The organism is Flavobacterium azizsancarii (genome assembly GCF_027980145.1).
Taxonomy (GTDB): Bacteria; Bacteroidota; Bacteroidia; order Flavobacteriales; family Flavobacteriaceae; genus Flavobacterium; species Flavobacterium azizsancarii.
On the sequence record NZ_JAMZNK010000008.1, the window covers coordinates 1 to 57,671 of the forward strand.

Here is a 57,671-nt window from a genome sequence, read left to right on the forward strand (position 1 = left end):
AAAATAAAGAATACTTCCTGCAAAAAACACAAAAAATATCTGCAAATTAAAATAAGCCAAAACACCTCCCATAACAAACATATTGATTACAGAAAACAAAACGTTTAATGAGGATGTAGTCAGAATTTTTTCGATTCTGCGATGATCGTTGATACGCTGCATAATATCTCCGGTCATCCTTACATCAAAAAATGAAATAGGTAAATTCATCAATTTAATAAAGAAATCTGAAATTAGCGAAATATTAATTCGGGTAGAAAGATGTAATAATATCCAGCTTCTTATCAGTTCTAAGCCTGTTCTTCCGGCAAAGAGAAATAACTGAGCAAAAAGAATGAGATAAATAAAATGAATGTTTTGGTTTTGTATCCCAACATCAACAATACTTTGGGTTAAAAACGGAAAAATTAGCTGAATCAAACTACTCGCTAATAAACCAATACTAAGTTGTGTCAAAAATGATTTGTATCGCAATACATATTGTGACAACAATTTAAACCCTAATCCGCTATTTTCTTCTTTATCAAATTCAGACTGAAAAAACTTTGGTGAAGCCTCCATTAACAAAGCAACGCCTTCTTGTGTTGAATCATCAGCATTATTTCCGATCCAGAATTTAAGAAAATCCTGTTTGTTATATTCGATTAGACCAAAAGCCGGATCTGAAATATAATAGACTCCTTTTTTAATTTTATAAAGTACTACATAATGATTTTTATTCCAGTGCAAGACACAAGGCAATGGTGCTTCTTCTAATCTTTCGAGATTTAATTTTACCCCTAAAGTTCGAAAACCAATTCTCTCAGCCGCATCACTTAAAAAAAGCAAATTACTGCCTTCGCGAGTTGTTTCGCTGCTATCTCGCAAATCCTGAATGTTAATTGTTTTTCCGTAATGTTTCGATATAATTTTTAAACACGTTGGACCGCAATCTTTAAAATCGGCTTGTCTGTAATTGGTGAATTTTTTCAATTTTAAAATATGCAGGATTTTGTTAGATTATCTTATTTCTTATATTTAAGATGATTAAGGTAGCTTTTTGTTAAGTAATACATCTTGAATTCATTATATCTTTGCTTTTGTTTAAAATGCCTATTCATGCTCATGTGTATTAATAACCATGCATAAGATGCCATGTCAGGCACTTTGGAACTATTTTTAGAAAACTTATTTTTTAAGGAATCATTATCTAAAAAATTGCCATAATCATATTTCTCAATTTCAAATTTCATTACAGCAAAATCTTTATTAAACTCTTTTCTTAACTCACCTGTAAGCTCAAACTCCTGAGAATAATTCTTTATAACATCCTCACAATTTTGTATCATATCATCTATGGAAAAATTTAAAAAAGCTAAATAATTTTTTATTTTTAGAATTGCAGTTATTTCAACAGTTTTTTCTTCTAAATCATTATCAAGAATACGCTGTAAAAGATCACGGCTGTCCAAATTAAAAACATCTTCCGAAAATTCCATCATTTCAAGACCTCCATATCGATATAATTCTTGCTCATATGGCAATATATGATATTTGCTGATAACATTTTTTGATTTTAATTTATGAATAATATTTATAATAAATTGTTTATTTTCTATCGACTTTGTTTTAAAACGTAATCTTAAGTGTCGATCTGGATTATTATAATTTACGAAGAAAAATTGATCTGTTTTATTTTCTGCAATAATTTCATTTTGAATAATTTTAAATATTTCAGGATCAGAGTGAACATTGCAAAATACTTCTAAATAAAGCCAGTGAGATACTACCGCAGCATTTTGAGAAGTGACTTTATTGATATGGACAGCCTCATAGTTGTTGTGTGGCCTCAAATAATGTGAGTTTTTAACACTGACAACTAATTCATGTGCAAAATTTTCATTACCTCTGCTAATCGAAGGATCAAAGCTTTCGTATAAACATTCTGAAATATAAAAAAATTTGTCTGTCTTTAATTTTTCTAACAAATAAGAAATGTTATCTTGATTATCCAGATCCAAAACAACCAGTCTTCGCTTATCTAGAATTGTTATCTTTTTTGCAAACGAATACTCTATTCTCTTTTTTAATAAGTAATCACTAAATCCCGATAAATCAAAATTAGTATCAATCAATAATATTTGTGCAGGCTGAAGTAAAATTCCCTTTTCAAGATATAATCTCGGAACATACGGAATAAAATTCCTGTATAAATTAAAATTAAAATTTACTCCATAAATTTCTTTGTTGTAGAATTCGTAGTCACAAAGAAAATTATAGGCATCTGAATCAAAAAGCATTTGATTGATTGCAGATCCTTTTTTTGGTAAAACTTCCTTTTGATGCTGTTTTGAAATTAGTGAAATGTTTTTGCCATGAAGATGAATAAAAAGATCCGACAATAAAATAGGATTACCTGCTTCTGTATACGATGCATTGATAGGAATACAGTAATCATAACGCTGCTCTACAGGCGCAACATTTATACTTCTAAAACTGCCCACGCACTTAATGTCGGCAACAATTTTACTTTTATGAATCTCTTTTTCGTAATTCACAATATCCTCACATGCATCTTTTGTAATATCACTAAATCTCGAAATTAAGTTCAGAGCAGATGGATCTCCCATGCCTAGTACATATATAATTGATTCTCCTGACTTTTTGCAAATTAAAGTTTCTAAAATTACATTAAACGTCACAGGTAATTTAGAGGCTTTTATGTCTATATTATCGCTGACAGGCAGATTTAAAAATAGCTCGCTGTTATCAGAAGCTATAATTTTCAGGAGGATATCCTGATGGAGCTTCAATTCTTTTTCCTCTTTTAAAGCCCTGTAATTTATACCCGAATAAGGATTAAAAATATCATTTAAGGGTATGAAGCCGTCGTTATATTTCTCACTTAATTTAGCATTGAATTTGTTTAAATTATCATTTATAATAGTAGTTTGTGAATTATAATTTACGGTAAAGTCTATATATTTCTGTATTTTGCTCTGAATTTCAAAATCTAAACTCCCACCCTCTGTTTCAAAAGAATTAATGGCATAAAAATTTTTAGGCCTGTCATTCTCTTCAAAAAAATCATCTTGTTCTTTTATATAAGTTTTGATAAAATTTGTAAGTTCCTCTTTGGTTTCTATCAGATGTTCTTTCTTCTGCACCAAGCCAGAGAGATATGCAGCATATGGACTGTTCAGTTTACCCGCATATGACTCGTACAAAAAGAATTCTATAATCAGTCCTGTTTCAATAATCTCCAGTAAAAAAGTCTCAACTTCTTCAGTATCGAAACCTTGCGAGATAAGGTCTTCGATAACCAAATCCATTTTTTTAGGATACTTAAACTGATCTAACAGCCACTGCAAATCTTCGTCTACATCAAGTTCAGTATAGTTAAGTTCTATTTTATCATCCGCTTGATTTTTAGATTTATAAAAATTTAATTTTTCCTTATCCATAAAATAAACAGATGGATTAACACAATAATTTAAATGCTTCCAATTGTCAGATGGACCTTCATTTAATTTTGACGAAATAAAAAAATTGTCATATTTAACCAAAAAACGCAAAGAATCATTTTTAATAATATTGGTTTCAGTATCCCATTGCAGCGTACCAACACTGTTAAAAACACCAAAAGGAGTTGGATTAAAATGTGCTCGCAAAAAATAATTAGACAAAGATGCCTCTGTTTTTTGTGTCCTGTTTTTGCTTAGAGCATTGTATAAACTTCCCGAAGCAGTCAACAGACAAAGATTAAACAGCTCATTGTTCTCAAAGAAATCAGGCAGATCGTGTTTATTCAGGTCGTAGGATTGAATAGAAAAATTAGCAACCCGTTTAATAATGTTATTAAAAAAAATCATTTTTTGTATACTTTTTATAAATAATAATGACTAGTAAAGGTTGAAAGTCTCCAGCCATTTTGTATCCGCTTTTTTTTCCATAGTCAACAATGTCAATCCAATTCCTGCAGATCCCAGTAAAAGATTATTTTCTGCATGGTATCTTTGATTTAAATTGTCATAACAAAGAAATTCTTCAAAATTATTGGTCTGCTTTTGTAATATGACAAACCACTGCTCTATGGCCAAACTGTAATCGAGACTATATTTTTTAGCCGCTAAATAATACTGAATTAAAGCTCCGGCAGAACCATGGCAAAAACCGCTGTCATTAATTCCTGAATCTTCAAAACTTATTTTTGAACTGTTGTTCATCAATGAAATTGACTCGTTTACTAAATCATCATCGTTTAGAAAGACACCTGTATTATAAAGCGCATTTGAAATACCTAAATCACCCTGGCACCATGATAATCTAGAAGGGATAAATTCATTTGACTGCAATGAAAATATATTTGCAAAATACTGCTTAGATTCATTATCGTATTTTTTATAAGACATTAGAAAATCAACACAAATTCTTAAAGGTTTACGAATATCTATTTCCAATCCTTCAACATTTTTTTCCATGTAAATTAAAAAATTCAAATAACCTGCAACACCATGCGCAGCACCAAATGAATAATATTCTCCACGATTTTCTGATGATTTTACTAAAACATTTTTAAAATCTGCATTTATTTTCGAAATTAAATCGTGTGAAAAATGCTGTAAAACTTTAAAAATATTTTGGTTTTTACTTACCTTATATCTTTCTATAAAATACATCGATATACCCATTGACTCGTGCAAAAAATCAAAATTATTTGACTCATACAGCAACTTAAATTCTTCTAGTAAAATACCGTCGATAGTCTCAAAATACTCTTCATCTATATCAATACTTTTATTTTGAAGACGCAATAATGCTATCCCATATCCTGCAAACCCCGAACAAAGGGAAACAGAATCAACTCCCTCTTCAATCAATTGGTTCGCTTTTTCTATAATTGCCAATAATTTATTTTCGTATTCCTCAATTGGATATGCTTGGTGCAGATAGTCGTAAAACAGTATCATTCCGGATAATCCAACATATAATCCAACACTATTATTTTGGTCAAAAGAACCCCAAATGTCCTTTTCAATTTTTATTATATTATCTTTCATTATTTGAAATGATATATTTTTTATTTAACAATGCCTTAAAAACCATACTTATTATTTACAAAAAGAATCGCTTTATCCAGCACTTCATCTTTTCCCTGCTGAATACCCAAAATTGTTGGTTTTACTTCAACGTCAATAGGTATGCCGATTCGCTGTGTTTCTTTTTTATTAGGATAAAAGACTCCTTGTGAAGTAAAGGATGAATTGAAATCTTTAATTATTGTAAACGAATAATTTGCACCATCTGCTCCAGATGTCTGACTGCCTATTATTGTAGTTTTCGGAGCTGTCTGGAAACTCATAACAGTATATTCTGCATGACTTAATGTTGTTTCATTTACCAATACAATGACTTCGCCTTTATAATAGTCACTATTTGTTTTACCGCATTTTTCCATCTCATTTTTCCAAATAAAACGTCCGGGAAAACTTAAATCCTGAAAAATAAATTTTGATATATTCCTTGGCTCGGGATTTAAATAATCATTGATATATCGATGCGTCCCCTTTGGTCTGTTTCTCACATCAAAAATAATTGCTTTTGTATTTTTAAATTCTTCCATCATTATTTTGACATCGTCAACTTCTAGTTTACCCATGTTGACATAACCAATGTTGTTTTCCAAAAGCTTCCATTTAGGTTTCGAATTTATTTTTCTTTCAAAGCTCCCTGCCTCATAACGGTGAATTTTCTTTACACCAGACTTATTGTCTCTGATGTATTCAATTTCCAGTTCATCAGTATTTCCATTTAATGCTACCCAGCCGAGATTTGATAAAGCAGCCGGTTTATTAGAACCTTCAAGATATTTTTGAATCTCTTTTGTTATTTGAGGAATTGTCTTACCATTAATCTTAGTTATCAAATCGCCCACTTTTATATCGTCAATTTTCGCAACAGAATCGTTAACTAATTGTGTGACAATTATTTTTTTATCAATTATTTTTGTTCCAAAAGCAGGATATTTTTCTCCCCCTAAATAATTCATCATTTTCATATTGAAGGTCGCTGCATGACTATCATTTAATTTTACAGAAAGCTCACGCATTGCCATAGTAAAATCTTCTTCTGAATCTGGAGTGCTAATATGGGGTAAAATTTCAAGCAATGCATTATCCCAATTTTGATCCATTTGATATTTATACGGAAAGAAATATTCTACATAATTCCAATATCTAAATAATGCTAAAATGCGCAGATTTAGATTTTGCCATTGAAAATCGGGGTACTCGTTCTCGTTAGTAAATTTCAGGTGCACCTCTGCTTCCTCATTGTAAAGAACATAATAGTTTTGTCCCTGAAATCTATTGTCTGCTATAAATTGCAACTTTTCAGAAAGTTCTTTTGAAAAAAATTTATGGTTTGTAATCCAATCCAGGTTTAAGTTTTTATTAAAACAACTTGCTTTTTCATGTAATTCCAAAATTTTAGTGGCAGGCACAACTCCCTGACTAGAAATCCAACTTTCTAAAACTGCTGAAAATTCCTCCTTACTTTTGGCATTTATAATTTCTGGCAATACCTTAAAAAGCTGTTCGTCCCAATTTGTTTTACCACTTGCAATTACAGGATGGTAATACTTCAAAAAGCCCCAAACTTTACAAGTAGTAGCTAACTTTTCTATTTCACTAATTTTGGCATTACCCGATATTGTATACAGTAATACTATAAAAAGCAACAAAATCTTTTTTTTCATTGAGTAAATATTAATTTAATAATTTCTAGTAGGAGGAATTTTAAAAAAATGGTATTTCAAAAACCATCAATTATAATTTCTTAAAAGATTATACATCATTTGTCTTTTTTGAAAATAAGGGCGACATACTGTATTTAAAAGAAATCTTGATTAATTTTAATTACAAGAGGCCGTTCAATTATTTTTGAGCTTCAATAAATTCTAATGCCCGGTCCAAAATTTCATCTTTTCCTTCCTGAATTCCTTTGATAGTGGTTTTGACAGCAATATCTGGTATGATTCCAACTCTTTGAGTTTCATGTTTATCGGGATAATAAACCCCTATCCCAGTAAATCTTGTATAAAAAGCTTTAATTAAATCAAAATCACTTACATTTCCATCAGCTCCCGCAGTCTGGCTGCCAATAATAGTTGTATTATCAGCAGTCTTAAAGCACATCGCTGTCCATTCAGCCTGGCTCAAAGTCTCTTCATTTACTAATACGACAATTTTACCTTTGTAATTATCATTATTTTCTAAACCTGTTATTGATGGCTGGCTCCACTTATATCTGCCTGGATAAGTTAAATCTGGTTTGGTGTAAACAACAAATTCTTTTGGCTTGGAATTTAAGAAATTTGATATTTCCTTGTAAGTTCCATTGGGATAATTTCGAAGGTCGAAAATAATTGCTTTGGTCAGTTTTAATTTTTCAATCATTGAAGGAACATTTTTAATTTTTAAAAGCCCCATGTCAACGTATCCAATATTATTATTTAGAATTTTAAATTTTTCTTTTATTTCCGCATGTCTATATTCATTCCTGTGGGCATCATGAACTTGATACCAATTTATCATTTTACTTTTATACTGACCATCCTCTAAAAATTCTAATTTAACATTATCCGAATATCCAGATAAGATTGGCATCTCTAGATTTTTCAAATAAAAAGCTTCATTTGAACCATTAACAATCTCTTTGTTTTCAGATATAATTTCTTTGATGGTCTTATCATTAATCTTTGTAATAACATCTCCTACTTTTATATCATCTGCTTTGGCAAGACTATCACTCAAAATCTTTGTTACAATTATTTTATCATCGATAATTTTACATTTAGCAGGAAAGTAATTAATATTTTTTTTCTGCTCATCTTCTTTAATAGGATATTTATAAAATATAGCATGAGAGTCATTAAGTCTGACAGTTAATTTTTTCATCGCAGTGTAAAAATCATCTTCATTTTCGGCATTTATAAAAATAGGCACCATTTCCTCTAAAGTGGTATTCCAGTTTTTATCCATTAAATATTTATATGGAAAAAAATACTCCATCAAATTCCAATACATAAACAGTACCTGAAGCCTTGACTCTTTGCTATTTGGCTGAAAATTGGAATAATTCTCATTTTGCAGCAAAACATTTCCAGCATTAAATGTTGTAATGTAATATTGATCTCCCTGAAATCTGTTTTGTTCTATAAATTTTAATTTTACTGCCAAATTTTCAGAAAATAGTTTTTTATTTTTAATCCATGATAAATCAAAGTTTTTGTCAAAATATTGTACATCTTTGGTTAAAGCGATTGGAGTAGCTGCGGGCACTTCTCCTAAAGAGTCGATCCAGTTTTCAAGTACAAGCGAAAACTCATCTTTTGTTTTTGCCTGATAAATTTTTGGCAGCATTTCAAGAAGCTGTTTATCCCAATTAAAATCACCGTGAGCAACTTTTGGATGATAGTATTTTAAAAAACCCCAAACTTTACAGGTTGCTGCTAATTTTTGAGTTTCTGAAAAATTAGTCTGACTATGAATGCTTTGAGCAATTATCAGTATGATAATTAACAATATTTTTTTCATCTGATAATATCTTTTATTAAAAAGGAAATATGACAATCTCTGTAATTCACTAAAAAAAATCCCATATTCTCGATGTTTCTAACAATACTTAGCATATACGATGCTAAGTATTGACATAGCGAATCTTAAATTTAATTTTTAGTCTAAATATTAAAATTTCATAGTATAATACCACATTACGTACGAAGTTGAAAGACGATTACATTGATCAGAAGTTTCCAATCCATATCCGCCTTTTATACTTTTCTTTTCCGCATCGCTTAGTTTTACAACTTTCATGTTTTTTAAACTTAATTTTTTCATAGTTACATTACTTTTAAATAATTAATAAATGTTTGATTTTATTCATTTAAAATGAAATAAGCCGATAATCAGTTTTGCATGTCAGCATCATTCTGCTGAAAAAGTCAATACTTAGCATTTGGAATGCTAAGTATTGCTTTGGGTAAAGTAATATTGAATACTATTTATTCTCAAAAATGGTATAAATTATCCTTTAATTTAATTGGTATTAATGTACATTACACCATTGAACGTATGGCCCTGAAGTACGATTACATTGCTCAGATGTTTCCCAATTGACAGCATAACCACCTTTTATTGATTTTTTTTCCTGTTCAGTAAGTTTTACAACTTTCATGTTTTTTAGGCTTAATTTCTTCATGTTTAAATTTTTTTAATGTTAATAAAAATTTTTAATTAAAAATATCTCTAGATTTCTAAAAATCTCAGAAACTACGTGCACTTAGCTTTAATTTTTCAAAAATGTGTGAGATTATTTTGATCAAAAATATAATTATAAACCATAAAAAAAAATAATAATTCATTTTTTTTAGAGAAAAAATATCTTTTATTTAATTTTTTATGATTAAAATTATATCTAAATTAAATATAACCTTAAATATTAAGTACCTATAAAAGAAAATGCTGATATTCATTTTAGTGTTATTTTCAAAACTTTTAAAAGAAATATTTTTAAATAGATTACAAAAAGACAAATACACTTATTTAAAAAATGCAGATTAAATCTTAAAAGTTAATAAAATGTTAATTTCTTGCTCGCTATACAATTAAGTAATGATATTCGCACACGTTAATTCTATGCTGAAGTATCTTTATTTATTTATAGTTTTATAGTTGTGGTATTTAAGATCATAAATTAATCAGTTTCATTTTAGCATTTAACTTATAACCATAATTATTAATAAATCAAGTCCATTTATTTTACTTAATGCGACAAATTATTTAATTCTTTTTTAATTTACATTTTATGACGAAAATTGCTTTAATTAATTGTTACATTGGTCCGCTTCCCTGGTTTTTTAATTTCTTTTTAAAATCTTGTGAATCCAATCCAACAATTGATTTCTTACTTTTCACAGATAATATTATAGATTACAAAACTCCTCATAACGTTAAGATTATCCCTATCACTCTTTCATATTTTAACCAGTTATCTACTGCAAAATTAGGGTTTGAAATTGAAGTTGAGAAGCCTTACAAGCTTTGTGACTATAAACCTGCTTTTGGCGTAATATTTTCATCTTATCTGACTAAATATGATTTTTGGGGTATTACAGATTTAGATGTTATTTACGGTAGAATTAGAGAATTTATGACCGAGGAAGTATTCGAAGAATTTGATATTATATGCGTTAGACATGATTTTATAACTGCATGTTGTATGCTTTTTAGAAACAATGATTATATTAATAATTTGTTTAAAAAAAGTAAAGACTATCATTTGATTTTTACCTCGCAGAAAAATTACGCATTTGATGAGACTAATTTTGAGCAAGAATCAATTTTTGAAAAAGAAGATATTTTTTCAATTGATTGCGAAATTGAAAGCATGCAACATATAATTCTTAATGAAGAACGAGAAGGTAGACTAAAATCTCATTTTGACTTTTTACTTTGTGAAGGCACAGCAGGAGAATTATTATGGGATAATGGGTTGTTTAGCTACAAAGGAAAGCTTGAAATAATGTTATATCATCTGCTAAACTATAAAGGCAATATTTTCTCAAACAATACTATGAAGTGGGATCAGATTCCGGATGTCTTTCACATTGACAAGTATGACTTTCGCAAAAATAACTCATTCTTATCTCGTTTTAAAGCACACTATACTGATAACTTGAGGCCTAAAATTTGGAATTCTTTTAAAAGATTAGATGCTATTATCTCCATGAAAGTATGCAATAGAACTGTTAATTGTATTGAAGAGGGCGAGTATATGTATTACCTGAGTAAAATGAAAATTGTAATAACCAAAAATGGCCCAAAAGGAGAGAATTTTTTAAAATTTGCAAATTCAAAACATTCTCGACTTTATCAATTAACTTTTAATAAAAAATATTTTTTTGCTGAAAACTTACCATTTATTTTTAGATTAGAAGGTGATAAAAAAACTCATACTAGTTTTAATTTAATTTCCGATATCGGTTATGGAAATGTTTACAACAAAAAAGCAAATTAAGAGAGGAAATAAGTATTTAAGCTAAAAAACAAACTACTTGCAAGAAGATTTCTTTAAAGTTTTAATATATACTTCTACTTAAAAATAAAGATTTCTAAGATTGTCCACATTTATTCTTGAGTTTTTAATTAAATTGAAAATACTTAGCAAAAATAATGATAAGTGTAGCGTTATTTTTAAAATTATTTACTGAATTTCTTTCACTGATAATTTCCTATAAAACTGTTGCGTTAGACAAAGATGAATTCTGATCCTGAAATGTCATCCCGAGGATTGTTCTCACAATGATTGTATCCTAAAGTAGCCGTTGATTCATCTTTTGGTGTTATTTTCCTTTAAATTTATATATTTTTTTTTTACATATCAAGCTGATTAGAAATAAATTTTCTAATGAAAGTAAATGGTTGGTCTTTAGATGAACAATAGCTTAAATACTTGTTTAAAAATTAGATTGTAAAAGATTAATATCTGCGATCTATTCCAATTAAACAGAACCTAAATAAATTTATGGAAATAAGTGTTTAAAAACTCGCACCAGTGGTGCGAGTTTTTAGTAAGAGATTTGGATCTGATCTATTTAGTCCTCATGACGAACTTAAAAAATCAAATACTTTTATTTTCAAACCTCTGCCAAATCGCTTAAAATCTGAAAATCTTCTAATAAAAGATTCGAATTTTGTACCAAGGAGTTCACTAAACAAAAAACCTATTTCGTGATGAAATAGGTTTTTTTATGTCCTTTTTTTCTAAAACTGCATAATCCTAAATAATTCAAATCCTACTTTAGCTTTAATAATTAACGGTATTCATATTTCACAATTTCTAAATTGAATGATTTGAGTAATTGGTTGTAATTTTCAAGATTCTTTTTATCACTGTCGTAAACATCAATTACTAAAGTTGAATCCGTTTTAATCACACCAAAATTTTGCCCGGCATTTCCAGGAAAACCTTCTTTAATTTTACTTTTAATAAGCTGTGATAAATAATTATTGATAGCCTCTTTTTGCTTATCCTCTAATTTTATTACTTTATCTACATAAGGTTGCTGAAATTCTGGTTTTCCATATAACTTTCCCAGTTTATCACAATCAACTTTTGTTCTTTTATAGTTTGCATAAAATTGTTTATCACCTTTCGAGAATATTTCAAAACTCTCTTTATGACCACCCCATTCTCCACATTCATCAAAATTTGCATAAACAAATAGTCTAGTAGCTGAACCAAATGCTCCGAGGTCGGCAGGTTGAAAAAAATCTATCACATTTTTTTCATTCTTTATTTGAATTTCTGGTCTTTCAGTTTTTTTATTACAAGAAATAGCCACGACTGCAAATACTAATAAAAATTTTTTTTTTATCATAACAGTTTTTTATTACTAAAACGAACCTATTTACACATTACAAAATGCTTAAATTATTTTTATTTCGGCCAACCATAAAGAATAAATCGATTTTATTTCAGCTAAATATAAACTAATTTCAATGTAAAAATGAATTATTCCCTACCACTAATTACCCAAGCAAAAGCTATTTCATATTATTTAAACATCATTCATCAAAAGTTCTTACCAGCTATCTTTTAATCCATATCATTTCACTACAAGAATCTCTAAATAAATCAATTAACAGCACATTCTAATTAAAAACACTCTAAAAAAACTGGTAAAATCCCTCACAAAAACGTTCTTTTTTTTCAATCTTAGAATAATAAAAAGAGATAAAAATACATAAAACGTATTTTACTTTTTTACGCTTTTATCCCCATTTTACCTCATAAATTTTACATTAAATTAAACTTAAATAAGCTATGATTTATCAAAAATAACTTCTTATATTTGCACCCGCGTTCAAGAATCGAATATGACTCGATAGCTCAGTTGGTAGAGCACATCACTTTTAATGATGGGGTCCTGGGTTCGAGCCCCAGTCGGGTCACAAATTGTGATTCACAATACAAGATTCTTGAAAGCAACGACTCGATAGCTCAGTTGGTAGAGCACATCACTTTTAATGATGGGGTCCTGGGTTCGAGCCCCAGTCGGGTCACAAAAAAGGTCAAGTATTAATTTACTTGACCTTTTTTTATTTTAGTTCATATCCGGAAAAGACAAACTTCTTCAGGAGCCATATCTTAAAATGATTTAGAATAAATTCTCTGAATGATTATTTAATAATACTCAAAATATTGTTCAGTTACTTGTTTAATCTGCCCTTTGTCATTATAGGCAGTGCACAATAACCAATTACCAACATTATCATATTGATACACATAAGTGGTCTTTTCTTTACTCGCAGAATCAATTTTTATCACAGGATTGCCACGTTCATCATTATGATAAGTAACTACACTTTCAAATGTTGGTTTATCTAAATATCCGGGAGGTCTAATACTCCAAAACGATTCTTTTATTTTATAATTATCAACATCATACTCGTAACGTTTTTCTGTATTGAGTTTGCCATTGGCATCATAATTCTGCTCTACTATTAAATTCCCTTTATTATCACGGATAAAAATGGTTTTTGATTGCAGGATATTCTCCCGATAGAACCAATAGCTTACTTCGTTTTTAGCCGAATCATATTTTACAGTAACAAGATAAGAGTTACTAGTTTTTTTTTCGGGATAATAATAGTCGGTAGCACTAAGATCACCCTTTGTATTATAATGATAGTTTATTTCAACAATAGAAGCATTATAAGATATGGAATTAGAAGAAATAAGAAACCCTTTTTCATTGTAAGTATTACCAATTCCCATTCGGCATATTTTATTCTCAACTGCAAGAGGGATCGAAGTGCCTTCAAGAAGGCATTTTCCAAATGATTTTACACTCCCCTTCAGATTAACATCTTTTAGATCATTATGATTTGTTTGTGCCAGCGATAGATTATAAGTAAAAAACAGGAAACAGAATGTTGTAAGTAGTGCTTGCATTTTTGTAATTAAATTTTAAAAATCAGATCAAAATAAAACAATCTGAATTAAACACGACCTTTTTTGTAACTTTCTTTTATTTATTTCTTCTAATAGACAGACCTGACTCTTTCAAAACTAGCTCACGGCATATTTAAGATTCATCTAAAAATACCTCAGCCTACTAAAAAAAGATAACCGATGTCATCCTATGAAACATTTACAAAAAGGTACATTTTACGGACAAACGAACGAGACGATTATATTGGACGGAATAACATTGACGGATACAGTTTATACACACAGTAAAGTAGACTGGCATTATCATGAAAACGCCTATTTTACTTTTATCCTTGAAGGAAATGTTGTCGAAGGCAATAAAAAGGAGGTTTACAATTGCTCTCCGGGAAGCTTACTTTTTCATAACTGGCAGGAACCTCATTATAATATTAAACCCGACGGATTTACAAGAGGGTTTCATCTTGAAATCGAAAAAAACTGGTTTGAGACCCTATCATTATCAGATGATAATTTGCAAGGAAGCATCAATATCTTAAAACCGGAAATTAAGTTTTTGATGTATAAAGTATTCAGAGCTGCTAAAATTGAAGGTCCAGCCGTAGATTTTTCAACACAGACACTATTGATAGAAATCTTATCAAAACTAGACATACACAACAATTCATTATTATATAAAAATCCAAAATGGGTAACAATTATTGATGAAATTCTTCATGATCAGATTGGAGACACTATTACCTTAGACTACTTGTCTCAAATAGTCGGAATACATCCTGTTCATCTTTCAAGAGATTTTTCTAAATATTTTCACTGTACTTTGAGCGAATATAGAAGAAAATTAAAAGTAGAAAAAGCACTTTCGCTGCTGTCTTTACAAAAACAGTCCTTAACTGAAATTGCCTATGAATGCGGATTTTCTGATCAAAGCCATTTTACAAGATGCTTTAAGGAAGTAAACGGATTAAATCCTTCTGCACATTTAAAATTGCTTTTAATGAAATAATGCAAATGTTAATCTTGTACAATTTTTAATGCTGGCGGCAGAATAATTTTACATTTCAATCAAATCAAACAAAATATGAAACGAACATTATTCCTGCTGACAATCAATCTTTTTGGACTTATAGCTTTTAGCCAAAATACTAATCTTTTTAAAACTGAAGAAATTACCGGAGATCTCTATCAATCAAACATTGGAAAGGTCACTTTTATGGATGGAAATATCCCGCTGAATCAATATAAAAAATCTGATTTTCTTACGTCTTTTAACCTCGTCTACAAATCAAACCTTAATATTAGATTTTTTCTAAATAATTCCATAACGAACTACTTACATGAGTTAGCCCCTAATTTATCAGCTGAAGAACTTGTAGAAAAAGGTAATCTTCAATTTTCTTTTTACATCGACAACAAACCCATATACAAGGAAAATATTAACTCAGGATGTAATTTTGGCTATGGCAATAGCAAAGACACATCAGTAATATTCAGAATTCCTCTTACGAGTTCTAAAGACGAGAACCTCTGGGCATTGCATATGTGGGATCGTTTTAAACTTAATGGCGGTGGAGAAGCACTAACAAACGGAACTCACAATCTAAGAATTGAAATTAGACCATACATCATCACAAATACAGAAGCTTTAGTTGGAAATTTGGTTGCGAAAGGCCAAATTAAACTAATCATAAAAACGCCGAAAGTAACGGCAAAGCAAATTGAAATACAACCGATATTACCCAATAGCGAATGGGAGATTTCTAATTTTCAATTTGACCGCAAGAAAATAGAAATGCTAAATAAGGAGATTGCTTCTTATGATCTAAAAGAAATAACAAGTGTAGTTGCTATCTATGATGGAAAACTTTTAATAGAGGAGTATTTTAATGATGCCAGCAGAAATACTTTGCATGATACGCGATCAACGGGAAAATCCTTTGCCTCAACATTTATAGGCATTGCTATAAATGATGGATATATTAAAAATGAAAACCAAAGACTAAGTTCATTTTATAATTTAGGAGATTACGCAAATTACAATGCAAAAAAAGACAGCATAACAATAAAAGACTTACTCACGATGAGTTCATCATTTGACGGCTCAGATGCACATAGCGAATCACCAGGAAATGAAGAAAACATGTATCCTACAGATAACTGGGTAAAATTTACGCTGAACTTAGCTATTGACCCTTCTAAAACCAACGGAGGCAAATGGGATTACTTTACAGCAGGAACCATATTATTAGGAGATATTCTGGACAGAAATATTCCTGACGGATTAGAAAAATATGCTGATGAAAAACTTTTCAAACCATTAAACATTACCAATTATAAATGGCAATATACACCACAAAAAGTACCTAATACCGCCGGTAGCTTACAAATGACTTCCCTGGATTACGCAAAATACGCCCAGTTGTACAAAAACAATGGTATATGGAATAACAAACAAGTAATTCCTCAGGCATGGGTCGAAAAAACTTTAACAAAGCAAATTCAGATTCCGGAAAGAGACAATCAATTTTATAGTTATTTATTCTGGAATAAAACGGTTAATTATAAAGGCAAAAATTATGAAACTTATTACTGCGCCGGAAATGGAGGAAACCAATTTATTATTTTCAAAGACTTACCACTTGTCATTATAATCACGTCAAAAGCATTTAACAAACCTTATGGACATCCGCAAGCTGATAAAATAGTACATGACTATTTATTGCCAGCGATTTTGAAATAAAATTTTACATCAAAATAACTGGTCTAAAAAAGACAAACTTAATTAAAAGGCAAAATATATAAAAATGTATTTTGCCTTTTTTATTTAGCCTTATTTTATTCAGTAATTTTATATTGATAAAAAACTTTTGTAAACATGCATACCAATCTTACTTTCCGACTTGCAACAATCGAAGACTTACCGGAAATCATCAGTATGCTTGCTGATGATACTTACGGAGCAACAAGAGAAAATAATACCTCCATAGTTTCTGAAAAATACCTCAACGCATTTAAAAAAATTCAGGAAGATCCTAATCAGGAATTGATCGTCGCAACAATAAACGAAAATAAAGTAGCATCGTTTCAACTTACTTTTATACAATATCTAAATTTTGAAGGAACATTGCGAGCACAAATCGAAGCCGTAAGAACACATTCTGATTATCGAGGTCAGGGAATAGGAACCAACGTTCTTAATTACGCCATTAATCGCGCAAAAGAAAAGGGCTGTCAAATGATTCAGTTAACATCTGACAAAAGAAGAACAGAAGCTATTAAATTCTACGAAAAACTAGGCTTTAAAGCAAGTCATGAAGGTTTTAAACTAAAACTGGATTGATTTTAATATTCCGACAACAAACAATTTTACATAAAAACTAGTCCTGTTTGAATGTTTTTAACGTTCCGTCATCATTAAATTGTATTGAATACTTTTCCCTGCTTCCACTAATACTTGTTGGATACCATTGCATTGCATTTCCCCAAATCGATACATAAGCACTTGTAAGAGATTTAGCCCCTTCTATTTCTTGCGCTTTTTTATTATAAATACCCGTTAGCTTAGCAACATTTACAAATTTGATTTTATTAAGCGGAATCAAACGTTTCTGAACATCGTCTCTAATCGATAATTGAATAGGTCTGGGATCAGACCATTTATTATCCCTATAATCATAACCATCAACGTACTTGGGATTCACAGGATGCTGAAGCATAATATTAATAGTTCCATTATCATAAAAATAAGCAATCGAATAGACAAAAATCTCTTTTCCTGCATATTGAGGTAACTTTCGTAAAGCCTCTTCAGCTTTTTCTAATGCATTTGCATTCGTTAAAAAGTTTACATTTTCACTTTCAACATGCACTTGTGTCTCAACTGCTGTGTGTTTTTCGATAACACTATTTCCAATTGCACGAACATCCGGCTTATCACCTCCTAAAGATTCAGAAGCGGGATTTACTATTTCCTTAATTACTAAAGAATCACCGGACTTAAATGTTTCGCTAATACTTTTAGAGATCTGGTCACAGCTTAAAAGAAACGAAATGCAAATCATTAAGAGAATTAATTTCTTCATACAATATTATTTAAATCGCTTGCAAAAGCAATTTTGTTAGGATTTTCTTTGAGATAAAAAATTTCTATTTGTGATTGTTTAGTAAGATCTAACTCAAGAAGTCCCACCACTTTTTTTAAACTAATTTTATGAACCTGATGTTTATTATCGACATATTCAAGATTAAAACGAATCATAGGCTGTTCATTTATATAAGTTCCGGTCTGGCTTGCGTTAAGCAGTTTTGCCCAGGTTTTAACTCCTTTAAATTTTATCAACATCGAATCGTAATTTACACCAGTAAATTTTCCTAAAATAAATTTTAAAAAATAGCGATAAAATAAAAGCACGATCGGACAAATAATTAATGGATGACCAAAACTCATAAAACGCCATCCTGCACCATAACTTTCTAATTGATACGAATAAAAATAGTATCCAATTAAACCAATGAGAAGAACAAGCCAGGCAACTATTCTAAAAAAAAGACTTCCTATATTTATATTCGCTTGTGCAACAGCAATAACAAAATACGGAGGCTTTTTCATATTCCTGTCAAGCATTAAACTTATTTTCTTTCCAGCCTCGAAACGACGTTCATGAGGTTTACTATCCGTAATAATAGTTTTATGAGTAATTTCGGCATCAGCAAGATTTCTAAACAACAACTCAAGTTCATAGGAATTAAATTTTGCTGTTGGTTTTGAAATTTTTACAGCACTTAAAATTTTTGCTTCTCTCGATATTCCTTTGCTTTTTATTCTTTCTAAATTTCTCTTGGTTATAAAAATCCCTAAAATCCATTTTCTAAAATAACCAATTAAGACAATTAACCAAAGAATAACGGACACCAAAACAAAACTTAATGCCAGCCAGGGATTTTTATCTTTTAGCGTATTTACATCAAATTCACTATTGACAGCATAATAGATTATCATAGGAAAAGGAATTGCAAAAAAGAACATATAGAGCGCCCAGAAAATAATGATAAGATTTTTTTTCATTCCTTTTTAATAATTTGGGGATTACTAATCAAAACATTTCATTACGGTAACATGCCCGTACTTTTTATTTGCAGCAAGCTATCATAAAAACCCTTACACAATTACTACACAGACACATACATACCAAATTTACATAAAAATATTATTTTAGAAAACAACCAGAATAAAAATTCATTCCTTAAAATTCATAAATCCTATCAATCATTTGTTCTCATTAAAGAAAAAAACACATTTTTGACCTGCCTCTATTATCCAGAAAATTTATTCTTAAAACAATAACATTATGCAGTATTTTTACATCATACAAACTCTTTTCAAACAAGCTTATTCCTGAAATAATAAGAGTAATTATTTTCCGTTTGATACTAGAATGAGATCCTATTTTTTCCTTTTCCTTATTTTTCTCCTTCCCTATTTTTGCAAAGCGCAAATTGATACGACCTATATTAAACCTTTTCAGGATGAACTTTCAATAAGAACCTATCTTTCAATGAAATTCATTTCGATGGAACAGGAAGCAGATGGAGAAATTAAGAAATTCATGCCTAACACGCCAATGAATTTAGGCTTTGGAGTTTCTGTAAATAATACCATAATTAATCTGAGTTACGGATATGGCTTGAATTTTATGAAGGAAAAAGAGAAGGGAAAGACAAAAGCATTAGATTTCCAGATTCATAATTACGGACGAAAGTTCATAATTGATCTTTTTGTTCAAAAGTATCAGGGATTTTATACTGCGGATGAAAACGATAAAAACATAAAATTATATCCGGATTTAAACATTCAGCAATATGGTGCATTTGGTCAATATGTTTTTAATAACAAAAAATTCTCCTATAAAGCTGCTTTTAATCAGAACGAAAGGCAATTGAAATCGGCAGGAAGTTTTTTACTTGGTGGCGGAGTTTATTTTACAAAAATAGGATCTGATAGTTCTTTTGTTCATAAAACGAGGAATTCGTTGCGTAACTTTCAGTTTGGAGTAAGCGGAGGTTACGCCTACACCTGGGCCATTAACAAACGTTGGTTCGCTAGCGGATCAGCCACAGTGGGCGCAAATTTTGGTACTGAACGAATAAATGATTTCGGTAAACAAAAGATAGAAATATATCCTACTTTTTTTCCAAGAGTCGCAACAGGATACAATAAAGAAAAGTGGTCACTAGGATTATCATACGTTAATAACCTGATCTTTTCTTCGTTTTCAGAAAGCAACAATAGCAATATCGGTTTATCCTCCGGTAATTTTCAAATCGCTTATATATGGAGGTTTGATTCTAATCCATTCTGGAATAAGAAACCAAAATAAGACAAACACACTTAATGTCCATCAGAGGAAAATAAGAAATTAAATCATTTTATTTTATAAGCGATTAGCCATTTCATTTTTATTTACTGGTCATCAGGAATTTTGCAACAGCATCATAAGCTGGCAAAGAATACGGATCATTTGCACCATTTGCCGCTATCGGATTAGATGCAAAACGCACAATAACCATATCTGCTTTTGGATCTATGTAAATAACTTGTCCGTGAACTCCACGCGCGCAAAACGCTCCGTGATCATTATTGGTAATCCACCACATATCTCTGTAACTCCAACCTTTCAAAAGAGTATAACCGGCTTTTGCAAATGCTTCTTTACTTCCGCCTTTTCTTATATCATCAATGGCTGATTTAGGAATAATTTGCTCCTTGCCTGCTTTACCATTATTTAAAACTAACTGACCAAAGCGTGCCATATCTCTTAAACCAAAATTAAGTCCGCCACCGGCAAAAGGTGTCCCAATAGCATCTACAGAATAATAACCATCTTGCTCCATTCCTAATTTTTTCCAGATTTTTTCAGACAAAACCTCCGCGATTGTTTTTCCGGTAACTCTGGCGATTATCCATCCCAAAACATCTGAATTAACCGTTTTATAACCAAAACTCTCACCATGAACTCCAATTTTCTTTACTGTAGGAAGATATTCGTAATATGTTTTTGGTCCGTCATAATCTTTAGGTTTTGGCAAAGGATTACCAGCAGCCGAAAATTTCCATATTTCGGCATTTGGATCTGCATAGTCCTCACTAAATTGTAAAGCTGTCGTCATATCCATCACTTGCCTTACTGTAGCATCGCCAAAAGCTGAATTTTTAAGTTCCGGGATATAATGCGAAACGTTTTTTGTAGTATCTATCAAACCTTCTTTGGCTAACATAATACCAAGTGTTCCGGTAAAAGATTTTGTAACTGACATTGCAGCATGCTGTCCGTCAACTTTTAATACTCCAAAATATTTTTCATAAACAATCTTTCCATGATGCATAACGATCACGCCATCAGCGTAGACTTTCTGCAGTGATTCTTGCCAGGTAATTGCTTTAGTTTCCCCAAGCGGAACAAAGGTAACTTTATCAATATCGTTCTTACTATTTGTCACGAGTGGGTATGAAGTTCCCAATCCTCGAGAAACATTTATAGTTGGCATGAATTGACGCATATGTGCAACACTCCATCTAAGAGCGGGAAACTGAAAAAAACTGCCATCATCAAAACGGGGAATACGATTGACTGGCGGGGGCGAACCAATCATCCACCCCATCTTTACAGGATCACTTTGTTCTGCATCTAAATACTTTGTTTTTTCCTGGGCACTGGAAGTAATGCTGAACAGAAAAACTAAACCGAAAAATAATAATTGCGAATAACAATAAACTTGTTTCATATTATCTTAATTTATATTTAATGAGTAATAGAAATCGATTTGGGAGGAAATTATTCTTTTTTTTAACAGAAAAACAGTGCTAAAAAACATAAGAATTTAGCTAAGTTAAGAAATTATTTAGGAATATCTTCTTAATATTAAAAATATAGTCTGCAGAAATAAATAAAAAACAATAGTTATTTCGCAAAAGAACTTCTCTTACAAAAAAAGTTTACTAAATTCGTTTTAGAATTATTAACCTACTAACCTAATCCCAAATTGGTTTATGAAACATTTATTACTACTATCGTTTATTATGATTACTTGCTCTACATGGGCACAATCTGCAACCGGCTATTTTGACAAGGCCATCAAAAAAGCGGAAGCCGGCAATACAAAAGGCGCAATTGCTGATTATACAAAAGCCATTAGCATGAATTCTAAATTTGTGGAAGCTTACCAAAATCGCGGCGTTGCAAAACTAAAACTGAATGACTTAAAAGGTGCTCAGGCTGATTTTAGCAAAACAATCGAGTTAGATACCATGAACGCGGATGCCTTTACCGGAAGAGCGAATGTAAACTACAAATTAAACAACTTTAAAGAAACTGTTGATGATTGCACATCGTCTATTGCTTTAAATCCAAAAGATTATATTGCTTATAACTTACGAGCCTTAGCATATAATAAACTAGGCGACAAGAAAAACACTTGTAAGGATTTCTCTAAAGCAATCGAATTAGGAAGTCAAAGCGCTATTAAAAACAAAGCAACTTTTTGTAAATAGACAAGATTAAAGTTATCGAATAAAAAAGCAATCTATAAATTCAACATTTACAGATTGCTTTTTTATTTAGAAATACTGATCTGATTTCATCCATAACTTATTCTTACATTTGCTGTTCAAAGCAACAACTTTAATGGCACTTTTAAAAAAGATAAATCACAAGGCACAAACTGACAAAAATTCCGGTTTTAGCGCTAATGCAAATAGTTATGGCGGAAGATTTGTAAACAAGGACGGAACTCCCAATATAGAAAAAAGAGGCATGCATTTGTTCCGCCGAATTAGCTGGTACCATACCATGATCGACATGCCCAATTGGAAATTCATGTCTATTTTGTTTGCTTTTTATATTGCAATGAATTTTATATTTGCAGTCGTTTACTACGCTATCGGAATTGAACATCTGGACGGGATTGAACAATCTCAAAGTGTATTGACTCAATTTGGTCAGGCTTACTTTTTCAGTGCTCAAACTTTTACAACGGTTGGTTACGGACATATTAGTCCAACGGGATTTTTGACAAGTGCCTTATCCGCTGCCGAAGCTTTAATTGGTTTATTAAGTTTTGCCATTGCAACAGGTTTATTTTTTGGAAGATTCAGTAAACCAGTAGCTTATTTAAAATTCGCAGACAATGCATTGATTTCACCCTATGGAGAAAACAAAGGACTTATGATACGTCTGGTACCTTTTAAAAATACCAATTTTACAGATGCAACAGCAAAAATCACACTAGGACTGAGTTTAGAAGAAAATGGAGTACAAACCAATAAATTTTACAGCTTAAAACTTGAATTAGACCACATAAATGCCCTTTCATTAAGCTGGACTTTGGTGCATCCAATTACAGAAGATAGTCCATTATTTAATTTTTCTGCAGAAGACTTTAAAAAAGCTCAGGGCGAAATACTAGTTTTCATCACCACTTTTGACAATATGTTCAGCAATACTGTCGCAGCCAGAACCTCTTATACTTTTAATGAAATTGTTTACGGAGCAAAATTTGAAACAATGTATAACCGAAGTAAAGACAACTCTAAAACCGTCCTGCATTTAGACAAACTAAACCATTACGAATCAGTAAACCTCTAGTAATCTATCATTTTGACTAAGTTATAAAGGTATTTTCATATTTTATTCTATTTTTGTTCACCAAATGGCCAGAAATGATAAACAATATTAAGACTGTTTTCAGCATAAAAGATCTCGAAAACTTATCCGGAATAAAAGCACATACCATTCGTATCTGGGAAAAAAGATACAACATCTTAGAGCCAATGCGAACTGACACGAATATCAGGCTTTATAATTTACAAAATCTCCAGAAGCTTTTAAACATTACGCTATTACACGAATACGGTTATAAGATTTCTAAAATTGCAACTTATCCTGAAGAAAAAATTCCGGAATTAGTTCGTGAAATTATTTCGACGAAAAATTCTCAGAATTACGCCATAACTTCTTTCAAAATGGCCATGATGAATTTTGATCAGGAAATATTCTTCAATACTTTTGATTGGCTAATTTCCGAAAAGTCATTTAAAGAAATTTTCAAAGATCACTTTCTTCCTTTACTAAAAGAATTGGGACTATTATGGCAATCAGAAACCATAACTCCTGCAAATGAACATTTCATGAGTCATTTGATCAAACAAAAAATATTAATTTACACGGAAAGCCTTCAAATATTAAAGCCAAGTAAAACCGATAGAATTTTTGTACTCTCATTGCCCTTAAATGAAATTCATCAAATAGGATTGTTATACCTGCAATATGAAATTTTATCTAAAGGCTATAAAACCATTTATCTTGGCGAAAGTATGCCAATAGAAAACCTTGAAGATCTCACCAGACATTTTGAAAATATTACGTTTGTATCTTTTATGACAATTCAGCCAGATCGCAATGTCATCAATCAATATGTAAAATCGATGGGCCAAAAATTACTACTAAACAATAACGAAATTTGGCTTATGGGAAATATGACAGAGCATATCGATCAGAAAATGCTATCAGACAAAATACGCGTTTTTGACTCTATGGAAGAAACTATTAGTATGCTATAAAGTTTTTGTTTAAAGTTTTTGTATATTTGTTAAACAAATGAAAAAAACAATAGCAATAATAGGATCGGGCTTCTCTGCTTTAGCCGCTTCATGTTACCTGGCGCAGCAAGGAAACAAGGTAACTATTTATGAAAAAAATGATACCATTGGCGGAAGAGCAAGACAATTCAAAAAAGAAGGTTTCACATTTGATATGGGACCAAGCTGGTATTGGATGCCTGACGTATTTGAGCGTTTTTTTCAGGATTTCAACAAAGTAACAACTGATTATTACGAACTTACAAAATTAAATCCAGCATATCGGGTTTATTTTGGAGTCGACGATTTTATCAATATCTATGATAATCTCGAAGAAATAAAAGCCACTTTTGAATCTATTGAAAAAGGAAGTGGTCAAAAACTTGAAACTTTCATCAAACAAGCCAAAAGCAATTATGACATTGCAATTAAAGATTTGGTTTATCGTCCCGGAGTTTCTCCACTTGAATTAATCACACTTGAAACCACTTTAAAACTCAACCAGTTTTTTAGTACCGTAAGTACTGATATACATAAGAAATTTAAAAACGAAAGACTAATTCAGATTCTTGAATTTCCCGTTTTATTCTTAGGTGCAAAACCAACTAAAACACCCTCTTTCTATAATTTTATGAATTATGCCGATTTTGGTTTAGGAACCTGGCATCCCAAAACAGGAATGTTTGATGTGGTTTGCGCAATCGAAAAACTGGCTCGAGAACTTGGAGTTACGATAGAAACGAATTCTCCCATCGAAAAAATAATAGTAGAAAACAATACTGCAAACGCAATTGTAATTAACGGACAAACAATCCATGCAGACATTATCTTAAGTGGAGCCGATTATCAGCATACCGAAACTTTACTGGATAACGAACATCGCGCCTACTCTGAGAAATATTGGGAAAGCAGAGTTTTTGCTCCATCTTCGCTTTTATTCTTTGTTGGTTTTAATAAAAAGATAGAGAACATCTCTCATCACGCACTGTTTTTCGATGTCGATTTTAATCAACACGCAGCAGATATTTACGACGAACCAAAATGGCCTGACGCACCTTTGTTTTATGCCAATTTTCCATCAAAAACAGATTTGACTGCTGCTCCGGAAGGCATGGAAAGCGGATTTTTCCTTATCCCTCTAGCACCTGGAATAAATGATAGCGAAGCACTTAGAGAAGAATATTTCGAAAAAATCATTACTCGCTTTGAGCAATTAACAAAGCAGGAAATTAAAAATAATATTATCTTTAAAAGATCATTCTGCAAAAATGACTTTGTAACAGATTATAATGCTTACAAAGGAAATGCTTACGGAATGGCCAATACTTTATTGCAAACGGCTTTTTTAAGACCGAAATTAAAAAGCAAAAAAGTGCACAATTTGTATTTCACAGGACAATTAACCGTTCCTGGCCCAGGTGTTCCGCCTGCTTTAATTTCAGGAAAACTAGTAGCTGAGTTAATTCAAAAATCTTTTAGATCTTAAAAAATGAAATCACTATTCGACACCGTTTCTTTCAAATGTAGCAAGTTAGTCACACAAAACTACAGTACCTCATTTTCGCTGGCTGTAAAAATGCTTTCACCAAGCATTCGCGAAGCCATTTACAGCATTTACGGATTCGTTCGTTTTGCTGACGAAATCGTCGATTCTTTTCATGACTATGACAAAGAAGGTCTTATCAATGATTTCGAAAAAGAATATTACAAGTCCATGAAAATGGGAATTAGCTTAAACCCAATTCTCAACTCATTTCAACATACCGTAAAAGAATACAATATTACAGACGATCTGGTTCAGGCTTTTCTAAAAAGTATGAAACTGGACCTTATAAAATCAACTTACAGCTCACAAACTGAATATGAAGATTATATATATGGTTCTGCCGATGTGGTGGGCTTAATGTGTTTGAAAGTTTTTGTAAAAGGAAACAATCAAAAATACGAACAGCTAAAAAACGAAGCGATGCGATTAGGTTCAGCTTTTCAAAAAGTGAATTTCCTAAGAGATCTCAAAGATGATAATTTGGTTTTAAACCGAAACTATTTTCCTGGGGTCGATTTAAATTCTTTCGACGAAAATGCAAAAACTACTATTATCAATGAGATCGAAGAAGATTTCAGGATTGCTTATCAGGGAATAGTAAAACTACCTATCGAAGCACAATTTGGCGTTTATACTGCGTATGTGTATTATAAAAAATTGCTTAAAAAACTAAAAAACACACCGTATTATGAAATTGGGAATTCAAGAATCAGAGTTTCAAATTACACCAAAGCGGGACTTTTAGCGCAATCTTTTGTAACTTACAAGTTAAAATTAGTGTAGGATCGATTTCTAGCACATAGAAATATAGAATTTCCCATTTGAATAAAAGTCAAAATAAAATGACAAATCATTTTCACATAACTATGTGTATTTCAACAAGTGAAACGCCTCTTTTTTAAAGCTAACAAAAGCTATGTCTCTATGAGTTTAAATAAACTACATAATAAAAATCAAGAACTAATTTTCAACAATTCAAAACATAAAAAATGATTTCTTTTTTAATCTTTTTAGGCGTTTTTCTTTTCATGGAATGTGTTACCTGGCTTACGCACAAGTACATCATGCACGGATTGATGTGGTATTTTCACGAAGATCACCACCAGCCCAAATACGAAGACACTTTTGAGCGCAACGACATTTTCTTTGTCATTTTTGCCATCCCGAGTATCGTTCTTTTTTATTTTGGCGTTCAGGCCGGATTCAATTATTTATTTTTCATCGCCTGCGGAGTCACCACTTATGGTGCTTGTTATTTTTTAATTCACGATGTTTTAATTCATCAGCGCTTTAAATGGTTCAAAAACACGAAAAACAAATACCTGATTGGCCTTCGAAAAGCACATAAAATTCACCACAAACATCTGGGAAAAGAACACGGAGAATGTTTCGGGATGTTATTCGTTCCATTCAAATATTATAAAATGTAAACTGCTTCTGTTAAAAAAATAATAACCCGTTGGGTGAAATGTCTAAATGTTCTAATTAAACACATAGAAACATAGAATTTATGATTGTGAAAAAGTAAAATAAAAAGAAACTCGTTTCTCACACATAGCTATGTTTGTTAATGCTAGTGAAACGCCTTTTTTGAACATACAAAATCTATGTCTCTATGTGTTCAAAAAATAACCGACAAGTAAAATGTAAATCGATTTTATGAAAGTATATAAACTAGAAACCGTACAACACTTAAACGCCAGTATCGAAAAATGTTGGGACTTTTTTTCGAGTCCACAAAATCTCGAAGCGATTACGCCTAATGATATGAGTTTTGTAATTCAGGATTTCGATGGCAAACGCATGTATCCCGGACAAGTGATTACCTATACATTAAAACCACTTTTGGGAATCAAAATCAACTGGATGACGATCATCACCGTTGCACAGAAAAATCAATATTTTGTAGACGAACAGCGTTTTGGCCCCTATGCATTATGGCATCACAAACACTTTTTTGAAGCCACAGAAAATGGTACAAAAATGATCGATGTTGTTCATTATGCATTGCCTTTTGGTTTCTTGGGCCAACTTGCCAATACAATAATGGTCAAAAATAAACTGAAATCAATTTTCGAATATCGCCATAATAAAATCGAAGAGTTATTCAATTCAAAAGTATAATTACTCAAAAAAAATTTGCCACAGATTATAATGATTCAAATGATTTTTTAATCCGTGTTAATCTGCAGAATCTGCATGAAAAAAAATCCTTTATAAATCCTTATAATCTGTGGCATAAAAAAAGAATACAATATAATGACTAAACAAAAAGTTACTTTTTTCTGGTTTCGACGTGATTTACGTCTTGATGATAACATCGGATTATTCAATGCCTTGCAATCTGATTTTCCCGTAATTCCGTTATTTATTTTTGACGAAGATATCTTAGAAAATCTTCCTAAAGATGATGCCCGTGTTAGTTTTATCTACGATTCACTTCAGAAAATAAACGAAGAACTTCAAACAATCGATTCTTCTCTATTGATCAAAAAAGGAAAAACTTTTGAGGTTTGGAAATCACTTATCAAAGAATATGACATTCAGCAAATCTTCTTCAATAAAGATTACGAACCTTATGCGATAAAACGAGATTTAGCCATTTCGGCTTTATTAAAAGAAAATAATACGGAATCCTTTTCATTCAAAGATCACGTGATTTTCGAAGAAAAAGAAATCACAAAAGCCGATGGACTTCCGTACACTATTCATACGCCTTATAAAAATAAATGGCTCGAGAAATACCATCTTTCAGGACATGCTCAGGAATATGACACAAAACCTTTATTAATCAATTTTGCTAAAAATCAATTCACATTTCCTGAATTATCTGACATTGGTTTTGAAAGAAGCACGATAAAAGTACTTCCACATAACTTAACTCAAATAGGCAATTATAAAGAAATAAGAGATTTTCCAGCTATAGATGGCACTTCTTATCTTTCGCCACATTTACGTTTTGGAACTGTGAGTATTCGAAAACTGGTTAATTGGGCAAACAAGAAAAACCAAACTTTTTTGAGCGAATTAATCTGGAGAGAATTTTTTATCCAGATTCTGTTTAATTTTCCTAATTGTGTCAATCACAATTTCAAATCAGCTTATGATGGCATTCAATGGCGCAATAACGAAGACGACTTCAAACGCTGGTGTTCAGGAACTACAGGTTACCCAATGGTCGATGCAGGAATGCGTCAGCTTAATGAAACCGGATATATGCACAATCGAGTTCGCATGGTTGTAGCCAGTTTTTTATGCAAACATTTACTGATTAACTGGCAATGGGGAGAAGCGTATTTTGCAGAGAAATTATTAGATTTTGAATTGGCCTCAAACGTTGGCAACTGGCAATGGGCAGCAGGAACAGGATGCGATGCCGCGCCATACTTCAGGGTTTTTAATCCTGAAATACAGCAAAAGAAATTCGACGAAAAAAGCATCTACATTCGCAAATGGATTCCTGAATTTGATTTGGGTTATAATGCACCAATGGTGGAGCATGCTTTTGCGAGAGACAGGGCAATTGCGACTTATAAGAAGGGAATCTTGAAATAAATTCAATTTTTTATCCCGAAGCTTCGGGACCAAATTCCAAACATCTGATGCTTTAAAACTTGAGTACGCAAGTACAAATTGCCTGATATTTAGACCAACAGAATATAAAGACAATTCAAGTCCCAGAGGGACGATATATTTATAGAAAAGATACACATCATCATGCTAAAGCTCCAGCGGAGCGACATATAATTGCCCTTAAGATTATAAAATATACCACCCCGCTGGGGTTCTGTTCAAAAAAAATAATTTTCTATAAATATATCGTCCCTGTGGGACTTACAACGATGATTTTTGATATAACGAAAATCAGATTTCAAGAAGAATCAGGGAAGACAAGCTCGCTGTTATGACATTAATCGATGAAACTTCTAATAAAAACTAAATCCCTAGCCCTGATAGAAGCGGTATCCTTTTGTTTTTTTTTTAACAAAAGATACAAGAGGATAGCAGGAATAGCTCCTAAAACTACTTAATGAGTTTATTAAGCATTCCGTTGAAGATAAAACCATGGAATGGCAAAACGGAATACCAATATAGTTTTCCTAATATACCATTAGGCTTAAAGGTTGCGGCCTGATATAAAGTGTTGTGTATAATTTTGAATTCGAGCCAGGCTTCACCTGGAAGTTTCATTTCGGCGTATAAAATCAGTTTTCCTTCTTGTTTATTGGCATACAAAACACGCCAAAAATCTAAAGCATCGCCGGAATGAATGTCGTGTTTATTGGTTCGGCCGCGACGTAAACCTACGCCACCAAAAAGTTTATCGATAAAACCTCGTAAACTCCAGAGCCAATCGCCGTAATACCAACCTGTTTCGCCTCCTATTGACCAAATTCTATCAATCGTATAATCGCGATTTTCAATTTGTTTTTTTCTTCGGTCGATATAACAGCCTTTTTTAGGAACTTTTAGATGTGCTGAGATATTTCGGTTAAAACGTCCGCTTACAAGGGAATCTTTCCAGCTTGAAGCTACTTTATCTTCTTCGACTTTTAGCAAAGCTCTCGAAAGTGCTTGTTTGTACGTCATTGGTTTTACCTGCAAAAGCTCATTTATGCGGTGATCCTTGCAAATAACCTCGACTTTCATACTGCTTACCAAAGCCGATGCCAGTTTATAAGAGGTTGAAGTAACAAAATACAACCAATACGACGACAACTTAGGTGTCATAACCGGAATGGTAAAAATGTATCGTTTGAGTTTTTTTGCTTCGGCGAATGCCAACAACATTTCTTTATAAGTTAAAATATCAGGACCTCCAATATCAAAACTTTGATTGTACGTAACAGGATTTAAAAGTGATTTTGACAGAAATTCCAAAACGTCAGTGATTGCAATAGGCTGGCACTTTGTATTGAGCCATTTGGGTGTAATCATCACCGGAAGTTTGTTGACCAAATCCCGAATAATCTCAAACGAAGCACTACCCGACCCAACGATAATTCCCGCTCTTAAAGTAGTCAAAGGCACTTTTGCTTTGGCTAAAATACTTTCAACATTTTTGCGGGAAGCCAAATGTTTAGAAAGCGATTTATCATTTACGATTCCGCTTAAATACAGGATTTGTTGCGCCTGAGTCTGATTGAGTCTTTCAACAAAATTAGTAGCCGAAATACTTTCGAGTTCATCATAATTGGTATCAGGTCCTGACATGGAATGAATGAGGTAAAAAGCAGCATCGATATCGGCAGGAATTGCCGATAAAGTTTCTTTTTCGAGAAAATCGACTTCTATGACTTGTACTTTTTGCAGAAAATTTTCGGGTATATAAAATCTGTTTTTATCTCTTACGCAGCAAATTATCTGATGTCCTTGCGCGACTAAAATGGGCAAAAGACGTTTGCCAATATAACCTGTTGCGCCTGTTAAGAGAATTTTCATGGCTGTTTAGATTTTAAATGTCACTAAACCATAATCCATTTCGAAAATTTGACCTGAAATGGAATTCGCTTTTTCCGAAATCAGGAAATCAACCATATTAGCGACTTCTTCAGGTTTTAAGTAACTTTTCATAGGATGGCGATCGATCATATTTTCTTTCATACGATCGTTTCGCAAAATAGAAGCCGAAAGAGAAGTATCTGTAATTGTGGGCGCAATGGCATTGACGCGAACTACAGTTGCCAACTCAGCACCAAGGTTTTTTGTTAAACCTTCGACACCCGCTTTTGCCGTTGCAATACTGGCATGAAAAGGCATTCCTAATTTTACGGCAACCGTACTGAATAAAACGATCGAAGGCTCGTCGCCTCTTTTTAAAACAGGCAAGTATTTCTGAATGGCTTTTACAGCACCAATAACATTAATTTCGAAATCGTTTCTAAAATCATCAACGCTTAAATTCGAAATGGGTTTAAGCGTAATCGATCCGGGACAATAAATTAAAGCATCAACTTCTGCTATATCCGGCAGTTCGTCCTTCAAAACATCTAAACCAAAATGGGTAAGATTAGGATGTGTAAGTTTGGGCGCGCTTCGGCTGATATTAAAAACCCTATTTGTCTCTAGCTGTTGCAACAAAATAGCACTTCCTATGCCTTTACTTCCTCCGATGATTAATATATTTCTCATTTTTCTGATGTTTATTTGATTACCGGAGGACGATTAGGTTCTAATATTTGAGATAATTATTAACAGCAATCTTAGCTTTCAAATCAAACATTAAATTATATAAACCAAAGAAAGTACGATTCATATAGATAAAATGTTTTGAGCCACGATTTCCGTTCATTTTTTTGAGATTGGTATCGTTAGAGAAACGCTCTCCCAATTTGGCAATGCTCTCAAAGAAAGTTTCATCGGCAAAATCGAAGGTTTCGTTTTGGAAAGGTTTTGTAAAAAGTGATAGTAAATCATGAAACATTTCGGTAAAATATTCTATTTCGGCAGGTGAATCATCCGGGCGAAGAATTTCTAATTCGAATAATTTTTGATTGAAAAGTGCTTTATCTGTAATTACGTTTTTATTGATCAACTCAAAATATGGTACATAAAACTCTTCCGGAATTATTTTCATGCATCCAAAATCAAGTGCAATCAAATTGTTTTGATCGTCTACTAAAAAGTTCCCGGGATGCGGATCTGCATGTACTTTTCGTAATACGTGAATTTGATACATATAGAAATCCCAAAGTGCCTGACCTAATTTGTCGCCAACTGCTGCATCAGTATTTATAGCAGTAAATTCAGAAAGATGAATTCCGGTCATCCAATTCATTGTAATGATTTTCTCTGACGAAAACTCAGGATAATATCTCGGGAAAAGTAAATTTTCGATTTTACTACAAGCCTCAACTACTTCCTGACTTTGTTGTAATTCAAGCAAATAATTGGTTTCTTCTATCAGTTTATCTTCGACTTCTTTAAAATATTTATCAGAATCTTTTCCCTGAAGGTTAAACATTCTAATGGCGATAGGTTTTACTAAAGCTAAATCTGATGAAATGCTATTGGCAACACCGGGATATTGAATCTTAACGGCTAACTTTTTTCCGTCTTTTACTGCCAAATGTACCTGACCAATACTGGCTGCATTAACTGAATTTGCATTGAATTCGTCGAAGATTTCATAAGGCGTTTTTCCAAAATTGGTTTTGAAAGTCTTTAAAACCAATGGCGCTGAAAGTGGCGGAACTGAAAATTGCGACAAAGAGAATTTCTCTACATAGGCCTGCGGCAAAAAGTTCTTGTCCATGCTTAACATTTGGGCTACTTTTAACGCACTTCCTTTCAGGCTTTTTAGTCCGTCGTAAATATCTTCGGCGTTATTTTCATTAAGTTTATCGCGTGTCAAATCAGGATTAACCATTTTTTCGGCATAATGCTTTACGTAGTTTACTCCTATTTTGGCACCTGTTTGCACCAATTTACTGGCTCTTTCTATTTTTGATGTTGGTATATAATCGATTGTTTTCATTATTTGCTGTAGATTTTTTCTTTAAAAAGAAATTTACCTAAATCTATTAAATGATTTAAGGGCGCAACATTCATTAATTCAAATGAAGCATTAACTGATTTTTCGATAAAAATATCTGTTTTTTCAAAAGCTGCTGATTCATCATCAACCCAGAATTTGATCGTAAGCATTAATTGTAACCAAGCTGATTCCTGAATTCCTTTTTCCTGAAATTTTTGCAATTTTTCCTGTTCTAATCTGTAATCATCAGTCAGGATTTCTGAAACATATTCTTTAAAACTATTTCGAAGTGTAGTAAGCTGTACAAGATTCTTTAGCGGATTTCTGTCGAATTTTAACGATTGTAAAACATAACTTCTGTTGGCGGTTAAAATTTCGAAAAAAGTGAAATAAAAACTCAACATTTTGTTTTTCATATCATATTCTAAATATTCTGCGTTTTTGTTTAACAAATCGATTGTATTGGCAAAAAACAATCTGAATATTTCTTTTTCTAATCCTTCTAATGTTCCAAAAAAAGCATAAAATTCAGCTTCAGTAAAATCATTTTCTTTTGCAAAATGATATACCGATTTTGGCTTTTCTCCTTTTTCTAAAACTTCATTCATATATATTGAAACGATGTCTTCTTTACTGATTACCTTGCTTTTAGTTACCATTTTATTAAAGTTTTAAATTTGCATTAAAGGTAATCAATGTTTAATTATCTTTACTTATCGTTAAACAGAATATGATGTTAAATATATTATAAACTATTATGGCTAAAAATATCTTACTTACCGGAGGAACGGGATTTATAGGTCAGCATTTGACTGATTTGCTCATAGAAAATGGTTTTTCAGTATCTGTTTTAAGCCGTTCTGATCGAAAAAACACCTCATCTGTCACCTATTACAAATGGGATTTAACCCAAAATTATATTAATGAAGAAGCGATACTAAAGGCAGATTGTATTATTCATCTGGCAGGTGAAGGAATTGTAGAAAAAAGATGGACAGAAAAGCGCAAAAAAGACATTCTCGAAAGCCGCACAAAGCCCATTGATCTTATCTTTTCTATTCTTAAAAAAAACAATAAAATTTTAGATGCTTTTGTTTCAGCATCGGCAGTTGGAATTTATGGCGCTTATACGAATGAAACAATTTGTGAGGAGACGACGCAGCCGGCAAATGATTTTCTAGGCATAACTTGTCAGGAATGGGAAAAAGCTGTTGATAAAATTAATTCATTAGGTATTAGAACTGTAAAAGTAAGAACGGGAATTGTTTTAGGGAAAGATGAGGGTTTCCTTAAAAAAATTGTTCCCAGCTTTAAATCTGGCCTGGGCGTAATATTAGGTACAGGAAAACAATACATTCCCTGGATTCATATTGCAGATCTGTGCGAGATTTATTTAAAAGCAGTTGTTACTAATGAAATGCATGGTCCTTATAATGCCTGCATTACAGATGATACTACAAATGCTAGTTTATCTAAAACATTAGCCAATTTATTTGGATACAAAATTTGGCTTCCTAAAGCGCCCGCATTTATCCTTAAGATTGTTTTAGGCGAAATGAGTGCAGCTGTTTTAGAAGGACAAAGGGTTTCATCAGAAAAAATACAAAAAACCGGTTTTGTTTTTCAATTTACTGATCTGGAACGTGCGCTTGCAAGCTGCCTTACATAAAACTATTTTAGAGTCAGATACATTAAATCATCAGTATGAACGACTCCAATTAATTCTGTATTTGCAATTCTTGAAATCTTAGAAGCTATTTCATTGGGAATCTGAATATTAAAATCAGACACAGAAATTGGAAAATCAGATATAATCTGAATTCCATCGCCTACTTTTTTAATGAGAGCGTTTACAATTACTTCTTTCGATTTTCCGCGTAGTACAAGCTTTCCTTTAATCTGATATTCCTTTTCGATTTCATTGATATCTTTTAAATCAAATTTTTCAATTTTGCCTTTAAAGATGGCTTTGGGATAGCGGCGGCTTTCCATGTAGTTTTCGTTAAAATGTTCTTGCATCATATCTAACTTAAAACGAAACTCTTTTACAATAACAGTACAAATAAATGTACTTGTTCGTGGCTCTAAAATAATCGCAACCTGTCTGTTTACAGCTTTTATTTCTTCGAAAAATGGTACAGAAGCTTCAAAATTAATTGTTCCTGTAGTAGTAAAAAATTTATCCTGAGCAATAACAGAATACGCTGTAAATAGCAAAATAAATAAAGTAATTTTTTTCATAATCGTCAATATTTAAACAATTATGTCAATCGATTTTTTTATTTATAAGAAGAGAAAAAACTGGACTTAATTAAATTCGGGAAAAATCGAATGGCAATACTCCGTGAAAAACAGTAATCCAATCATTTATACTTAAAGTTACGTAATTTTATGCGATACGGTTGCCGATTTCTCCTAAATATTTGTGAAATGTTTTTTTTGTGTAAAAAGTGAAAATGTAGTTTGCAAAATGATTTTTTGTTTATAGAACATATCGTCTTGCTATTAAGAAATTTTTTAATGCTAATTAACTCTTTCTGCCTCAATAACTCTATCAGAATCTGCAATCTTGTCATCTCGACGCAGGAGAGATCACACAAAAAATTCGACAAAGGTTGGCGAATAGCTGAACGGAAATATTAGTGTGATCTCTCCTGCGTCGAGATGACAAACTTTGTGCTTACTTCTCTCTATTATTACTCATTCCTTAACTTAATGACATTGTGCTTTAGCTGGAGGCACTTATTATACGCAGGAAAAAGCCTTTAGCCAAATCACTTTTTTTAGACTAAAGCCTTTCATATTAATTCTGAATAAACCCCAGCTAAAGCTGGAGTTTATTCAAATAAAATTGTGATGACATTCCTCATACAAACTACAAAATTCTTTTCTGAAATAGCACCAATAATAAATATCTAACCCTGCACTTCTGTACAAATTTCGATTAAGAAACCATCCAGATCTCTGACATACGCCACAATTTGCCCCCATGGTTTTTGCGTTGGCTCTTTTACCAGTATTGCACCAAAAGAAGTTGCTTTCTGAACCAACTCTCCAACATTATCTGTAATAAAACCCAATTCGATTGCAAAAGGTTTATCTTCTAAATTACTTTCGATAAAACCGTCTTTCAAATTTTGTGCGGCTAGTTTTTTTGAAGCAAACGAAATTGTTGTTTCGCCAGTATTTAATTCTCCGTAATCATTTTCGGGAGTTACAAATTTTCTTGAAAAATCAAATGTATTCTCATAAAACCCAACAGACGCTTCTACATCTTGTACGTATAAAATTGTATATCCAAACTTTACCATTTTCCTTAATTTTAATTTGATGAATTATTCTAGCTAATTTCTAACAATACATTGTATTTAGCTAAACCTGCAAGATCTTCGATAGAGTTTACATTGGTTACTTTTTCATGTTCTTCGACCTCTTTTCGAAGTTCGATATGTTTGATTGCTTTTCTAAAACGACGAACTTCATCAAGATTAGATAAGATTAATCCGGGTACCGGAACACTTTTACCTTCCTTATCTTTAGCTACCATTGTAAAATAAGATGAATTGCAATGTTTGATCGCACCTGTCTGAATATTTTCGGCTTCGACACGAATACCTACAACCATTGAGCTTCGACCTACATAGTTAACAGAAGCTTTCATCGTTACTAATTCACCAACCTCAATTGGTTTTAAAAAATTAACCGTATCAACAGATGCTGTTACACAATAATTTCCTGAGAATTTTGATGCGGATGCAAAAGCAATCTGATCGAGTAATTGCAGAATATAACCTCCGTGGATTTTGCCACTAAAGTTAGTATGAGATGGCAGCATTAATTCAGAAATACTTATTTTCGAAGAAGAAACGGGTTTAAAATCTGCAGTCATATTTTTATTTTATAGGATAGGTTTATTTTTTTTAATCGGGGTAACTTAATTCAATAATTGATTTTCATCTTCAATTGAGGCTCTTGCGATAATATTTTCCGGAAGCGACTTTTTAGCCTTTGCTCCCATTTTTTTTAATTTTTCGACACTCGAAATCAAATTTCCTCTGCCATCAACGAGTTTGCTCATTGCACTTTCGTATTCTGTCTTAGTATCTTTTATCTTATTGCCAATTCTAACTAAATCAGTAACAAAACCTTCAAATTTATCGTATAATGCGCCGGCTTGTCTGGCAATTTCAAAAGCATTCTCTTGTTGTTTCTGATTGGTCCACATACTATCAATAGTTCGAAGTGTAGCCAGTAAAGTTGTTGGTGTAACAATTACAATATTGCGATCAAAAGCTTTATTGTACAGCGTTGGATCTTCGTTTAAGGCAATCGCAAAAGCGGGTTCAATAGGAATAAAAAGCAATACAAAATCCGGACTTTCTATTTGGTATAAGTCATGATAATTTTTGTTACCAAGTTGCTCGACGTGTCTTTTAATAGAATTTATATGTTCTTTTAAAAAATCAATTTTTAGGATTTCTGTTTCTTCGTTAATCCACCTTTCATATGCCACTAAAGAAACTTTCGAGTCGACAATCATTTTTTTACCATCAGGTAAATTAATTACGACATCAGGTAAAACTCTATTACCTTCGCTATTCGTAAAACTTTGCTGTACTTCGTATTCACGTCCTTTCTCTAAGCCTGATTTTTCTAAAACACGTTCCAGAACGAGTTCTCCCCAATTTCCCTGCATTTTACTATCGCCTTTTAAAGCTTTGGTCAGGTTTAAGGTTTCTTTGCTCATTTGAGCATTCATCTCGCTAAGTCCTATAATCTGCTGACGTAAAGCTGCATGGTAATCGATGCTTTCTTTATGTGTTTGTTCTACTTTTTTCTCGAAACCCTGAATTTTATCCTGCAAAGGCAGCAAGATATTTTTCATATTCTCACTATTCTGTTCTGTAAATTTGGCGGACTTTTCATCGAGGATTTTATTGGCTAAATTTTCAAATTCTTTGGTGAATTTTTCCTGTAGTTCTGTGATCTCGTTTTTTTGTTCTTTATGACGTTCCCATAAATTTTCAAAATCTACTTCTTTTTTAGAAAGCTGAATGGCCAGACTATCTTTTTCTGTCCGGATACTCTCTTTTTCAACATTCGTTAACTGAAGTTGTTTTTCGAAATTATTTCTTTCTCTTTCAAATTGCTCTTTTTGCAATTGCATTTGATTTACGTTCGCTGTCAACCGTTCTTCTAAACCTACTTTATCAGATTGAAACCTAGCCGAAAACAGCAATTTACCTAAGTACACGCCTACGAATAAAGCGACAATAAAAGCTAATAAGCCGGGCAGAAAATCGAACATAATTACATTTGTTTTTAAAAAGTAAAAGTAAGCAATAATACGTAGTACTTAATTTTTAAAATTGAAATTTCATTAATTGGTGCTTATTCTGATTTTAATAAACATTGTGAAAATTAATCTTATTTAAAAAAACAAAAAAACTTTCCTTTTTAACGCAACCATTTCAAAAGATGACCATCTACAGTAATATAACCTAATTAAATTTATCATGAAAAAATTAATGTTAAGCTTATTTATAGCTTTTGGATTTAGTGGATGCTCTCTTAATAATGACGATATAAGAGTTGATTGTGGAGCAAGCGAAGAATCAGCTTTTACTAATACTCCTCTTTTATGTTCATACAGTGTCAATACTTATCCTACTGTTCCAACTTATATTTTAGTATCTTCTGATGAGAAACTAAAAACTTTCTTTACAAAGCGTGAAAGCACTTGTCCTAACTCAGGTGATCTTACAATTGATTTTACAAAAACCTACCTTGTTGGTCTTTTCTCAGGTCCTAAAAACACAACCGGATATGGTATAAAAATAACGAGTATCGTAGAAAATAAGTGCGAAATTTTAGTAAACTATTACGAAAAATCACCTCAACCGGGAGAGCCTATTACTGCAATAGTAAACTATCCTAGTGATTTTATCTTAATCCCAAAAACTACAAAAGCGATTCTTTTCAATAAAACGATAGAGAATCCGGACAACATTGTAATAGGAAGTTATTCTAACCAATGTGCTGGTGGTGATTGCCAGAAATTTTATCAGGTAAATGATTTCAATATTTTGAAGTTTTTAAATGTTGTACCTAATGGTTATGATTTTAATCAATATAAATATACGTCTACAACTAAAAAAGGAGAGTATGCATTGTTATTGAAAACTGTTCCTACAGAAATTTTAAATTTAAAAGGACAAACAAAAACTTATGGTACGCCGGATTCTGCTAACCAGGGAGGTACTTATTTTGAACTTCGTCAGGCAGGAACTTCTACTAAGATTTTTATTGATAATAATGATACTGCAGATCAGAGTGCTGAAATAAAAGCTTTCAAAAAAGTAATTCAGGACAAAATCGCAACTCAAAAATAATCGACTATGAAAAAGCAATTCTTATTATTTATTATGGTATGTTGTCTTTTTTCAACTGCTTATTCACTAGAGTCAACTACCATGAATTCCGGTTCTATTGTAAACACGTGGATCTGGCAAAAATCAATTGGAGGAAATAGCAATCCGTATACGGCAACTCCTAAAACCATAGGATTTACCAAGAAAGTAATATTTACTTCTGACGGAAGGGTAATTACCTACAAGAACAATGTAGAGATTAGAAATAGTACATATCAAATAGAAAAAGGCATTAGCTTTTTCGACCAGTCAGAACATGACTTAATTACTTTTGAAGGTAAGACTTACATCATAGAAAGTCTTGACAATCAAAACCTAACAATTGTAAGCAACAACCAGGACGCAGCCCGTACTATTTTTAAAAGATAGTTTTATAAGCTTATAAAAACTATTTTTGCAAAACCAAACAATACCACTTTTTGAAAGACGATTTAGAAAAATACATTCGGCTGTGCATAAAAAATGACAGAGAGGGACAACTGAAAATCTATCAGTTGTTCTCTCCTGTTTTATATGGTATATGCCTAAAGTATATGAAAAATGAAGATGATGCAAAGGATGTCTTTCAGGAAGCATTTGTCATTGTCTTTCAAAAAATAAGTCAATACAAATTTGAAGGAAGTTTTGAAGGATGGCTAAAACGTATTTTTATTAATAAACTAATCGAAACCTTAAATAAGAAGAAGAAAGAAAGTTTCTTTCTGGATGTTTTTGATGCTGATACTGATTTTGTAGAAGAGGAAGAATTAGACGTTCCTCCTATTGAACAAGACAAGTTATTAGAATACATCAGGGATTTACCTGATCAGTACAGGACTGTTTTTAACTTGTATGTTTTTGAAAAAATGAAGCATCGGGAAATTGCAGTATTATTAAAAATCTCAGAAGGAACATCCAAATCAAATTTAAATAGAGCCAAACACATATTGCAAAAAAGAATATTGAGCATAAAAAATTTTAAAATAGCATGAAAAAGCAAAATATAGAAGATATTTTTTCATCGATGGAAGACTTTTCAAGTGTTCCGCCTCCTGAATTATGGGGCGAAATTGAGAAAAAATTAGACAAACCTAAAAAGAAGAAAAGAGTTATTCTTTGGTGGTCGGCTGCAGCGTGCTTATTATTAGGCCTGCTACTCCCTTCTGTTTTACATTTTACTTCGAATTCAGGGATCAAAACTATAAATAATGGTTCTACAGAAAACAATAGTGTTGTTCTTGACGAGAAAAAAAATGAATTAAATACAAAAACACTTCCGACTCAGGAAACGGATTCCGGGCAAATACCGCATACAAAAGAATCAATTGCGAATGAGAATGTACCACCTTTAAAAAGCAATGAAAAGCAATTTGATAATTCTCAAAAGGTTCAAAGCAATAAAACGACAGTTGCACATTCTGACACAAAAAACAATAATAATTCTGATATTACAAATCTAAAATCAAATACTGCAAAATCAAATATTAATAAGCCTGTAACAGAAAAAACACAAGTTGCTGCTACAGAAAAGGTATCTGTTTCAGATCAAAAAAACGGATTTAATACAGGTTCACAAATTCAAATTGCGAATACCGATAAAAAAACTGCAAGTAAAACATTACCTGAAAAAGCATTTATTACAAGTAAATCAAACAGTTTTAATACAAGCTCTGCTAAACAAGTTGCCAATGCTGACAAAAAAGCTTCAGACAAAATTTTAGCCGAAAAAACTTTTGCTGTTGGCAATGTAAATCCATTTAATTCTACTTCAAAAAATCAAATATCGAAATCTGTTTTTGAAGACAAACAAATTTCAAAAAACAATAACAACATCGCTTTAAATGGTGCGAATTTAAACAGTACTCAAAGAACTATCATGGAGAATAAAGCAAAAGAAAATAGTTCAGGCTTAATATCTGAGAAGCAAATAGCGAACAATCAGAAAAGCAATTCAAAATTTAATAATGTTTTGAGCAAACAGGATTCTGTACAATTAGCAGAACTTCAAAACTTAGAAAAAGGCATTGTTACTAATGATGATAAAAAAGAAACAGATAAAAAACCTCTTTCGAATGCCGAAAAATGGGCTGTCGAAGTTTTTGCCGGAGTGGCAAATTCTGAAAATTATAAAAATGACAAAACTCTTGGCAATGCAAATGATTCTAAACAAAGTAACTCTTATGGAGTAAAAACTAAATACAAAATCACTAAGAAATGGGCGGTTGCTTCTGGTTTAAAAATAAATGAATTGGGTCAGAGCGTTGCGAATGTTTCGTACTTAAACGCTAAAAACAATACTTTTTTTAGCTCCAGCGATTACTTTAATCAAAAAGCTACGGCAGATGCAGCACCACATATTAGTACTAATGATAGTTATGTATTTGTTCCCAACACAACTTCTGATGCGTTGAAACAAAATGGTATTCAAAGCAATAATATGCAAACAGGAAATTTAGATCAAAACTTACGATATTTAGAAATGCCTTTAGAAGTTTCGTATGCTATTTTTAGCAGAAACAAGGCTAGTATTAATTTAAATACTGGTGGTTTTATTGGGAAATTAATTTCTAACAATGTGGCTTTAGACGGAAGTTCTATTGGTGAGAATGTAAATGCTAATGATTTTGTGTATGGATCTACGTTGAGCAGTACAATACAATACAGGGTGTACAAAAAAACAAATGTTTTTGTTGAACCTGCGATGAATTATTATGTAAATCCTTTAAGCAATCAATCTTTTAATCAGTTTCAGTGGGGATTGAATTTTGGATTGAATGTATCTTTTTAAAGTTCTTTTTGTCCTAATTTTACAACAACCTAAAAGAGCTTCTTAAATGACAACCAGAAATAACTGGACTATTCCGGAATCATTGCCTAAAGATTTAATTATCGCCAAAGACGTGATTTATGATTGTTGTGATTATGAAGTTTCTCAGCCGAAACCGGAAGCTGAAAGTGCTGATTATGATGCTTACACTTTTTATTTGAACGGAAAGCACATTTGTTACAGAATGTCTAAAATAACTCCAACAAAAACGGGACAGTTTGTAACGTTGTGGAAGCGGAATAAAACTGGAATCATCGAACCTTTTGATTTTTCAGATGCAATAGATTTTGTAATTATCAGTGTTCGTAAGGATGATTTATTTGGACAATTCATTTTTCCTAAAAGCATTTTACTGGAAAAAGGGATTTTTTCGACAGCAACTAAAGAAGGCAAAAGAGCGACAAGGGTTTATCCACCTTGGGATGAGACAACCAGTAAACAAGCACAAAAAACACAACAATGGCAATTGGATTATTTTTATACAATAAATCCGGATCCGGATTTAAATAAATTCAAAGTTCTATTTTAAACGTAAACAAGGCTATCTCAAAATCGAGATAGCCTTGTTTAGTTAATATAAGAAAAAATGCTAAATTGCTGTATAACCACCATCGGCAATGATATAACTTCCGGTTGTAAACGATGACTTTTCGGAACTTAAAAAAACAACCAGCTCTGCAATTTCCTCAGCGGTTCCCAAACGATTCATTGGCGCTTTTGCCGCGATGGCTTTCATAGCATCATTATTTAAATGATCTTTTAACAACGCAGTTTCAATATAACCTGGCCCAACAGCATTACAACGAATGTTTTTTAAAGCATATTCGACTGCTATATTTTTAGTTAAACCTACTACTCCATGTTTTGATGCTGTATAAGCGGGACTAAGAGGAGCTGCAACCTGCCCGTGAATCGATGCAATGTTTACAATACTTCCTCCACCATTTTTTTCCATTTGCTCTAATTGATATCGGCAGGCATAAAAAACACCGCTTAAATTCAAGGCAATTACTTTATCCCAGTCTTCCGGTTCATATTCTCCTGTTGGTTTCGCCGGTCCGCCCATTCCTGCATTATTACAAGAAATGTCAAGTCGGCCATATTTAGAAACAGTTACTTCAACCATATGTTTATTGTCGCTTGCACTCGATGAATCTCCTTTTACAAAAAAAGCTTCTCCACCTTTATCCTTTATCGTTTTTACGGTTGCTTCACCATGTTCTACATTAATATCTGAAAGTACTACTTTTGCTCCTTCTCGAGCGTATGCTTCTGCTACTGCACGTCCAATTCCTGAACCTCCACCTGATACAAAAGCTACCTTGTTTTCTAAAAGTGCCATCTTTAATTTATTTAAAATTTGTACTACAATTTACGAAGATATTGACAGACAATCTTTCTAAATATTAAGTTTAGAATAACATTAACTCCATTTGCCAATCAAATGTTATTTCAAAGAAAAATGCTCGAAATCAGCAAAATATTCACTATTTAAAGAATAACCTTACTCCTCATCTAATTTCATATTTCCTCTGTCTTTATGACTTTCAGGATTAGAATTTGGGTAACGATTTGGTGTAACATCTGAGTTTCTGTCTTTGTTCTCTACCGTTTTTTTTACTTCTTCATCTGTCGAAACTCCACGGTTTGCATTTGCACTATTTGTACTCTTCTTATCTGGAACTTCTTTTATTTCTTCATTTACATCTCTGGCTCTTTCTACAACTTCTTTATTACCATCCTCATCTGTGACGACCTCTTTTTTTAGTTTCGATTTATCTACTTCTGTATCGTGAGAAATATTTTTTCCTTTAGATTCATCTATATTTTTTTGTACGCCATTTATCTTTTTTGATCCTAAATTATTAGTTTCCATAATTCTGTATTTTAGTGTTAGTCTTATAATATTACGAATTCTTAAGCTCAAAACTAAGTCCTTTAACATTGCTTTTAGTTTATTTTAAACTTTATATTTCAAACCTCAAAACCAATAACAATATCATTTTCAAAACATTGACCTGATAAAATTGTAGATTAACATTCAAAATCATACATTTATATATCCTTATACGATTTAAATAAGAGCTATATTTATAAACAACTTTTAAGGTATAAATCACTTATTATGAACTTTTTTAAAATCAAAACAAATTGGTCAAATGCTGAATTTACTATCATAAAATTATGCATTGCATCTGCTTATCTTTTAATTGGAAGCTACTTTCATAATTTCATCAAAGATTATTATGCTCCTTTATTAATAGTTTTTGGTATAACCTTAATTTGGTTTGTGTATTTATGGCTGAAGAAAATGAAAGCAAGAAATCAGTAACAGATACAATAATTATTTTACTCCGTTTATATTCTTCTTTAATTACAGCCGAAACAAAACTATCTTTGCAGTCAAAAAATACAGCATGCATAAACATTTCATTCTTTTTAAACCTTATGGCTATCTGAGCCAATTTATCTATGAATTAAAAAGAAAGAAAAAGCTTTTGGGAGAATTACATGATTTCCCCGAAGGTACAATGGCTATTGGCAGACTTGACGAAGATTCTGAAGGATTGCTCCTGCTCACAACTGACGGAAAAGTAAGCGAACAGGTGCGAAGCAAAAAAGTTGACAAGGAATATTATGTTCAGGTTGATGGCATTATTACTCCCGAAGCTATCGAAGAACTGCAAAAAGGTGTCGAAATAGGTTTCGATGGTGGAAAATACAAAACGAAACCTTGCTCTGCTTTTATCGTTACCGAAATTCCGGATTTTGGTCCAAGAGCTAAAAAGATACGGGACGAACGCCACGGACCAACTACTTGGGCATCGATAACCGTTAATGAAGGTAAGTTTCGTCAGGTTCGAAAAATGACTGCCGCGGTTGGTTTTCCTACTTTGAGATTGGTTCGTGTTCGAATAGGAAATGTATATTTACAAAACTTAAAAGCAGGAGAAGTTCTGGAAGTGACGGATTTTAAATTAGAAAAATAATTAGATAATGTGTCAATTTGAAAATTACATAATTCTCAAATTAATCGAATAAACAAATAAACGATAATGCTAAACGTTGTTCTTGTAGAACCTGAAATACCAAATAACACTGGAAATATTGGACGATTGTGTGTGGGTACAGAAAGTAGATTACACTTAATTCATCCTTTTGGATTTGTAATTAATGATAAAAACCTAAAACGCTCCGGTTTGGATTATTGGGTACATCTTGATGTTACCGAATATCAAAATATTGAAGAATGGATTCAGCAGATTCCGGATCAGTCTCGTGTTTTCCTGATGAGTTCTCATGCCGAAAAATCTTATCTTGAAACAGATTTTCAGGATGGCGACTGGTTGGTTTTCGGAAAAGAAAGTATAGGTCTAAGTCAGGAAGTTTTAGCCCGTTTTGAAAATCATTTAACGATTCCGATGTCGAAATTAATCCGCAGTTTTAATATTGCCAATTCTGTGGCTTTTGTGCTTGGAGAAGCTAAGAGACAGATTGGTTTGAAGGTTTAAATATGAGACCAATTATTGATATAAATAACTTAAGTTATTCTAAAGAAATTTTAATTTACGATACAAGAACAAATATCTTATTAAGAATATTACTTTTAATTGGACTTGCCGTTGCTGCAATATATTTTCTTAATCAGAATCAATCTCTTGCAGCTCTTGTGTTATTGGGTATTTTTCTATTTCAAATTCCTTATCTAATTAAAGAAATAAAAAGAATTGATGAAATTCAATTTAGAATTAATTCTAAAGGAATTCAGTATCGAAATTTAATTCTGGTTTCATGGAGTAATATTGAAAACGAAAGAGTAATTACTGAATATAATGATGAAAAAGATATTAGTTATTATTTCATTTACTACATTATTGATTCAGGTCAAGTAATGAAATTTAATCTTTCAAATTTAAGTACAGATATCAATGAATTATCGCTTGCTCTAACGATACATAGAAATAGATATAAGAAGGAAAATGATATAGTTTAGCAATCATACCATAACAATGACAGAAAGAATAATATTTACACTACAAGCTATACAAATAGATTTTTTTACTGCATTTGGGCTTTTGACAATTCTATATTTTGTACTTTCAATTTTTACAAAAAATGAATTTATTAAAAACGTTGATGAAGAGTCAAGTCGTTTTATTATATTTTTAGGAATTGTATATTTAATAATATGGTCAGTTGGATTATGTGTTGAATTAAAACATTTAGATGCAGAAGATAAATTTAATCTTCTAAACCGTATGTTTGGAAAATATTGGTTTGGATTTTGGATACAACCCTTACTTTGGGTTTTAATAACTCAGTTGTTGAGATTTGAAAAAATCAGAAAAAATACACTCGTGAGATTACTTTTTAGTGTATTGCTTATTTTTTCAATTGAAAAAATGATAATAATTCAAACTTCTTTTCAGCGAGATTATTTACCAAGTACCTGGACAATGTATAATGATTTAGACATTTATCCTTCAAACTTAATTGTCGAGTTAATAATGAAAATTACAATCTTTTTATTGTTTGTTAGGATCTTCACCCTCATTACTAGAAAATTAAATAATTCCAATTTAAAAATAACTTCTACTAAATAGATAAAAACCTTGCAGGATACAAATTCACTAAAATTCTACTAAAAATTATAGTCCTAGCCCTGATGGAAACGGCATCCTTTTGTGCCGGGGTTCGCCACAAAAGATATAGTAGACAGCAGGAATAGCTCCTGAAATAATTAAGTAATTACAAACTTTCCTTTCTCAGCATCAAAAACAATATGTTCGTCTTTGAATAAAGTAGCAAAACTTCCTTTTGAAATCAAATGACAAGGTTCGTCCTGAACAATTAATTCCGGCGTCATAATAATCATTTCATCACTTAACTGAACCGCCAGATCAATATCATGTGTAGAAAATAAAATACACTTTTGGGTTTCCTGCGTGAGCTTTTTCAGCAATTTAAATAACGAAACTTTGTGCAGTAAATCGAGATGTGTTGTGGGTTCGTCCAGAATAATTAGCGGCGTATCTTGCGCCAAAGCTCTTGCAATTAAGACCTTTTGCAATTGTCCGTCGCTGATTTCATAATGTTTTTTCTGGGCCAAATGCTCGATTTGGGTTAATTCTAATGCCTCCTGAATTTTCTCAATATCAATTTGGGTTAATGTGTCAATCCAGTTTGTATAAGGCTGACGTCCCAAAGCCACTAATTCAAACACGGAAAGATTGCTTGGCGGTAATTTTTCGGTTAAAACCAAACTTAAATTTTGTGCTAAATCTAAAGGTTTATAGGTATTTATATCTCTATCGTTCAATAAAACGTTTCCGGATAAAGGCTGCTGAATTCCGGTAATAGTTCGCAACAAAGTCGATTTCCCTATTCCGTTCGCTCCAATTAATGAAATTAGTTTTCCTGAAGTTAAATTCAAATTTAAATTTTCGGCAATAGTCACGGTTGTTTTCTTGGACTTATAACCAATGCTTAAATTTGAGGTTTTTAGAATAGTTTTCATCTTTTTAAAGTTGCTAAGTTTTATTGCTACGGTTAAATGATTTAAAAATCTGTGCAAACCCGTTTAATCCGTACAATCTGTGTGCCAATACTATTTACTGAAAATTTCTTTTTCGCATTAACAACCAAACCACAACTGGCGCTCCAATTATAGATGTTATGGCATTAATAGGCAATGTGGTATCTAATCCCGGTAATTGAGATGCTATATCACAAAACAACATAATGATTCCACCATAAAAAAACGTACTCCAATATAAAACGGAATGATTACTCGTCTGGAAAGTCAGCTTTGCAATGTGTGGAACCGCCAACCCTATAAAAGCTATCGGACCCGCAAAAGCTGTAACACTTCCGGCTAGAATACTTGTTGCAAATATGATGGTTAGTCTCGCTTTTTTGTAATTCAATCCCATGCTTTTAGCATAATTCTCACCTAAAAGCAATGCATTCAGCGGTTTGATGCTACTTGCGCTTAAGAGCAACCCCAAACCAATGCAAACTGACAGAACTGTAATGGATGTCCAGGAAAGATTTCCGAGACTTCCTAAAGACCAAAATGTAAATTTCTGTAATTGTTCTGCTGAACTAAAATAGGTTAAAACGCCAACAATAGCACTGGTAAAACTACCAAACATAAGTCCTACAATTAAAATTGCCATTGTATTTCGTAAGCGTTGTGCGACTAATAAAACCAGCAATAAAACTGAAACGCTTCCTAACGTAGAAGCCAATACAATTCCGTACGGTGATAATAAAACTGAATTCAGAAACGGTGGCAATAACCCTGCTCCCAAAATTACAACTGCCACTGCTAAAATTGCTCCTGAACTTAATCCCAAAACATCTGGACCTGCCAGCGGATTTCTAAATAAGGTCTGCATGAGCAAACCACTTATCGATAATCCTACACCCACTAACATAGCAGTAATTGCTTTTGGCAAACGATAATTAATAATAATATATTCCCAAGTCGATTTGCTTGCCTGACCTCCGGTTAAGCTCGTATAAACCTCTTTGAATGGGATTGTAACGGATCCTAAACTAATGTCCAGAAAAAACATAAATAAAAGGGCAAGACTAAGTACCGAAAACAGGATTATATTTCGCTTTTTATTAATCAATGCTATTAATTTAATTTAGAGGCAAAAGTAAACTCATAGCTTGGCAATAACTCAGGGTGAAAGATCTTGATGTAGTCTTTTAACACTAAATCCGGACGACTTGGAGCCAGTTCATAATAAACTGTTCCTCCTGTTGCTCCGTACTTTCCTTCGAATGTATATACGTTTTTGTTCTTAAAAGCATCAAACTGACTATAGTGCGGATTTGCTTTTTCTACTTCTGCTAAACTTTTAAACGAACCCGAAGCAATCCAGAAATTAGCCGTTTTACCTTTTACTAATATTTTCTCAAAAGACAAACCTTCGCTTCCTGTTCCTTTTAGATCTGACCATAAATAATTGGCATGAGCATCTTTCATAAATTGAGCTACCCAACTATTTCCTTTGGCTACATACCAAATATCTTCGTACATAGAACCGTATAAAACTGTTGACGTTGCAGGTTTATCAGCTACCAGTTTCTTCGCCTGATCGTAACTGGAAACAATTTTATCAAACAATTCTTTGGCTTTATCTTCTTTACCAAACAAAACGCCGTAAAGTTTAATCCATTCTGCTTTTCCTAGTGGCGATTGCTCCATCCAATCTGCTTGAATCAAAATATTTAAACCGCTTTTTTTCAAATTATCCAACGTTGGATTATTGTTGTCTACACCAAAAGTTACAATCAGATCCGGAGATAACTCGATCAATTGTTCGATGTTCAACTTCTCGTTTTCACCCACATTTTTAACCGCTCCTTTATCGATCAGAGCTCTTGTTTTTTCTGATGAAACATAATCAGTATGCGGAAAACCAACTAATTTATCTTCGACTTCCAGCATTTCAAGAAAAGGGATATTTGTTGTTGAGGTTACAACAACAGATTCTAAAGGAACTTTTATGGTCGTATATTTTTGCAAACTATCCGGAACTTTTGCATCTTTTTCTTTTAATACATAAGTGAATTTCGCATTGGCATTTGGCCACGGATCTGAAACAGTTACAACTGAATATCCTTTACTTTTTACAATAGAAAGTCCGGCAGCATATTCGATACTATTTTTTGCAATTTCCGTTTTTTCAATCTCTGCAGTTTCATTCTTTTTACATCCAACAAGAACAAAAAAAGGTAAAATAAAAATTAATTTAGGTAATAAATGTTTCATCTTTAAGTTATATTTTTTTTTAAAGGAATAGTTTTTGCTTCTCGGTTTTAGCTCGTAATATGAATTATTACGATTTGACAATTTAAATTTTGATAGTGACAAAGGTAACGTAATTTCTATTTTTTATGATTATCTTTATTCTTACAAAAACCAAAAACGCCACCTTTAACCTATGAATAGCATAAAAACAAAAGTTTGCTCCAGCTGCGAATCTTCTTTTAGTTGTGGAGATTTATCAGCAGAAAGCAAGTGTTGGTGCAATGACTTCCCTCCTATTTTTAATCTTTCTGAAGGAAATGATTGCCTTTGTCCGGTTTGTTTTAAAGAAGCTTGCGAGGACAAAATTGATGCTTATGTAGAAACAATTACGCCACAAAAAGCCCTTAAAAACAAAGCGATATCTTTGCCAAAACAAGAAAAATTAATTGAAGGAATTGATTATTATATCGAAAACGACAATTATGTTTTTAAAACCTGGTTTCACCTAAAAAGAGGAAGCTGTTGCGGAAATGATTGCCGCCATTGCCCTTATTAAAAGTTATGAGTTATGAATTATTAGTTATAAGTTCATAACTGTTTTTTTAATGCAATTAGTCTTTTGCGTTAGGGATAGCAGCGGTATCCTTTTATTTTTTTCTTTAAAAAATAAAAGATATAGCGGATAGCCCGACCGCAGGGAACGCCATAACAATTCACAACTTACAATTCACAATTAAAAATGATTTACTTAATTACCGGAGGCGAGCGATCAGGAAAAAGCAGTTATGCCCAAACTCTAGCCTTACAACTTTCAGATTCACCAATATATGTCGCAACAGCCAGAAAATGGGATGCTGATTTCCAGAACAGAATCGATCGTCATCAGCAGGAACGTGATGAACGCTGGACAAATATTGAGAAAGAAAAATACTTAAGCGAAATTAATTTTACTAAAAAAACAGCACTTATTGATTGTGTTACCCTTTGGCTGACAAACTTTTTTACAGATCATCAATATGATGTAAATTTAAGCTTGGAGGAAGCAAAAAAGGAGTTTCTTGCGATCGCGAATCAAAAAAATGCTACACTAATTATTGTAACCAACGAAATTGGAATGGGCGTTCATGCCGAAACTCATATTGGCAGAAAATTTACTGAATTGCAAGGCTGGATGAATCAATTTTTGGCTTCTAATGCAGATCAAGTGGTTTTGATGGTTTCCGGAATCCCGGTTAAGATAAAAGGTTAAAAAATAAAAATCCATTTTTTTTAAATTCCAAATTCCAACGCTATCCTTTATCTTTACTTAAATCTTTAAATTTTAAATCCTTTTTAAGATTGAATTGGAATTTAGAATTTAAAAAATTGGAATTTAAAAATGAGCTACTTAGATGATATTTTAAAATCGCGTCGGGACACCCGACATTTTACCACTGACGAAGTTCCTGATGAAGTGATCGAAAAAGCATTGCAAGCCGGACATTGGGCACCTTCTGTAGGATTGACAGATGCTACACGTTATTTTATTATTAAATCTCCTGAAGTTAAAACGGCTGTAAAGAATCTCTTTTTAGATTATAATAAAAAGGCCGAAGAACTAACTGATAATCCTGAACAAAAGGAACGATACAAATCCTTGAAACTTGAAGCGATTGAAGAAGCGCCAATTGGACTTATTATTGCATATGACCGATCTGTTTTGAACCAATTTACGATTGGAACTGTGGGCAGCAACGAAGCAGTAAAATTTAGTTCAGTTTGTGCTGCACAAAATATCTGGCTTTCGCTAACTGAGCAAGGTTACGGAATGGGCTGGGTTTCGATTTTGAATTATTATCAGTTTAAAAAGATTCTTGATTTACCCGAAAACATTGAGCCTTTGGGTTATTTCTGTATTGGAAAACCGGCCACAAATTACGACAATCAACCCATGTTGCAGCAACTGAATTGGAAACAAAAATCTGAAGCTCCTGATTGCAAAGAAATCAAAAATATTACTGAATGTCACATATCTGATTTACCTAACAAAATTTCTGCTAAAAATGAAACTGAAAGTGATTTTAATACACTTTTGCAGGAAAAAATAGACTCTAAAACAAAACCACTTGGAGCTTTGGGAACTCTGGAAACACTTGCTTTTCAGATGGCAACGGTTTTTGAAACTCTAAATCCAAAAATAATAAATCCCAATATCGTTGTTTTTGCCGCTGATCACGGAATTGCAAATCATGGCGTTAGTGCTTATCCGCAAGATGTAACCCGACAAATGGTCGCGAATTTTCTGGAAGGCGGAGCTGCCATAAATGTTTTTTGTAATCAAAACGATATTCATTTATCGATCGTTGATGCCGGAGTCAATTATGATTTCCCTACAAACGCTAATTTGATTAATGCCAAAATTGCCAAAGGAACCCAATCCTTTTTGCATGTTCCTGCCATGAGCGAAAATGAATTGAATTTGTGTTTTGAGAAAGGAAAAGCTATTGTTGAAGACATTGCAAAAACGGGATGCAACTGTATTGGTTTTGGCGAAATGGGAATTGGTAATACCTCTACAGCTTCTGTTTTGATGAGTCTTTTAACAGATTCTCCTATTGAGGAATGTACTGGGAAAGGAACCGGGATTGAAAACGAAAAATTACTTCAGAAACAAGAATTACTCAAAAAAGCAATTGAAAATTATTCAGGCCAAGCCGAATTAAAACAACATCTCGCCTACTTTGGAGGTTTTGAAATCCTGCAAATCGCCAGCGGAATGTTAACTGCCTATGAAAACAAAATGCTGATTTTAGTAGATGGTTTTATTTGCAGCGTAGCATTTTTGATAGCTTCTAAAATAAATCCCGACATTCATAAAAATGCTGTTTTTTGTCATTGCTCTGCCGAAAAAGCACATCAAGGATTATTGAATTATTTTGATGCAAAACCTATTTTAAATCTTGATTTGCGCTTAGGTGAAGGAACTGGATGTGCCATTGCTTTTCCTATTTTAAAATCGGCTGAAGTTTTTCTGAATGATATGGCTAGTTTTGAAAGTGCCGGGGTTAGCAGGAAGTGATGAAGTCCCAGTTTTCAGTTTTCAGAAAAAAAACAATCATTTGCCACAATCTATGTCATTTCGACGAAGGAGAAATCACACTAGAAATTCCCCAAAGAAAATCAACAATCTTTGTCGAGCCCCGAGTATGATTTCTCCTTCGTCGAAATGACAAGACTAAATTAAATTTATATTAAAAATGAAAAAAGAACTACATATCTTCTTCACTTCCTTAATGTTCTACACCCGAATTCCTTGTCCTAAAAACATTGATCATCATCCTGATTATTTGAATAAAGCCACACGTTATTTTCCTTTGATTGGTTGGATTGTGGGAACCATTTCCTTTCTGGCTTTTTATCTTTCTTCTTTTTTTCTCTCAACAGAAACTGCAGTGATTATTGCTCTTATTATATCTGTACTAACAACCGGCGCCTTTCATGAAGATGGATTTGCTGATGTTTGCGATGGTTTTGGCGGAGGATGGACGAAAGAAAAAATCCTGATCATTATGAAAGATAGTGCGATTGGCGCTTATGGAGCAATTGGTTTGGTTTTGCTTTTTTTATTAAAATTCAAATTGCTTTCAGAATCTGTTTCGCTTTTTAAGGCAGATAATGCTATCGCTCTTTTCCAGATTTTTCTTTTATTTATTTCCGCGCATGCTTTAAGTCGTCTTGCTGCTATATCGATTATTTTTACTCACGAATATTCTCGCGAAGACGCTTCGAGCAAAAGCAAACCTATTGCTAAAGAAAATACCTGGAAAGAAATTTTAGGTTCATTTTTCTTTGGGTTAATTCCGTTATTGGTTTTATCTTATTTTCAATATCAATTTCTTTTAGCTGTAATTCCGGTATTTGTAATGCGCTATTTTTTAGCTCGTTATTTTCAAAAATGGATCGACGGCTATACCGGAGATTGCCTGGGAGCAACACAACAAGTTTGTGAAGTTATTTATTATTTAAGCATTCTTTTGATATGGAAATTTATCTAGTCCGTCATACCGAAACGATTTGCGAGAAAGGAGTTTGCTACGGACAATCGGATGTGGGTTTAGCAGAACCTTTTGAAAACATTTTCGAAAACATTGTTTTGCAATTACCCTCAGAAGCTGTTATTTTTTCGAGTCCCTTAAAACGTTGTATGATTTTGGCCGAATACATTCAGAAAAACATACAGGCAAATTCATTCGAAAAAGATGCACGACTGCTAGAAATGAATTTTGGTGATTGGGAAATGAAAAACTGGAACGATATTCCACCGGAACAACTCAATCCCTGGATGGAAGATTTTGTAAATATTAATGCTTTAAACGGGGAATCATTTATAGAATTACATAAAAGAGCTGGTGATTTTTTATCGCAGATTTCAAAAGAAATAACAACGCCTGTCGTTATTGTAGCGCATGCAGGTTTAATTCGAAGTATATTATGTCATCATAGTTCGCTGCCGTTAAAAGACGCCTTTAAAAACAAGGTAGATTTTGGGCAAGTCATCAAAATTGAACTATAAACGTCTTTTTGTTCAGAATTTGTTTTTAAAACTCAAACAAATTTGAAAAATCGACAATTTTAACTTTATCTTTGCACGAAATTAAGGTTGTGTTCATTTTTAACACATTAAAAGGGAATCAAGTAAATAATTAAAAAAATCTTGAGCTGTACCCGCAACTGTAAGCTTTGTTCTTAAACGAATGCTTGTTGTTAACTACAAAACCACTGCTCGCCCCGGCGAATGGGAAGGTAAACAACAAGACGCAAGCCAGGAGACCTGCCTTTGTAACAAATATCGAGCTCTCGGGAAAAAGAGTATTGAAATTATGACTTTAAAAAAACTTTTTGCTTTTTGTTTACTGTTGTTGTGCCAGATTATTTCGGCGCAAAGTGATTCTATTAATAAATTAAAAGAAGTCATCGTTTCTGATACCAATCTTAAGAAATACTCGAACTCACAATCAGTTCAGGTATTGAATGATTCTGTCATTAATAAAAATCAATCTTCCTTAACTTCCCTTTTAAATTACAATACTGTTATTTATTTTAAAGAAAATGGTCTTGGCATGACATCCGGCCCTTCTTTTAGAGGAACTACCGCATCACAAACTGCCGTTATCTGGAATGGTATCAATATCAATTCGCAATTTCTGGGTCAGACAGATTTCAACACCATCGGAACAAGAGATTTCAATTCTATAGCTGTAAAAGGCGGGGGCGGAAGTGTTCTGTACGGCAGCAGTGCCATAGGCGGAAGCATACACCTTAACAATGATTTACAATTTAAAAAAGAGTTTTCAAACCATCTCTTTTTTAGTGCCGGCAGTTACGATACTTACAGTGCCAATTATCGCACTATGGTTTCATCAAATAAGTATAGTCTGCAAGTAAGTTTTTCCAGAAACAGTTCAGAAAATGATTTTAAATATCCTGGAAATACGGATCAGAAAAACATCAATGGAGAATACTACAATACGAGTATGAACACCACTTTTGGTTATAAAATCAATTCTAAGAATACTATAAAATTATACAGCCAGTTTTATGATTCTGAGCGTCATTTTTCTTTAACTACTCCTACAGCATCCAAAACAAAATACGGCGATTTTAATACCCGAAACCTTTTAGAATGGGAAAATAAATTTGATCGGTTTACTTCGAAAGTAAAATTGGCTCATATTGGTGAATCTTATAAATATTTCTCCGACATAGATTCTGATTTGTTTACTTATGGAAAAGTCGAAACCTCAATTATAAAATATGATTTGGCTTTTGATGTAAATGACAAAATAAAACTTAATTCGATCATTGACTATAATCGTAATAAAGGATACGGATCAAGCATCAATAATGTAAAAAGAGAAATAGGTTCTGCAAGTTTATTATTAAGTCATTTAGTAACTGATAAATGGGATTATAACGCTAGTATTCGTCAGGAAGTAACCGACAATTATGGCAATCCTTTTCTTTTTTCTTTAGGAACAAGGTATTTGTTTACCGATTTTTATCGCATAAAATTCAATGCTTCTAAAAATTTCAGAATGCCTACTTACAATGATTTGTTTTGGGAAGGAAGCGGTAATCCTAACTTAAAACCTGAGACATCTTATCAGGCGGAAATTGGCAATGAATTTTTCACGAAAAACTTTTCATTATCTGTAACTACTTACTACAATTCGATCACAGACTTATTGCGCTGGGTACCATCACAAGGAGGCGGAGACAATTGGTCGCCTGAAAACACAAAAAAAGTGAGAGCTTATGGAGCGGAAGTACTTCTGGAATGGAGAACTAAAATAGACAACCATAATTTTACGCTTAATGGTACTTATGCCTATACCGTTTCAGAAAGCAAACAGTTAATAAGCGGTGAATTGGTCTATAAGCAACTTGTATATGTTCCTTATCATAAACTAACAGGATCGGTTTCGTACAATTGGAAAAAAGTATCCTCTTATTTTCAGTATTTATATAATGGCGATGTTTACAGCACTCCTTTTAATAATCCTGCAACCAGAGTAAAAGATTATAACGTTGGAAATTTTGGAGCTGATTATGATTTTGGAAAAAAGAACAGTTACAAAATTGGCTTGCAAATATTTAATATCTGGAACGAAAACTATCAACCTGTCATAAGCAGACAGATGCCCGGAACAAACTATACTTTATACATTAACCTTAATTTTTAAATATCATGAAAAGATTTAATAAACTGTTTTTAACCATTGCGATAAGTTCGGCATTTCTTGTGTCGTGCAGCAATGATGACAATGATAATCAAGCACCAAGAGGAGATTATGATGGTGGGCTATTCATTGTTAACGAAGGTAATTTTTTAACGCCAAATGGAAGTATCTCTTATTTATCAGATGATTTACAAATAGAAAACAACGTATTTACTTTAGTAAACCCAGGCAAAGTTACTGGTGACACTCCTTTATCTGTTAGTTTTAATGGTGATATAGCTTATATTGTTGTAAAC

The 57,671-nt window shown here is 32.3% G+C and carries 56 protein-coding genes, 2 tRNA genes and 1 riboswitch (1 of these 59 running past the window's edge); of the genes, 33 read left to right on the forward strand and 25 right to left on the reverse strand.

Features of this window, described 5'->3' with window-relative positions; genetic code table 11:
* From NJT12_RS06850 to NJT12_RS06880, 7 genes are all read right to left on the reverse strand, one after another.
* The coding region (locus NJT12_RS06850; RefSeq protein WP_271335143.1) for a cysteine peptidase family C39 domain-containing protein at window positions 1-972 on the reverse strand (972 nt) is incomplete at its 3' end.
* Between the two features lie 32 nt (window positions 973-1,004).
* On the reverse strand, window positions 1,005-3,851 hold the full coding sequence (locus NJT12_RS06855) for a lantibiotic dehydratase (protein WP_271335145.1): 2,847 nt from the start codon (window positions 3,849-3,851) through the stop codon (window positions 1,005-1,007).
* Window positions 3,852-3,881: 30 nt separating this feature from the next.
* A complete protein-coding gene (locus tag NJT12_RS06860) occupies window positions 3,882-5,039 on the reverse strand; it encodes a lanthionine synthetase LanC family protein (RefSeq protein ID WP_271335146.1) in 1,158 nt (385 codons plus the stop codon).
* Between the two features lie 35 nt (window positions 5,040-5,074).
* Window positions 5,075-6,736 (reverse strand): S41 family peptidase, encoded by a 1,662-nt coding sequence (locus tag NJT12_RS06865; RefSeq protein WP_271335147.1) that lies wholly within the window; start codon window positions 6,734-6,736, stop codon window positions 5,075-5,077.
* A gap of 178 nt (window positions 6,737-6,914) precedes the next feature.
* The gene (locus tag NJT12_RS06870; protein ID WP_271335148.1) at window positions 6,915-8,576 is read right to left on the reverse strand and encodes a S41 family peptidase; all 1,662 of its coding nucleotides are present in this window, start codon (window positions 8,574-8,576) and stop codon (window positions 6,915-6,917) included.
* Window positions 8,577-8,726: 150 nt separating this feature from the next.
* Window positions 8,727-8,879: a hypothetical protein gene (locus NJT12_RS06875; RefSeq protein WP_271335149.1), complete on the reverse strand. Its 153-nt coding sequence runs from the start codon at window positions 8,877-8,879 to the stop codon at window positions 8,727-8,729.
* 208 nt (window positions 8,880-9,087) lie between these two features.
* A complete protein-coding gene (locus NJT12_RS06880) occupies window positions 9,088-9,240 on the reverse strand; it encodes a hypothetical protein (protein WP_271335150.1) in 153 nt (50 codons plus the stop codon).
* A 606-nt stretch (window positions 9,241-9,846) separates the two neighbouring features.
* Between NJT12_RS06880 and NJT12_RS06885 the strand changes: the two genes are divergently transcribed.
* Entirely contained in the window at window positions 9,847-11,058 is a 1,212-nt protein-coding gene (locus NJT12_RS06885) for a DUF6625 family protein (protein WP_271335151.1), read from the forward strand.
* 796 nt (window positions 11,059-11,854) lie between these two features.
* On the opposite strand, the gene NJT12_RS06890 is transcribed toward NJT12_RS06885, so the two are convergent.
* Window positions 11,855-12,421, reverse strand: coding sequence for a hypothetical protein (locus tag NJT12_RS06890; RefSeq protein ID WP_271335152.1), 567 nt, complete (start codon window positions 12,419-12,421; stop codon window positions 11,855-11,857).
* A gap of 501 nt (window positions 12,422-12,922) precedes the next feature.
* Here NJT12_RS06890 and NJT12_RS06895 point away from each other — a divergent pair.
* Both NJT12_RS06895 and NJT12_RS06900 read left to right on the forward strand, forming a co-directional pair.
* A tRNA-Lys gene (locus tag NJT12_RS06895) sits at window positions 12,923-12,995 on the forward strand.
* Window positions 12,996-13,033: 38 nt separating this feature from the next.
* A tRNA-Lys gene (locus NJT12_RS06900) sits at window positions 13,034-13,106 on the forward strand.
* 121 nt (window positions 13,107-13,227) lie between these two features.
* Here the strand turns inward: NJT12_RS06900 and NJT12_RS06905 are convergent.
* Complete coding sequence (locus NJT12_RS06905; protein ID WP_271335153.1) at window positions 13,228-13,998, reverse strand: hypothetical protein; 771 nt, start codon at window positions 13,996-13,998, stop codon at window positions 13,228-13,230.
* A gap of 190 nt (window positions 13,999-14,188) precedes the next feature.
* Here NJT12_RS06905 and NJT12_RS06910 point away from each other — a divergent pair, with 190 nt between their 5' ends.
* The 3 genes from NJT12_RS06910 (at window position 14,189) to NJT12_RS06920 (ending at window position 17,335) form a co-directional block, all read left to right on the forward strand.
* On the forward strand, window positions 14,189-15,001 hold the full coding sequence (locus tag NJT12_RS06910) for a helix-turn-helix domain-containing protein (protein WP_271335154.1): 813 nt from the start codon (window positions 14,189-14,191) through the stop codon (window positions 14,999-15,001).
* A gap of 75 nt (window positions 15,002-15,076) precedes the next feature.
* Window positions 15,077-16,735, forward strand: a complete 1,659-nt coding sequence (locus NJT12_RS06915) for a serine hydrolase domain-containing protein (protein ID WP_271335155.1) — start codon at window positions 15,077-15,079, stop codon at window positions 16,733-16,735.
* A 135-nt stretch (window positions 16,736-16,870) separates the two neighbouring features.
* Window positions 16,871-17,335 (forward strand): GNAT family N-acetyltransferase, encoded by a 465-nt coding sequence (locus NJT12_RS06920; RefSeq protein WP_271335156.1) that lies wholly within the window; start codon window positions 16,871-16,873, stop codon window positions 17,333-17,335.
* A gap of 37 nt (window positions 17,336-17,372) precedes the next feature.
* On the opposite strand, the gene NJT12_RS06925 is transcribed toward NJT12_RS06920, so the two are convergent.
* Together NJT12_RS06925 and NJT12_RS06930 are read right to left on the reverse strand one after the other, a co-directional pair.
* Entirely contained in the window at window positions 17,373-18,077 is a 705-nt protein-coding gene (locus NJT12_RS06925) for a hypothetical protein (RefSeq protein WP_271335157.1), read from the reverse strand.
* On the reverse strand, window positions 18,074-19,060 hold the full coding sequence (locus NJT12_RS06930; RefSeq protein ID WP_271335158.1) for a hypothetical protein: 987 nt from the start codon (window positions 19,058-19,060) through the stop codon (window positions 18,074-18,076). The genes NJT12_RS06925 and NJT12_RS06930 overlap by 4 nt, the downstream gene beginning before the upstream one ends.
* Before the next feature lie 370 nt (window positions 19,061-19,430).
* Here NJT12_RS06930 and NJT12_RS06935 point away from each other — a divergent pair, with 370 nt between their 5' ends.
* Complete coding sequence (locus NJT12_RS06935; RefSeq protein WP_271335159.1) at window positions 19,431-20,372, forward strand: DUF4421 family protein; 942 nt, start codon at window positions 19,431-19,433, stop codon at window positions 20,370-20,372.
* A 79-nt stretch (window positions 20,373-20,451) separates the two neighbouring features.
* Here NJT12_RS06935 and NJT12_RS06940 read toward each other — a convergent pair whose 3' ends face one another.
* Complete coding sequence (locus tag NJT12_RS06940; RefSeq protein ID WP_271335160.1) at window positions 20,452-21,777, reverse strand: serine hydrolase domain-containing protein; 1,326 nt, start codon at window positions 21,775-21,777, stop codon at window positions 20,452-20,454.
* Window positions 21,778-22,042: 265 nt separating this feature from the next.
* Between NJT12_RS06940 and NJT12_RS06945 the strand changes: the two genes are divergently transcribed.
* The 8 genes from NJT12_RS06945 (at window position 22,043) to NJT12_RS06980 (ending at window position 29,729) form a co-directional block, all read left to right on the forward strand.
* Complete coding sequence (locus NJT12_RS06945) at window positions 22,043-22,543, forward strand: tetratricopeptide repeat protein (protein WP_271335161.1); 501 nt, start codon at window positions 22,043-22,045, stop codon at window positions 22,541-22,543.
* 133 nt (window positions 22,544-22,676) lie between these two features.
* Window positions 22,677-23,636: an ion channel gene (locus NJT12_RS06950; RefSeq protein WP_271335163.1), complete on the forward strand. Its 960-nt coding sequence runs from the start codon at window positions 22,677-22,679 to the stop codon at window positions 23,634-23,636.
* 74 nt (window positions 23,637-23,710) lie between these two features.
* Window positions 23,711-24,610 (forward strand): MerR family transcriptional regulator, encoded by a 900-nt coding sequence (locus NJT12_RS06955; RefSeq protein ID WP_271335164.1) that lies wholly within the window; start codon window positions 23,711-23,713, stop codon window positions 24,608-24,610.
* A 37-nt stretch (window positions 24,611-24,647) separates the two neighbouring features.
* Window positions 24,648-26,114: a phytoene desaturase family protein gene (locus NJT12_RS06960; protein ID WP_271335165.1), complete on the forward strand. Its 1,467-nt coding sequence runs from the start codon at window positions 24,648-24,650 to the stop codon at window positions 26,112-26,114.
* Window positions 26,115-26,117: 3 nt separating this feature from the next.
* Window positions 26,118-26,957, forward strand: a complete 840-nt coding sequence (locus NJT12_RS06965) for a phytoene/squalene synthase family protein (protein ID WP_271335166.1) — start codon at window positions 26,118-26,120, stop codon at window positions 26,955-26,957.
* A 206-nt stretch (window positions 26,958-27,163) separates the two neighbouring features.
* A complete protein-coding gene (locus NJT12_RS06970; protein ID WP_271335167.1) occupies window positions 27,164-27,604 on the forward strand; it encodes a sterol desaturase family protein in 441 nt (146 codons plus the stop codon).
* A 229-nt stretch (window positions 27,605-27,833) separates the two neighbouring features.
* Window positions 27,834-28,298 carry an SRPBCC family protein gene (locus tag NJT12_RS06975; protein ID WP_271335168.1) on the forward strand — a complete coding sequence of 155 codons (465 nt, stop codon included), beginning with the start codon at window positions 27,834-27,836 and terminating at the stop codon, window positions 28,296-28,298.
* Window positions 28,299-28,433: 135 nt separating this feature from the next.
* A complete protein-coding gene (locus NJT12_RS06980) occupies window positions 28,434-29,729 on the forward strand; it encodes a cryptochrome/photolyase family protein (RefSeq protein ID WP_271335169.1) in 1,296 nt (431 codons plus the stop codon).
* Between the two features lie 468 nt (window positions 29,730-30,197).
* Here NJT12_RS06980 and NJT12_RS06985 read toward each other — a convergent pair whose 3' ends face one another.
* The 4 genes from NJT12_RS06985 to NJT12_RS07000 are packed head-to-tail and all read right to left on the reverse strand — an operon-like array spanning window position 30,198 to window position 34,310.
* Window positions 30,198-31,616 carry an SDR family oxidoreductase gene (locus NJT12_RS06985; RefSeq protein ID WP_271335170.1) on the reverse strand — a complete coding sequence of 473 codons (1,419 nt, stop codon included), beginning with the start codon at window positions 31,614-31,616 and terminating at the stop codon, window positions 30,198-30,200.
* 6 nt (window positions 31,617-31,622) lie between these two features.
* Window positions 31,623-32,306, reverse strand: coding sequence for an SDR family NAD(P)-dependent oxidoreductase (locus NJT12_RS06990; protein WP_271335171.1), 684 nt, complete (start codon window positions 32,304-32,306; stop codon window positions 31,623-31,625).
* A gap of 40 nt (window positions 32,307-32,346) precedes the next feature.
* Window positions 32,347-33,651 (reverse strand): ABC1 kinase family protein, encoded by a 1,305-nt coding sequence (locus NJT12_RS06995; protein WP_271335172.1) that lies wholly within the window; start codon window positions 33,649-33,651, stop codon window positions 32,347-32,349.
* The gene (locus NJT12_RS07000) at window positions 33,651-34,310 is read right to left on the reverse strand and encodes a TetR family transcriptional regulator C-terminal domain-containing protein (protein WP_271335173.1); all 660 of its coding nucleotides are present in this window, start codon (window positions 34,308-34,310) and stop codon (window positions 33,651-33,653) included. The genes NJT12_RS06995 and NJT12_RS07000 overlap by 1 nt, the downstream gene beginning before the upstream one ends.
* Window positions 34,311-34,408: 98 nt before the next feature.
* Here NJT12_RS07000 and NJT12_RS07005 point away from each other — a divergent pair, with 98 nt between their 5' ends.
* The gene (locus NJT12_RS07005) at window positions 34,409-35,320 is read left to right on the forward strand and encodes a TIGR01777 family oxidoreductase (RefSeq protein ID WP_271335174.1); all 912 of its coding nucleotides are present in this window, start codon (window positions 34,409-34,411) and stop codon (window positions 35,318-35,320) included.
* Window positions 35,321-35,322: 2 nt separating this feature from the next.
* Here NJT12_RS07005 and NJT12_RS07010 read toward each other — a convergent pair whose 3' ends face one another.
* The 4 genes from NJT12_RS07010 to NJT12_RS07025 all read right to left on the reverse strand — a co-directional run bounded on the left by NJT12_RS07010 (window position 35,323) and on the right by NJT12_RS07025 (window position 38,959).
* Window positions 35,323-35,892, reverse strand: coding sequence for a YceI family protein (locus NJT12_RS07010; RefSeq protein ID WP_271335175.1), 570 nt, complete (start codon window positions 35,890-35,892; stop codon window positions 35,323-35,325).
* A gap of 674 nt (window positions 35,893-36,566) precedes the next feature.
* A complete protein-coding gene (locus NJT12_RS07015) occupies window positions 36,567-36,962 on the reverse strand; it encodes a VOC family protein (RefSeq protein WP_271335176.1) in 396 nt (131 codons plus the stop codon).
* A 29-nt stretch (window positions 36,963-36,991) separates the two neighbouring features.
* Window positions 36,992-37,540 (reverse strand): acyl-CoA thioesterase, encoded by a 549-nt coding sequence (locus tag NJT12_RS07020; RefSeq protein ID WP_271335177.1) that lies wholly within the window; start codon window positions 37,538-37,540, stop codon window positions 36,992-36,994.
* Window positions 37,541-37,585: 45 nt separating this feature from the next.
* Window positions 37,586-38,959 carry a DNA recombination protein RmuC gene (locus NJT12_RS07025; protein ID WP_271335178.1) on the reverse strand — a complete coding sequence of 458 codons (1,374 nt, stop codon included), beginning with the start codon at window positions 38,957-38,959 and terminating at the stop codon, window positions 37,586-37,588.
* Between the two features lie 208 nt (window positions 38,960-39,167).
* Between NJT12_RS07025 and NJT12_RS07030 the strand changes: the two genes are divergently transcribed.
* The 5 genes from NJT12_RS07030 (at window position 39,168) to NJT12_RS07050 (ending at window position 43,417) form a co-directional block, all read left to right on the forward strand.
* Entirely contained in the window at window positions 39,168-40,043 is an 876-nt protein-coding gene (locus NJT12_RS07030) for a protease complex subunit PrcB family protein (RefSeq protein WP_271335179.1), read from the forward strand.
* Between the two features lie 6 nt (window positions 40,044-40,049).
* Window positions 40,050-40,451 (forward strand): hypothetical protein, encoded by a 402-nt coding sequence (locus tag NJT12_RS07035; RefSeq protein ID WP_271335180.1) that lies wholly within the window; start codon window positions 40,050-40,052, stop codon window positions 40,449-40,451.
* 125 nt (window positions 40,452-40,576) lie between these two features.
* The gene (locus NJT12_RS07040) at window positions 40,577-41,053 is read left to right on the forward strand and encodes an RNA polymerase sigma factor (protein ID WP_271335280.1); all 477 of its coding nucleotides are present in this window, start codon (window positions 40,577-40,579) and stop codon (window positions 41,051-41,053) included.
* The gene (locus NJT12_RS07045; RefSeq protein ID WP_271335181.1) at window positions 41,050-42,849 is read left to right on the forward strand and encodes a hypothetical protein; all 1,800 of its coding nucleotides are present in this window, start codon (window positions 41,050-41,052) and stop codon (window positions 42,847-42,849) included. Before NJT12_RS07040 ends, NJT12_RS07045 begins: the two co-directional genes overlap by 4 nt.
* Before the next feature lie 46 nt (window positions 42,850-42,895).
* On the forward strand, window positions 42,896-43,417 hold the full coding sequence (locus tag NJT12_RS07050; protein ID WP_271335182.1) for a MepB family protein: 522 nt from the start codon (window positions 42,896-42,898) through the stop codon (window positions 43,415-43,417).
* Window positions 43,418-43,477: 60 nt separating this feature from the next.
* Here the strand turns inward: NJT12_RS07050 and NJT12_RS07055 are convergent, their stop codons facing one another.
* Both NJT12_RS07055 and NJT12_RS07060 read right to left on the reverse strand, forming a co-directional pair.
* Complete coding sequence (locus NJT12_RS07055; RefSeq protein ID WP_271335183.1) at window positions 43,478-44,230, reverse strand: SDR family NAD(P)-dependent oxidoreductase; 753 nt, start codon at window positions 44,228-44,230, stop codon at window positions 43,478-43,480.
* Window positions 44,231-44,392: 162 nt separating this feature from the next.
* Window positions 44,393-44,764: a hypothetical protein gene (locus tag NJT12_RS07060; protein ID WP_271335184.1), complete on the reverse strand. Its 372-nt coding sequence runs from the start codon at window positions 44,762-44,764 to the stop codon at window positions 44,393-44,395.
* A 249-nt stretch (window positions 44,765-45,013) separates the two neighbouring features.
* Here NJT12_RS07060 and NJT12_RS07065 point away from each other — a divergent pair, with 249 nt between their 5' ends.
* From NJT12_RS07065 to NJT12_RS07085, 5 genes are all read left to right on the forward strand, one after another.
* Window positions 45,014-45,220: a hypothetical protein gene (locus NJT12_RS07065; RefSeq protein WP_271335185.1), complete on the forward strand. Its 207-nt coding sequence runs from the start codon at window positions 45,014-45,016 to the stop codon at window positions 45,218-45,220.
* An 85-nt stretch (window positions 45,221-45,305) separates the two neighbouring features.
* Window positions 45,306-45,878 carry a pseudouridine synthase gene (locus NJT12_RS07070; protein ID WP_271335186.1) on the forward strand — a complete coding sequence of 191 codons (573 nt, stop codon included), beginning with the start codon at window positions 45,306-45,308 and terminating at the stop codon, window positions 45,876-45,878.
* A 66-nt stretch (window positions 45,879-45,944) separates the two neighbouring features.
* Window positions 45,945-46,400, forward strand: coding sequence for a tRNA (cytidine(34)-2'-O)-methyltransferase (locus NJT12_RS07075; RefSeq protein ID WP_271335187.1), 456 nt, complete (start codon window positions 45,945-45,947; stop codon window positions 46,398-46,400).
* A 2-nt stretch (window positions 46,401-46,402) separates the two neighbouring features.
* A complete protein-coding gene (locus NJT12_RS07080) occupies window positions 46,403-46,882 on the forward strand; it encodes a hypothetical protein (RefSeq protein ID WP_271335188.1) in 480 nt (159 codons plus the stop codon).
* A gap of 16 nt (window positions 46,883-46,898) precedes the next feature.
* Entirely contained in the window at window positions 46,899-47,492 is a 594-nt protein-coding gene (locus NJT12_RS07085; RefSeq protein WP_271335189.1) for a hypothetical protein, read from the forward strand.
* Window positions 47,493-47,629: 137 nt separating this feature from the next.
* Here NJT12_RS07085 and NJT12_RS07090 read toward each other — a convergent pair whose 3' ends face one another.
* The 3 genes from NJT12_RS07090 to NJT12_RS07100 form a co-directional block, all read right to left on the reverse strand.
* Complete coding sequence (locus NJT12_RS07090; RefSeq protein WP_271335190.1) at window positions 47,630-48,406, reverse strand: ABC transporter ATP-binding protein; 777 nt, start codon at window positions 48,404-48,406, stop codon at window positions 47,630-47,632.
* 94 nt (window positions 48,407-48,500) lie between these two features.
* Window positions 48,501-49,529 (reverse strand): iron chelate uptake ABC transporter family permease subunit, encoded by a 1,029-nt coding sequence (locus NJT12_RS07095; protein WP_414655384.1) that lies wholly within the window; start codon window positions 49,527-49,529, stop codon window positions 48,501-48,503.
* 5 nt (window positions 49,530-49,534) lie between these two features.
* A complete protein-coding gene (locus NJT12_RS07100; protein ID WP_271335191.1) occupies window positions 49,535-50,677 on the reverse strand; it encodes an ABC transporter substrate-binding protein in 1,143 nt (380 codons plus the stop codon).
* Between the two features lie 172 nt (window positions 50,678-50,849).
* Here NJT12_RS07100 and NJT12_RS07105 point away from each other — a divergent pair, with 172 nt between their 5' ends.
* The 7 genes from NJT12_RS07105 to NJT12_RS07135 all read left to right on the forward strand — a co-directional run.
* Window positions 50,850-51,212, forward strand: coding sequence for a C1orf53 family protein (locus NJT12_RS07105; protein WP_271335192.1), 363 nt, complete (start codon window positions 50,850-50,852; stop codon window positions 51,210-51,212).
* Window positions 51,213-51,395: 183 nt separating this feature from the next.
* A complete protein-coding gene (cobU, locus tag NJT12_RS07110; RefSeq protein WP_271335193.1) occupies window positions 51,396-51,905 on the forward strand; it encodes a bifunctional adenosylcobinamide kinase/adenosylcobinamide-phosphate guanylyltransferase in 510 nt (169 codons plus the stop codon).
* Window positions 51,906-52,034: 129 nt separating this feature from the next.
* The gene (cobT, locus tag NJT12_RS07115) at window positions 52,035-53,714 is read left to right on the forward strand and encodes a nicotinate-nucleotide--dimethylbenzimidazole phosphoribosyltransferase (protein WP_271335194.1); all 1,680 of its coding nucleotides are present in this window, start codon (window positions 52,035-52,037) and stop codon (window positions 53,712-53,714) included.
* A 178-nt stretch (window positions 53,715-53,892) separates the two neighbouring features.
* On the forward strand, window positions 53,893-54,690 hold the full coding sequence (locus NJT12_RS07120) for an adenosylcobinamide-GDP ribazoletransferase (protein WP_271335195.1): 798 nt from the start codon (window positions 53,893-53,895) through the stop codon (window positions 54,688-54,690).
* The gene (gene cobC / locus NJT12_RS07125) at window positions 54,675-55,208 is read left to right on the forward strand and encodes an alpha-ribazole phosphatase (protein ID WP_271335196.1); all 534 of its coding nucleotides are present in this window, start codon (window positions 54,675-54,677) and stop codon (window positions 55,206-55,208) included. The genes NJT12_RS07120 and cobC overlap by 16 nt, the downstream gene beginning before the upstream one ends.
* A gap of 67 nt (window positions 55,209-55,275) precedes the next feature.
* A riboswitch (cobalamin riboswitch) is annotated at window positions 55,276-55,488 on the forward strand.
* A 27-nt stretch (window positions 55,489-55,515) separates the two neighbouring features.
* The gene (locus NJT12_RS07130; RefSeq protein WP_271335197.1) at window positions 55,516-57,378 is read left to right on the forward strand and encodes a TonB-dependent receptor plug domain-containing protein; all 1,863 of its coding nucleotides are present in this window, start codon (window positions 55,516-55,518) and stop codon (window positions 57,376-57,378) included.
* Between the two features lie 5 nt (window positions 57,379-57,383).
* Window positions 57,384-57,671 carry the 5' portion of a YncE family protein gene (locus NJT12_RS07135; RefSeq protein ID WP_271335198.1) on the forward strand. The gene runs 780 nt beyond the window's last position, so the window shows 288 of its 1,068 coding nt (coding positions 1-288); it begins with the start codon at window positions 57,384-57,386; its stop codon lies off the right edge, out of view.

Excerpts from the sequence above, each read along its gene's own strand:
- NJT12_RS06855 (WP_271335145.1), bottom strand. The coding sequence starts at position 3,851 with ATGATTTTTTTTAATAACATTATTAAACGGGTTGCTAATTTTTCTATT.
- NJT12_RS06860 (WP_271335146.1), bottom strand. The coding sequence starts at position 5,039 with ATGAAAGATAATATAATAAAAATTGAAAAGGACATTTGGGGTTCTTTT.
- NJT12_RS06865 (WP_271335147.1), bottom strand. The coding sequence starts at position 6,736 with ATGAAAAAAAAGATTTTGTTGCTTTTTATAGTATTACTGTATACAATA.
- NJT12_RS06870 (WP_271335148.1), bottom strand. The coding sequence starts at position 8,576 with ATGAAAAAAATATTGTTAATTATCATACTGATAATTGCTCAAAGCATT.
- NJT12_RS06875 (WP_271335149.1), bottom strand. The coding sequence starts at position 8,879 with ATGAAAAAATTAAGTTTAAAAAACATGAAAGTTGTAAAACTAAGCGAT.
- NJT12_RS06880 (WP_271335150.1), bottom strand. The coding sequence starts at position 9,240 with ATGAAGAAATTAAGCCTAAAAAACATGAAAGTTGTAAAACTTACTGAA.
- NJT12_RS06885 (WP_271335151.1), top strand. The coding sequence starts at position 9,847 with ATGACGAAAATTGCTTTAATTAATTGTTACATTGGTCCGCTTCCCTGG.
- NJT12_RS06890 (WP_271335152.1), bottom strand. The coding sequence starts at position 12,421 with ATGATAAAAAAAAAATTTTTATTAGTATTTGCAGTCGTGGCTATTTCT.
- NJT12_RS06905 (WP_271335153.1), bottom strand. The coding sequence starts at position 13,998 with ATGCAAGCACTACTTACAACATTCTGTTTCCTGTTTTTTACTTATAAT.
- NJT12_RS06910 (WP_271335154.1), top strand. The coding sequence starts at position 14,189 with ATGAAACATTTACAAAAAGGTACATTTTACGGACAAACGAACGAGACG.
- NJT12_RS06915 (WP_271335155.1), top strand. The coding sequence starts at position 15,077 with ATGAAACGAACATTATTCCTGCTGACAATCAATCTTTTTGGACTTATA.
- NJT12_RS06920 (WP_271335156.1), top strand. The coding sequence starts at position 16,871 with ATGCATACCAATCTTACTTTCCGACTTGCAACAATCGAAGACTTACCG.
- NJT12_RS06925 (WP_271335157.1), bottom strand. The coding sequence starts at position 18,077 with ATGAAGAAATTAATTCTCTTAATGATTTGCATTTCGTTTCTTTTAAGC.
- NJT12_RS06930 (WP_271335158.1), bottom strand. The coding sequence starts at position 19,060 with ATGAAAAAAAATCTTATCATTATTTTCTGGGCGCTCTATATGTTCTTT.
- NJT12_RS06935 (WP_271335159.1), top strand. The coding sequence starts at position 19,431 with ATGAGATCCTATTTTTTCCTTTTCCTTATTTTTCTCCTTCCCTATTTT.
- NJT12_RS06940 (WP_271335160.1), bottom strand. The coding sequence starts at position 21,777 with ATGAAACAAGTTTATTGTTATTCGCAATTATTATTTTTCGGTTTAGTT.
- NJT12_RS06945 (WP_271335161.1), top strand. The coding sequence starts at position 22,043 with ATGAAACATTTATTACTACTATCGTTTATTATGATTACTTGCTCTACA.
- NJT12_RS06950 (WP_271335163.1), top strand. The coding sequence starts at position 22,677 with ATGGCACTTTTAAAAAAGATAAATCACAAGGCACAAACTGACAAAAAT.
- NJT12_RS06955 (WP_271335164.1), top strand. The coding sequence starts at position 23,711 with ATGATAAACAATATTAAGACTGTTTTCAGCATAAAAGATCTCGAAAAC.
- NJT12_RS06960 (WP_271335165.1), top strand. The coding sequence starts at position 24,648 with ATGAAAAAAACAATAGCAATAATAGGATCGGGCTTCTCTGCTTTAGCC.
- NJT12_RS06965 (WP_271335166.1), top strand. The coding sequence starts at position 26,118 with ATGAAATCACTATTCGACACCGTTTCTTTCAAATGTAGCAAGTTAGTC.
- NJT12_RS06970 (WP_271335167.1), top strand. The coding sequence starts at position 27,164 with ATGATTTCTTTTTTAATCTTTTTAGGCGTTTTTCTTTTCATGGAATGT.
- NJT12_RS06975 (WP_271335168.1), top strand. The coding sequence starts at position 27,834 with ATGAAAGTATATAAACTAGAAACCGTACAACACTTAAACGCCAGTATC.
- NJT12_RS06980 (WP_271335169.1), top strand. The coding sequence starts at position 28,434 with ATGACTAAACAAAAAGTTACTTTTTTCTGGTTTCGACGTGATTTACGT.
- NJT12_RS06985 (WP_271335170.1), bottom strand. The coding sequence starts at position 31,616 with ATGAAAATTCTCTTAACAGGCGCAACAGGTTATATTGGCAAACGTCTT.
- NJT12_RS06990 (WP_271335171.1), bottom strand. The coding sequence starts at position 32,306 with ATGAGAAATATATTAATCATCGGAGGAAGTAAAGGCATAGGAAGTGCT.
- NJT12_RS06995 (WP_271335172.1), bottom strand. The coding sequence starts at position 33,651 with ATGAAAACAATCGATTATATACCAACATCAAAAATAGAAAGAGCCAGT.
- NJT12_RS07000 (WP_271335173.1), bottom strand. The coding sequence starts at position 34,310 with ATGGTAACTAAAAGCAAGGTAATCAGTAAAGAAGACATCGTTTCAATA.
- NJT12_RS07005 (WP_271335174.1), top strand. The coding sequence starts at position 34,409 with ATGGCTAAAAATATCTTACTTACCGGAGGAACGGGATTTATAGGTCAG.
- NJT12_RS07010 (WP_271335175.1), bottom strand. The coding sequence starts at position 35,892 with ATGAAAAAAATTACTTTATTTATTTTGCTATTTACAGCGTATTCTGTT.
- NJT12_RS07015 (WP_271335176.1), bottom strand. The coding sequence starts at position 36,962 with ATGGTAAAGTTTGGATATACAATTTTATACGTACAAGATGTAGAAGCG.
- NJT12_RS07020 (WP_271335177.1), bottom strand. The coding sequence starts at position 37,540 with ATGACTGCAGATTTTAAACCCGTTTCTTCTTCGAAAATAAGTATTTCT.
- NJT12_RS07025 (WP_271335178.1), bottom strand. The coding sequence starts at position 38,959 with ATGTTCGATTTTCTGCCCGGCTTATTAGCTTTTATTGTCGCTTTATTC.
- NJT12_RS07030 (WP_271335179.1), top strand. The coding sequence starts at position 39,168 with ATGAAAAAATTAATGTTAAGCTTATTTATAGCTTTTGGATTTAGTGGA.
- NJT12_RS07035 (WP_271335180.1), top strand. The coding sequence starts at position 40,050 with ATGAAAAAGCAATTCTTATTATTTATTATGGTATGTTGTCTTTTTTCA.
- NJT12_RS07045 (WP_271335181.1), top strand. The coding sequence starts at position 41,050 with ATGAAAAAGCAAAATATAGAAGATATTTTTTCATCGATGGAAGACTTT.
- NJT12_RS07050 (WP_271335182.1), top strand. The coding sequence starts at position 42,896 with ATGACAACCAGAAATAACTGGACTATTCCGGAATCATTGCCTAAAGAT.
- NJT12_RS07055 (WP_271335183.1), bottom strand. The coding sequence starts at position 44,230 with ATGGCACTTTTAGAAAACAAGGTAGCTTTTGTATCAGGTGGAGGTTCA.
- NJT12_RS07060 (WP_271335184.1), bottom strand. The coding sequence starts at position 44,764 with ATGGAAACTAATAATTTAGGATCAAAAAAGATAAATGGCGTACAAAAA.
- NJT12_RS07065 (WP_271335185.1), top strand. The coding sequence starts at position 45,014 with ATGAACTTTTTTAAAATCAAAACAAATTGGTCAAATGCTGAATTTACT.
- NJT12_RS07070 (WP_271335186.1), top strand. The coding sequence starts at position 45,306 with ATGCATAAACATTTCATTCTTTTTAAACCTTATGGCTATCTGAGCCAA.
- NJT12_RS07075 (WP_271335187.1), top strand. The coding sequence starts at position 45,945 with ATGCTAAACGTTGTTCTTGTAGAACCTGAAATACCAAATAACACTGGA.
- NJT12_RS07080 (WP_271335188.1), top strand. The coding sequence starts at position 46,403 with ATGAGACCAATTATTGATATAAATAACTTAAGTTATTCTAAAGAAATT.
- NJT12_RS07085 (WP_271335189.1), top strand. The coding sequence starts at position 46,899 with ATGACAGAAAGAATAATATTTACACTACAAGCTATACAAATAGATTTT.
- NJT12_RS07090 (WP_271335190.1), bottom strand. The coding sequence starts at position 48,406 with ATGAAAACTATTCTAAAAACCTCAAATTTAAGCATTGGTTATAAGTCC.
- NJT12_RS07100 (WP_271335191.1), bottom strand. The coding sequence starts at position 50,677 with ATGAAACATTTATTACCTAAATTAATTTTTATTTTACCTTTTTTTGTT.
- NJT12_RS07105 (WP_271335192.1), top strand. The coding sequence starts at position 50,850 with ATGAATAGCATAAAAACAAAAGTTTGCTCCAGCTGCGAATCTTCTTTT.
- cobU (WP_271335193.1), top strand. The coding sequence starts at position 51,396 with ATGATTTACTTAATTACCGGAGGCGAGCGATCAGGAAAAAGCAGTTAT.
- cobT (WP_271335194.1), top strand. The coding sequence starts at position 52,035 with ATGAGCTACTTAGATGATATTTTAAAATCGCGTCGGGACACCCGACAT.
- NJT12_RS07120 (WP_271335195.1), top strand. The coding sequence starts at position 53,893 with ATGAAAAAAGAACTACATATCTTCTTCACTTCCTTAATGTTCTACACC.
- cobC (WP_271335196.1), top strand. The coding sequence starts at position 54,675 with ATGGAAATTTATCTAGTCCGTCATACCGAAACGATTTGCGAGAAAGGA.
- NJT12_RS07130 (WP_271335197.1), top strand. The coding sequence starts at position 55,516 with ATGACTTTAAAAAAACTTTTTGCTTTTTGTTTACTGTTGTTGTGCCAG.